The organism is Pseudoalteromonas luteoviolacea (assembly GCF_018100925.1).
Taxonomy (GTDB): Bacteria; Pseudomonadota; Gammaproteobacteria; order Enterobacterales; family Alteromonadaceae; genus Pseudoalteromonas; species Pseudoalteromonas obscura.
The window spans coordinates 1-57,671 of record NZ_JAGJEH010000008.1; the positions used below are offsets into that span (position 1 = coordinate 1).

General features: G+C 43.2%; 43 protein-coding genes (1 of these 43 running past the window's edge). 29 read left to right on the forward strand and 14 right to left on the reverse strand.

Translation table 11 applies throughout. The features are described 5' to 3' along the window. The 4 genes from J8M00_RS17420 to rlmB form a co-directional block, all read left to right on the forward strand. A partial coding sequence (locus J8M00_RS17420) for an SdrD B-like domain-containing protein (protein WP_211011818.1) occupies positions 1-5,926 on the forward strand: 5,926 nt, incomplete at its 5' end. Beyond that, positions 5,919-9,995 carry an OmpA family protein gene (locus J8M00_RS17425; protein WP_211011819.1) on the forward strand — a complete coding sequence of 1,359 codons (4,077 nt, stop codon included), beginning with the start codon at positions 5,919-5,921 and terminating at the stop codon, positions 9,993-9,995. The genes J8M00_RS17420 and J8M00_RS17425, both read left to right, overlap by 8 nt. Positions 9,996-10,151: 156 nt before the next feature. After that, positions 10,152-12,647 carry a ribonuclease R gene (gene rnr / locus J8M00_RS17430; RefSeq protein ID WP_211011820.1) on the forward strand — a complete coding sequence of 832 codons (2,496 nt, stop codon included), beginning with the start codon at positions 10,152-10,154 and terminating at the stop codon, positions 12,645-12,647. A 2-nt stretch (positions 12,648-12,649) separates the two neighbouring features. Beyond that, complete coding sequence (gene rlmB / locus J8M00_RS17435; protein ID WP_211011821.1) at positions 12,650-13,387, forward strand: 23S rRNA (guanosine(2251)-2'-O)-methyltransferase RlmB; 738 nt, start codon at positions 12,650-12,652, stop codon at positions 13,385-13,387. A 16-nt stretch (positions 13,388-13,403) separates the two neighbouring features. Here rlmB and yjjG read toward each other — a convergent pair whose 3' ends face one another. The 3 genes from yjjG to J8M00_RS17450 form a co-directional block, all read right to left on the reverse strand. Next, positions 13,404-14,078 carry a pyrimidine 5'-nucleotidase gene (yjjG, locus tag J8M00_RS17440; protein ID WP_211011822.1) on the reverse strand — a complete coding sequence of 225 codons (675 nt, stop codon included), beginning with the start codon at positions 14,076-14,078 and terminating at the stop codon, positions 13,404-13,406. After that, positions 14,078-14,605 (reverse strand): inosine/xanthosine triphosphatase, encoded by a 528-nt coding sequence (gene yjjX, locus J8M00_RS17445; RefSeq protein ID WP_211011823.1) that lies wholly within the window; start codon positions 14,603-14,605, stop codon positions 14,078-14,080. Before yjjX ends, yjjG begins: the two co-directional genes overlap by 1 nt. Positions 14,606-14,670: 65 nt before the next feature. Beyond that, positions 14,671-15,570, reverse strand: coding sequence for a phosphoribulokinase (locus tag J8M00_RS17450; protein ID WP_211012105.1), 900 nt, complete (start codon positions 15,568-15,570; stop codon positions 14,671-14,673). Between the two features lie 290 nt (positions 15,571-15,860). Here J8M00_RS17450 and J8M00_RS17455 point away from each other — a divergent pair, with 290 nt between their 5' ends. The 11 genes from J8M00_RS17455 to J8M00_RS17500 all read left to right on the forward strand — a co-directional run bounded on the left by J8M00_RS17455 (position 15,861) and on the right by J8M00_RS17500 (position 24,443). Continuing rightward, positions 15,861-16,718, forward strand: a complete 858-nt coding sequence (locus J8M00_RS17455) for a hypothetical protein (protein ID WP_211011824.1) — start codon at positions 15,861-15,863, stop codon at positions 16,716-16,718. A 68-nt stretch (positions 16,719-16,786) separates the two neighbouring features. Further along, entirely contained in the window at positions 16,787-17,803 is a 1,017-nt protein-coding gene (gene galE / locus J8M00_RS17460; RefSeq protein ID WP_211011825.1) for a UDP-glucose 4-epimerase GalE, read from the forward strand. A gap of 193 nt (positions 17,804-17,996) precedes the next feature. Next, positions 17,997-18,122, forward strand: a complete 126-nt coding sequence (locus J8M00_RS28485) for a hypothetical protein (RefSeq protein ID WP_282099821.1) — start codon at positions 17,997-17,999, stop codon at positions 18,120-18,122. A 132-nt stretch (positions 18,123-18,254) separates the two neighbouring features. Then, positions 18,255-18,818 (forward strand): hypothetical protein, encoded by a 564-nt coding sequence (locus tag J8M00_RS17465; RefSeq protein WP_211011826.1) that lies wholly within the window; start codon positions 18,255-18,257, stop codon positions 18,816-18,818. Positions 18,819-19,654: 836 nt separating this feature from the next. Then, positions 19,655-20,671, forward strand: a complete 1,017-nt coding sequence (gene dusA / locus J8M00_RS17470) for a tRNA dihydrouridine(20/20a) synthase DusA (RefSeq protein ID WP_211011827.1) — start codon at positions 19,655-19,657, stop codon at positions 20,669-20,671. Positions 20,672-20,839: 168 nt separating this feature from the next. Continuing rightward, a complete protein-coding gene (locus J8M00_RS17475; protein WP_211011828.1) occupies positions 20,840-21,520 on the forward strand; it encodes a PspA/IM30 family protein in 681 nt (226 codons plus the stop codon). Positions 21,521-21,532: 12 nt separating this feature from the next. Beyond that, positions 21,533-21,733, forward strand: coding sequence for a PspC domain-containing protein (locus J8M00_RS17480; protein WP_211011829.1), 201 nt, complete (start codon positions 21,533-21,535; stop codon positions 21,731-21,733). Between the two features lie 17 nt (positions 21,734-21,750). Then, positions 21,751-22,065, forward strand: coding sequence for a hypothetical protein (locus J8M00_RS17485; RefSeq protein ID WP_247687445.1), 315 nt, complete (start codon positions 21,751-21,753; stop codon positions 22,063-22,065). A 104-nt stretch (positions 22,066-22,169) separates the two neighbouring features. After that, the gene (locus J8M00_RS17490) at positions 22,170-22,682 is read left to right on the forward strand and encodes a copper chaperone PCu(A)C (protein ID WP_211011831.1); all 513 of its coding nucleotides are present in this window, start codon (positions 22,170-22,172) and stop codon (positions 22,680-22,682) included. Positions 22,683-22,690: 8 nt separating this feature from the next. Next, complete coding sequence (locus tag J8M00_RS17495) at positions 22,691-23,677, forward strand: DUF2333 family protein (protein WP_211011832.1); 987 nt, start codon at positions 22,691-22,693, stop codon at positions 23,675-23,677. Positions 23,678-23,681: 4 nt separating this feature from the next. Continuing rightward, positions 23,682-24,443: a TIGR04219 family outer membrane beta-barrel protein gene (locus tag J8M00_RS17500; protein WP_023400743.1), complete on the forward strand. Its 762-nt coding sequence runs from the start codon at positions 23,682-23,684 to the stop codon at positions 24,441-24,443. 71 nt (positions 24,444-24,514) lie between these two features. Here the strand turns inward: J8M00_RS17500 and J8M00_RS17505 are convergent, their stop codons facing one another. Together J8M00_RS17505 and J8M00_RS17510 are read right to left on the reverse strand one after the other, a co-directional pair. Further along, positions 24,515-25,387, reverse strand: a complete 873-nt coding sequence (locus tag J8M00_RS17505; RefSeq protein ID WP_211011833.1) for a TIGR03899 family protein — start codon at positions 25,385-25,387, stop codon at positions 24,515-24,517. Further along, positions 25,377-25,913, reverse strand: a complete 537-nt coding sequence (locus tag J8M00_RS17510) for a hypothetical protein (protein WP_211011834.1) — start codon at positions 25,911-25,913, stop codon at positions 25,377-25,379. The genes J8M00_RS17505 and J8M00_RS17510 overlap by 11 nt, the downstream gene beginning before the upstream one ends. Positions 25,914-26,095: 182 nt before the next feature. On the opposite strand from J8M00_RS17510, the gene J8M00_RS17515 reads away from it, so the two are divergent. Both J8M00_RS17515 and J8M00_RS17520 read left to right on the forward strand, forming a co-directional pair. Beyond that, positions 26,096-28,303 (forward strand): GGDEF/EAL domain-containing response regulator, encoded by a 2,208-nt coding sequence (locus J8M00_RS17515; protein WP_211011835.1) that lies wholly within the window; start codon positions 26,096-26,098, stop codon positions 28,301-28,303. Between the two features lie 206 nt (positions 28,304-28,509). Then, positions 28,510-30,723, forward strand: coding sequence for a YgiQ family radical SAM protein (locus J8M00_RS17520; protein WP_211011836.1), 2,214 nt, complete (start codon positions 28,510-28,512; stop codon positions 30,721-30,723). Positions 30,724-30,774: 51 nt separating this feature from the next. On the opposite strand, the gene J8M00_RS17525 is transcribed toward J8M00_RS17520, so the two are convergent. The 3 genes from J8M00_RS17525 to coaBC form a co-directional block, all read right to left on the reverse strand. Continuing rightward, positions 30,775-33,528: a S9 family peptidase gene (locus J8M00_RS17525; protein WP_211011837.1), complete on the reverse strand. Its 2,754-nt coding sequence runs from the start codon at positions 33,526-33,528 to the stop codon at positions 30,775-30,777. Positions 33,529-33,646: 118 nt separating this feature from the next. Next, complete coding sequence (gene slmA / locus J8M00_RS17530) at positions 33,647-34,234, reverse strand: nucleoid occlusion factor SlmA (RefSeq protein WP_023400737.1); 588 nt, start codon at positions 34,232-34,234, stop codon at positions 33,647-33,649. A gap of 91 nt (positions 34,235-34,325) precedes the next feature. Beyond that, positions 34,326-35,555 (reverse strand): bifunctional phosphopantothenoylcysteine decarboxylase/phosphopantothenate--cysteine ligase CoaBC, encoded by a 1,230-nt coding sequence (coaBC, locus tag J8M00_RS17535; protein WP_211011838.1) that lies wholly within the window; start codon positions 35,553-35,555, stop codon positions 34,326-34,328. 184 nt (positions 35,556-35,739) lie between these two features. Here coaBC and radC point away from each other — a divergent pair, with 184 nt between their 5' ends. The 3 genes from radC to rpmG all read left to right on the forward strand — a co-directional run bounded on the left by radC (position 35,740) and on the right by rpmG (position 37,095). Next, positions 35,740-36,414 carry a RadC family protein gene (gene radC / locus J8M00_RS17540; RefSeq protein WP_211011839.1) on the forward strand — a complete coding sequence of 225 codons (675 nt, stop codon included), beginning with the start codon at positions 35,740-35,742 and terminating at the stop codon, positions 36,412-36,414. 277 nt (positions 36,415-36,691) lie between these two features. Further along, complete coding sequence (rpmB, locus tag J8M00_RS17545) at positions 36,692-36,928, forward strand: 50S ribosomal protein L28 (protein WP_023397288.1); 237 nt, start codon at positions 36,692-36,694, stop codon at positions 36,926-36,928. Between the two features lie 11 nt (positions 36,929-36,939). After that, complete coding sequence (gene rpmG, locus J8M00_RS17550) at positions 36,940-37,095, forward strand: 50S ribosomal protein L33 (RefSeq protein WP_005493124.1); 156 nt, start codon at positions 36,940-36,942, stop codon at positions 37,093-37,095. A gap of 75 nt (positions 37,096-37,170) precedes the next feature. On the opposite strand, the gene J8M00_RS17555 is transcribed toward rpmG, so the two are convergent. Then, a complete protein-coding gene (locus J8M00_RS17555) occupies positions 37,171-39,156 on the reverse strand; it encodes a winged helix-turn-helix domain-containing protein (protein WP_211011840.1) in 1,986 nt (661 codons plus the stop codon). A 125-nt stretch (positions 39,157-39,281) separates the two neighbouring features. On the opposite strand from J8M00_RS17555, the gene J8M00_RS17560 reads away from it, so the two are divergent. Continuing rightward, entirely contained in the window at positions 39,282-41,099 is a 1,818-nt protein-coding gene (locus J8M00_RS17560; RefSeq protein WP_211011841.1) for an alpha/beta hydrolase, read from the forward strand. A 58-nt stretch (positions 41,100-41,157) separates the two neighbouring features. On the opposite strand, the gene J8M00_RS17565 is transcribed toward J8M00_RS17560, so the two are convergent. Next, positions 41,158-42,078 carry a manganese-dependent inorganic pyrophosphatase gene (locus J8M00_RS17565; protein ID WP_023397287.1) on the reverse strand — a complete coding sequence of 307 codons (921 nt, stop codon included), beginning with the start codon at positions 42,076-42,078 and terminating at the stop codon, positions 41,158-41,160. Between the two features lie 207 nt (positions 42,079-42,285). On the opposite strand from J8M00_RS17565, the gene J8M00_RS17570 reads away from it, so the two are divergent. Then, on the forward strand, positions 42,286-42,777 hold the full coding sequence (locus J8M00_RS17570) for a hypothetical protein (protein ID WP_211011842.1): 492 nt from the start codon (positions 42,286-42,288) through the stop codon (positions 42,775-42,777). Between the two features lie 2 nt (positions 42,778-42,779). Beyond that, positions 42,780-43,589, forward strand: coding sequence for a bifunctional DNA-formamidopyrimidine glycosylase/DNA-(apurinic or apyrimidinic site) lyase (mutM, locus tag J8M00_RS17575; protein ID WP_211011843.1), 810 nt, complete (start codon positions 42,780-42,782; stop codon positions 43,587-43,589). Positions 43,590-43,601: 12 nt separating this feature from the next. Here the strand turns inward: mutM and J8M00_RS17580 are convergent, their stop codons facing one another. Next, the gene (locus J8M00_RS17580; RefSeq protein WP_211011844.1) at positions 43,602-44,729 is read right to left on the reverse strand and encodes a M20 family metallopeptidase; all 1,128 of its coding nucleotides are present in this window, start codon (positions 44,727-44,729) and stop codon (positions 43,602-43,604) included. Positions 44,730-44,908: 179 nt separating this feature from the next. On the opposite strand from J8M00_RS17580, the gene J8M00_RS17585 reads away from it, so the two are divergent. The 5 genes from J8M00_RS17585 to J8M00_RS17605 all read left to right on the forward strand — a co-directional run bounded on the left by J8M00_RS17585 (position 44,909) and on the right by J8M00_RS17605 (position 52,670). Further along, positions 44,909-45,856 (forward strand): ATP-grasp domain-containing protein, encoded by a 948-nt coding sequence (locus J8M00_RS17585; RefSeq protein WP_211011845.1) that lies wholly within the window; start codon positions 44,909-44,911, stop codon positions 45,854-45,856. Between the two features lie 4 nt (positions 45,857-45,860). Then, entirely contained in the window at positions 45,861-47,234 is a 1,374-nt protein-coding gene (locus J8M00_RS17590; RefSeq protein ID WP_211011846.1) for an ATP-grasp domain-containing protein, read from the forward strand. An 83-nt stretch (positions 47,235-47,317) separates the two neighbouring features. Beyond that, positions 47,318-49,903, forward strand: a complete 2,586-nt coding sequence (locus J8M00_RS17595; protein WP_211011847.1) for a M14 family zinc carboxypeptidase — start codon at positions 47,318-47,320, stop codon at positions 49,901-49,903. A 549-nt stretch (positions 49,904-50,452) separates the two neighbouring features. After that, a complete protein-coding gene (locus J8M00_RS17600) occupies positions 50,453-51,067 on the forward strand; it encodes a trimeric intracellular cation channel family protein (protein WP_211011848.1) in 615 nt (204 codons plus the stop codon). A 91-nt stretch (positions 51,068-51,158) separates the two neighbouring features. Further along, positions 51,159-52,670, forward strand: coding sequence for a YifB family Mg chelatase-like AAA ATPase (locus J8M00_RS17605; protein ID WP_211011849.1), 1,512 nt, complete (start codon positions 51,159-51,161; stop codon positions 52,668-52,670). Here J8M00_RS17605 and J8M00_RS17610 read toward each other — a convergent pair. Then, the gene (locus tag J8M00_RS17610; RefSeq protein ID WP_023397278.1) at positions 52,667-53,371 is read right to left on the reverse strand and encodes a response regulator transcription factor; all 705 of its coding nucleotides are present in this window, start codon (positions 53,369-53,371) and stop codon (positions 52,667-52,669) included. The two genes, J8M00_RS17605 and J8M00_RS17610, sit on opposite strands and share 4 nt — an antisense overlap. Before the next feature lie 213 nt (positions 53,372-53,584). Beyond that, positions 53,585-56,038: an alpha/beta hydrolase family protein gene (locus J8M00_RS17615; RefSeq protein WP_211011850.1), complete on the reverse strand. Its 2,454-nt coding sequence runs from the start codon at positions 56,036-56,038 to the stop codon at positions 53,585-53,587. 128 nt (positions 56,039-56,166) lie between these two features. Between J8M00_RS17615 and J8M00_RS17620 the strand changes: the two genes are divergently transcribed. Further along, the gene (locus J8M00_RS17620; RefSeq protein WP_023397276.1) at positions 56,167-57,246 is read left to right on the forward strand and encodes a CNNM domain-containing protein; all 1,080 of its coding nucleotides are present in this window, start codon (positions 56,167-56,169) and stop codon (positions 57,244-57,246) included. Between the two features lie 24 nt (positions 57,247-57,270). Here the strand turns inward: J8M00_RS17620 and J8M00_RS17625 are convergent, their stop codons facing one another. Beyond that, positions 57,271-57,671 carry the end of an EAL domain-containing response regulator gene (locus J8M00_RS17625; protein ID WP_211011851.1) on the reverse strand. 808 nt of this gene lie beyond the right edge of the window, so 401 of the gene's 1,209 nt are visible here — the last part of the coding sequence; the start codon falls outside the window, past its right edge; the stop codon is at positions 57,271-57,273.

Here is a 57,671-nt window from a genome sequence, read left to right on the forward strand (position 1 = left end):
CGGCCTTCGCGCTTCTAACTCAGCAGGCTACACCATCACGCAAGGCGCTACAGAGTATGTTGAAGGCCAAGATTATCTTGGTTCATCGGCTGATCAATTTGGTTCAAACAGTGAGATCAAACTGGTTCTTGGTGAGCAAGCAGCACCTGAGCTTATCTTCACTGAACAACTAAGTACAGGCTACAAGTCAGTCTCAGGTCGCGTATTTGTTGATATCAACCAAGATGGTACTAGCAACGGTAATGATTTTGTCCTTGCGGGGATTGAGATCCAATTAACAGGTCAGGATCTTTACGGTGAAGCGGTGAATCTGCGCACCACAACCGATGCAAATGGCGCCTTTAACTTTGCAGGCCTTCGCGCTTCAAATGATGCAGGTTACACAGTTACTCAAGGTGAAACTGACTATGTTGAAGGCCAAGATTATCTTGGTTCATCGGCTGATCAATTTGGTTCAAATAGTGAGATCAAACTGGTTCTTGGTGAGCAAGCAGCACCTGAGCTTATCTTCACTGAGCAACTAAGCGCTGGCGACAAATCAATATCAGGTCGCGTATTTGTTGATATCAACCAAGATGGTACCAATAACGGGAATGATTTTGTCCTTGCGGGGATTGAGATCCAGCTAACAGGTCAGGATCTTTACGGTGAAGCGGTGAATCTGCATACCTCAACCGATGCAAATGGCGTGTTTAACTTTGCGAGTCTTCGCGCATCAAATTCGGCTGGCTACACAGTTACTCAAGGTGAAACTGACTATGTTGAAGGCCAAGATTATCTTGGTTCATCGGCTGATCAATTTGGTTCAAATAGTGAGATCAAACTGATACTGGGTGAGCAAGCTGCACCTGAACTTACTTTCACTGAGCAACTAAGCACTGGCGACAAGTCAATATCAGGTCGTGTATTTGTCGATATCAACCAAGATGGTGCAAATAATGGTAATGACTTTGTCCTTGCAGGGATTGAGATCCAATTAACAGGTCAGGATCTTTACGGTGAAGCGGTGAACCTGCGCACCACAACTGATGAAAATGGCGTGTTTAACTTTGCAGGCCTTCGCGCATCAAATTCGGCTGGCTACACAGTTACTCAAGGTACTACTGACTATGTTGAAGGCCAAGATTATCTTGGTTCAACGGCTGATCAATTTGGTTCAAACAGTGAGATCAAATTGATACTGGGTGAGCAAGCTGCACCTGAACTTATCTTCACTGAGCAACTAAGCACTGGCGACAAATCAATATCAGGTCGCGTATTTGTTGATATTAACCAAGATGGTACTAGTAACGGGAATGACTTTGTCCTTGCGGGGATTGAGATCCAATTAACAGGGCAGGATCTTTACGGTGAAGCGGTGAATCTGCATACCTCAACCGATGCAAATGGCGCCTTTAACTTTGAGGGGCTTCGCGCATCAAATGATGCAGGTTACACAGTTACTCAAGGTACTACTGAGTATGTTGAAGGCCAAGATTATCTTGGTTCATCGGCTGATCAATTTGGTTCAAACAGTGAGATCAAACTGTTATTAGGTGAGCAAGCTGCGCCTGAACTTATCTTCACTGAGCAACTAAGCACAGGCGACAAATCTGTATCAGGTCGCGTATTTGTCGATATCAACCAAGATGGAACCAACAACGGCAATGACTTTGCCCTTGCGGGGGTTGAGATCCAATTAACAGGTGAGGATCTTTACGGTGAAGCGGTGAACCTGCGTACCACAACCGATGAAAATGGCGCGTTTAACTTTGCTGGGCTTCGCGCTTCTAACTCAGCAGGCTTCACAGTTACCCAAGGTGAAACTGACTATGTTGAAGGCCAAGATTACTTAGGTTTAACAGCAGATCAGTTTGGATCACTAAGTGAAGTATTGGTAGCTCTTGGTCAAGAAGAGCAAACAGGCAAAGAAGTTGTTTTCACTGAGCAACTAAGCACAGGCGACAAGTCAATATCAGGTCGTGTATTTGTTGATATCAACCAAGATGGTACTAGCAACGGGAATGACTTTGTCCTTGCGGGGATTGAGATCCAGTTAACAGGTCAGGATCTTTACGGTGAAGCGGTGAATCTGCGTACCTCAACCGATGAAAATGGCGCGTTTAACTTTACAGGTCTTCGCGCATCAAATTCGGCTGGCTACACAGTTACCCAAGGTGAAACTGACTATGTTGAAGGCCAAGATTATCTTGGTTCAGCGGCAGATCAATTTGGTTCAAACAGTGAGATCAAATTGATACTGGGTGAGCAAGCTGCACCTGAACTTATCTTCACTGAGCAACTTCATACAGACGCCAAAATTTCCGGTAAAGTTTTTATTGATGCAAATAGCAATGGATTAATGGATGTTGATGAACTTGGATTAGCAGATATCACGATTACGCTCGGCGGTGTTTCCGCATATGGAGAGGTGATTGAGATTGAAGCTAAAACCAGTAGTGACGGATCGTTTGTATTTGCCAATTTGGTAACAAGTAATGAGGAAGGCTACACCGTAACACAAATACAGCCAGAACTATTTATTGATGGTCATGAGTCCCGTGATGGAGAGATAGTGTCTATAAATACCAACGACGTTTTCTCGATATCATTAGCTGCAAACCAAGAAGTTGCTAATTTACACTTTGCTGAGTTGTACAAAGGTCGAATTGAGGGCGCAGTATTTGTTGATCGTAATCTTGATGGGCTACTAAACCGTAGTGATGATGCTATCTCAAATGTGGAAATTCAGCTCACAGGTATAAGTCACGCAGGTACTGATGTTAACTTCAAAACTGTAACTGATTCTGATGGCCGTTTTGAATTTACCCAATTGCCGAAAAGCGATGAACAAGGTTATCAACTAGTTCAAATTCAACCAGCTAATTATGTCGATGGTATCGATTATAAAAATGGAGTTCAGATTGCTGATTCAGATCAAACAGATGTGATCAGCGGATTGGTATTGGAGCAAGGTGCAGGACTAGCACAACAGAATTTCACTGAAGGCTTTGGTATTGCCATTAGTGGCCGCGTTTTTATTGATCAGACTGACTCGGGTCTATTCCCTGACAGTACGGAACTTGATGCAACAGACATTGCGATTGTTGGCTCTGAAATACACTTAACTGGTGTTGATTATCAAGGCCACAGTATAGATCTTAGCGCGTTAACCAATGAACAGGGCGTGTATCGCTTTACTGATCTGCCGCCGAGCAATGAACTTGGCTATGTTGTAACTCAAACTCAGCAACCGCAATCATACCTAGATGGTCAAGAGTCTGCGCAGGGGAACGTGGTTACCAATTCAAAAGGGACAGACAGTATCTCAATCGGCCAGGTGCTTGAAGTTAAGCACTATGCAAACTACGACTTTGCGGAGCTGCCAAGGGCGTCTATTGCGGGTGAGGTATGGGTGGATGCAGATGAAAATGGCTTACTTGAAGATGGTGAAACTCTGCGTATTGGTGGCGTGGAAGTTAGTTTAACCGGGGCAACTTTAGACGGTATCGCAGTCGAACGAAGTACTGTTTCGAATGAGCAGGGCTTGTATACCTTTGATTACCTATATCCAGGCACCTATCAAATTATCCAAAAACAGCCGAGTGCTTGGTTGGATGGAAAAGAGCAATTAGGCAATGCCGGTGGTGAGATCGGTGAGGATCAATTCACAGGGATATTAATTGAACTTGGTCAGCACGCTGTGGGATACAACTTTGCTGAACGTGGCAGTGATTTAGCTGGTCGTGTATATGTAGATCTCAATGATGATGGTGTGCAAGACACATATGAGATGGGTTTGCGCGATGTGAAGCTAACTATTTCAGGAGCTGATCTTGATGGCCAACCTGTGAGTCGTGACATTTTTACAGATGCCTATGGACGTTATGAGTTTGAAGATCTGCCGCTAAGTAGTGTTGATGGATTCACAGTAACAGAATACCAGCCTGAAAATACACAAGATGGTCTAGATAGTGTTGGAAACATTGGCGGTGTATTGGGCGATGACCAGATCTCCGCTATCCATATAGAACGTCATGTAACCAAAGCACACTCATACAATTTTGGTGAGCAATTGATGGATCCTGCCAGTATCTCAGGCATGGTTTGGTTGGATAAAAACCATAATCGGGAGGAAGATGATAGCAACGGACAAGGTGGTTGGATCGTAGAACTACTACCAGATCCAATGACAGGAGAAGGAAATCCTTTAGATGCTGAGCCTCTGGCGATTGTGGAATCTGATGGTAACGGTCAATACACCTTTAATGGCTTACCAGTAGGTACTTATGAAGTACGCTTTAGGCATCCACAAGGTGGCGTAATTTACGGCCTTCCTGTTTCCGATGATCCAGATGCCAGTACTGAAAAAGGGACTATTTTAAATCTGCGCGTTAGTGCTGGCGAGCAAGTTGAGAATCAATCATTGCCAGTGGACCCTTCGGGCGTGATTTACGATTCAGAGCTGAGAAAGCCTATTAAGGGTGCAAAAATTAAGATCACAGGCCCGAGTGGTTTTGAGCCTGATCTGCATTTAGTGGGTGGTTCGGCGAATGTAGAGCAAACTACCAGCGATGATGGGTACTATCAATTCTTACTCTTTGCGCAAGCTCCTGCTGGCGTGTATGAGCTGCATGTTACTGAGCCTAATGGCTATCAAAGCGGCGGATCGAAGCGTCTACCTGTGTGTGCGAACACACTCAAAGTCGGCGCTCGAGAATTACCAATTACTATTTTTGTTGAAGAAACTGTGCCAACTTTGGATGCGCCCGAGCATATTGCAACTCAGTGTGCGAATCATTCAGATCAAGCGCTGCAAGACATGCATACTACTCAGTACTATCAGAGCTTCTACATTGAGCCTAAGTTACCGTCGGGCAATGTGGTAAACAACCATATTCCACTCGATGCATTTGGCGAAGATCTGGTGCATGTCAGTAAGCAGGCGCTCAAGCAAGATGTTGTGATTGGGGAGTTGGTGCCATATCGCATTAAAGTGACCAACCAATCAGAAATGGAGCTGTCACCACTGGCATTTATTGATCAGCTTCCCGCCGGCCTTAAATATGTTGCGGGCAGTGCAAAAGTGGATGGTCTAGCTATGGAGCCTGAACAGCGCGGCAGGCAATTGCGCTGGGCTGGTAAATCTCTACAACCAGAGCAGTCGGTGATGATCGAGTTGATCGTAGTGGTGGGGACCGGTGTCAGCGAAGGTAAATATATCAATCAGGCTTGGGTCGAGTTTATTGGAGGCCTTTACCAAACTGGCTCCGGCAACCGAATTTCAAATATTGGTGAAGCGACCGTAAGAGTTGTTCCAGATCCCATTTTTGATTGTAGCGATCTGATGGGTAAAGTATTTGATGATCATAATCGCAATGGAATTCAAGAGTCTGGTGAGCCTGGGTTACCAGCAATTCGTTTAGCTACGGCGCAAGGCCTTTGGATAACGACAGATCAACATGGTCGCTATCATTTAGCGTGTGCGGATATTCCACATGCTGTTCGAGGTGGCAACTTTATCGTGAAACTGGATGAGCGTAGCTTACCTTCGGGATATCGTGTTATCAGTGAAAATCCACGAGTAGTACGCTTAACACGCGGTAAATCACACCAACTTGACTTTGCTGCGAGTATCCATAAAGTAGCGCGCATTGAAATCACAGCTGAGTTATTTGACGGTGAGGCAATCATGCCTGAGTATCTGTCTCGTCTAACGCAGCTAATGGATGCACTAGGTAAAACACCGACAGTTATTCGTATTGCATATCAACAATCTGAATTAGAACAAACCACTGAGGCACAGCGTAAATCTCAATTGCTACTTGATTGGATCCAAATACAAGTCGCAGAGCGCGAGCTTCCTATCACAATTGAAACGGAAATGATCCCATTTTTTATTCCAGCTTTACCTGCCCACCAGCAGCTTGGAGGCAGCGATGACTAATCGATTCTTGCTGAGCAAAATTTCGCTTTTGTGTGCAGCGGCTTATGCCTCTGTACCATCAATGAGCTATGCCTTTATCGACGCTGTTAACGACAGCAAAGTGACGTCTGCGGCAGGTAATACTGAACGGGTGATAGTGCAAAAGCACTTTGTGTTTAGTGGGTTGGATGAACCCAAGGCCAAAACTGTCGAAATAGAGCGAACGGTTAAAGATGACAAGTCAGCTCAATTCGTAAAAGACTCTGCAATTCGCTTTGTTTCTGGTAAGCACTACTTAACAGGCACTACTAAACTTGAAATGGATCGCATCATTGGTTTTTTGCAAGGCAAGCAAGATATTAAATTGCATTTTATAGGCCATGCGGATTCACAAGGTCTCAGTGCCAATGCACGTAAGATTTATAAAACCAACCAGGGTTTATCTGAGCACCGAGCTAATATTGTGGCGGATTATTTCCGTCATCAGCTCAACCTTGAGTCTTCTTCAACAACAATGGAAGGTCGCTCCAATCGCGAGCCGGTGGCTAGTAATGCTACTTTAGCTGGGATGGCGAGAAACCGGCGAGTTGAAGTAATTGCGGTTTATACCGAAACGCGAGTGGTCAAAGCGACGCAAGTGATTGCACCGCCACAGCGCCAAAAACTATGTGGTGATGTTACGGCAAACAAAGGGCCATTAAGTATCACCATAGATGGCCAAGCTTTTATGGATGAAGATGTCGCCAATAATGCAGATGATCAGCGTTGCGCAGATATCAGTTTAGAGCGTTTTGATCTACAGCTTAAATATGAACCGCTCAATATATTACCCAAATTAAATATACAACATGCACTGACAAAATCAGGCAATACACTGATGTTGCATCTAAAAGGCTACAGTAATTATCAGAGCTTCTTTGACTACGCAGAGGTACAGATCCTTGTTCCGCAAAGTGATAAAGTTCTGGCAAAAGTTGCGCTGGATGACACATTGTCAGGCCGCTGGCGGTTACCTAGCAATATGTTGGGTATGAGTCTTAACTACCGTTTAAAAGTGTACAACAAGCAAGGTCGATTTGATGAAACCAGCCTTGCGCAAGCTGATTTTAAACCACGCTATGCCGTCGATAGCGACAAGCTCGAAGGGTATTTAATGTCGGGCTATGGCAAGTCAATGCTGGCCAAACAAAATATCAAGATCGCGGGTGGTGCATTGACCTTATATGGTGAGCAGGTCCCTGACCATCATCGTGTTTACTTTCTAGGAAGGGTGGTTGCGGTTAACCGAGAGCGCAAGTTCGTCCATCAAGAAATCGTGCACAGCGGTATTCACCGAGCAGAAGTTGCAGTGCTAAATGCCGAAGGTGAAGGGCGTTTAATTCATCGTGATCTCGAGTTGCCAAAAAGCGATTGGTTTTATGTGGCATTGGCTGATCTAACAATTGGGCAAAACAGCCATAATGGGCCAGTTGAATTGCTCAGTGCTGATCATAATCAAGATGGCAATGTTTTTGCTGAAGGCCGTTTAAGTGGTTATATCACGGGTAAATGGCAAGATGAGTACAAGGTGACTGCACGGGTAGACACGCAGGAGCAGGGATTGAACAAGTTATTGTCTGGACTCCATGAAAAAGACCCTAAAAGTTTATTCCGTCGCCTTGAAGAAGAGCAGCATCCCACCGAGTACGGTGATGACTCGACTGTAATGGATGATGCACCAAGCAATGGTAAAGTGTATTTAAAAGTCGAGAAATCTCAGTCTCACGTGCTTTGGGGGAATTTTAATACCTCGTTCAACGATACCGAGCTGGCACGTGTTGAGCGTGGTTTATATGGTTTACAGTTGCAATATTTAACGGATGAGCTTACCACTGCGGGTGATAACCAATCTCAGGTTCATTTATATGGCGCAGAGGCTGAAACGCTAGGTGCTTATGAGTCTCATCGCTCAACAGGCGGCTCTCTTTACTACCTTAAAAACCAAGATATTGTTCAAGGCTCTGAGCAAATCGCTGTTGAGGTCCGTGATAAAATTACCGGTTTGGTGTTAGTTAGGCGAGGACTTATTGCTGGCCAAGATTATGATATTGATGCACTACAAGGTCGTGTGTTATTGAATCGACCACTCTCTTCGTTCCAGCAGGATGATTTACTCGTTCGCACCGCTAGTTTGGACAGTAACCCAGTCTATTTGGTAGCGCAATATGAATACACGCCGGGGATCAATGGCTTAGATAACTTGACCTATGGTGCTCGTTTGAGCCATTGGTTAACTGATACAATACAAGTGGGTACCACGCTCAACCATCAAGAACAAGATTTGTTTGATGATCAGCTCATTGCTGTGGATGTTACTTACCGGCCTAGTGATACGGCTTATATCAAAATTGAAGCTGCGCAAACAGAGGGGGTTGGCAATACACTTAACTCGTTAACCGGTGGTATTGATTTTGAGCAGCAACAATCGAGTGAAATGGGTCAATCAGCAACGGGAAAAAGAATTGAAGCAGCATTCGAATTTTCTGATATTGGGTTGGATGAGCAAGGACATGGTCAATTTTATTGGCAACAACTTGAGGCTGGGTTTAACTCTACGGGTCAAATAAGCCAAGTCAATAGCCATGCAATTGGCACATTTTGGCAATGGCAAATCGAAGACGATCATGCCATTCAGCTCAAAGTGGATGATCAAAAAGCAGATAGTCAACAACGTAGGCAGGCTGCTGAGCTAGGTTATGTTTATCAATTGAACGACGATTGGCAAATTAGTAGCGCTGTACGCCAAGACAATAAAGAAAACCTTGCAGAGCAAAATAAGGAGCTTCAAACGCCCCAACTTGATGATGGCGAGCGCATTGATGCAATCGTGCAGCTTAATTACGACGGCAGTGAAATGTGGCAGCCTTATGTTTATCTTCAAGGCACGCTCGTAAGAGAGCAAAGCCGACTAGCAAACAACCGAGTGGGTATCGGTACAGAGGTGCTGCTGACAGACACGCTGGCTGTCAATTCTGAGCTATCGCATGGCAATCTCGGTGAAGCGGGCAAACTCGGGGTTGATTGGCAATACCAAACTGGCAGCAATGCGTATGTTGAATACCGCGTTGACCCTGATGGGGGGGATTTATTTTCAACAGGAAGGCAAAAGAACTGGGTAACCGGTTCCAGACATAGGTTTAACGCTTCAACCAGTGTATATGCAGAGCAAATTTGGCAGCAAGACAATCGACAAACAGGGCTAACTCATGCGTATGGCATCGAGCACGACTTTTTAGTTGGTTGGCAAGCAGGACTTGGTTTTGAGCAAGGTGAGCTTGAAAGCCGTGATGATATAATTGATCGCGATGTCACCACATTGTCTTTGGGCTACCAAACAGATTCCTGGCAGTGGCGTAGTGCGCTCGAATATCGTGAAGACAGTAACAGCACAGAAACCAGAACATCTTGGCTGGCTAGGCAGAACATCCACGCCAAACTCACAGCAGATTGGCGAGCGCAATTGCGAGTCGATTGGGCACAAAGTGATAGCTCTCGTGCTGAGAGTGAACCTGCCGGTGCACTCAATAGTGACTATACAGAAGCACAGTTTGGCGTTGCTTATCGTCCAATATCTGCGAGTCCCTGGTCTGGATTGGCAAGCTTTACTTATTTAGAAGACTTGGCTCCAGCATCACAGTTAAGCGGTATAGGTCTTGATAATACACCTCAACAGCGCAGCCGAGTTTGGGCGTTGGATGTGAATTACCAGCTGACACCGCGCTGGCGCATTGGTACTAAATTGGCGCAGCGGCAAGGTGAGCTGAGAATGGGCCGTGACACCGGGCAGTGGTTTGACTCAGCGGCGACACTTGGCGTGTTACGTGCTGACTATCATTTGATGCATCAATGGGATGCAACCCTTGAGTGGCGCTCTATGAGTGTTGATCGGGCTGAAGATCGCCGCTCAGGCGCCTTATTTGCGCTGCACCGACATGTAGGAGAGCACATGAAAATCGGCGTTGGTTATAACTTTACGGACTTCTCTGATGATTTAACGGATTTAGATTACGACTCAAAAGGGTGGTTTATCAACCTAGTTGGTAAGTTTTAAGTATTTACATTTTCTCCCAGAGTCCCAATAAGCCTAAAGTTAAATTATTGGGGCTCATCTCTTACTATTAAATTATGATGAGACAGTGCTCTTTGGTTAGGCCATTAGTGTGTTTTGCGTTAGAATAAAGCTATAACTCCTTTACACAGTGTTTGCATGCCAAAGCAGGATCCCTATCTCTCTCGAGAACAAGAAAAATACGATAATCCAGTTCCAAGTCGTGAATATATACTGGAAAAAATTAAAGCCAGTAGCAAAAAAACCAGCTTCAGTCAGCTCTGCCAAGCACTCAATGTGTTTGAAGAGGAGCGACAGATTGCGTTTAAAAGGCGACTTCGGGCGATGGAGCGTGATGGTCAACTTCACTTCAATAAATTCAAATGCTACGTGATCCCTTGCGATGACGGTTTAGTCAAAGGCAAGGTGATTGGTCATCGTGATGGATTTGGTTTTTTAGAAGTTGAGGGAGAGAAAAAAGACTGGTTTATCACCAAGCACCAGATGGATCGTGTGTTGCACGGAGACTGGGTGTTAGCTAAGGCTGCAAGCCGTGGTTCGGGTGGTAAAGTCGAAGCGCGTATTGTACGGGTTTTGGAGTCTGAACGGGCACCTATTATAGGGCGATTTTTTGTTGAGCACGGGATGGCGGTCGTTGTACCGGAAGATCCACGCCTTACTCAAGATATTATTATTTTGCCTGGCAGTGAAAAAGGTGCGCGACACAATCAAATGGTGCAGGTTGAAATAACCCAGCGACCTACGAAGCAAATGAATGCGGTTGGCAAGATCACGGATGTGATTGGCGACCATATGGCACCGGGTATGGAAATTGAAGTCGCGCTTCGCAATCACGATATTCCGCATATTTGGCCACAAGCAGTTGAAGAACAAGTGAGCAAACATGGCGAACACGTTGCAGAAAAGGACAAACAAGGCCGCATTGACCTTCGCAATCTACCGCTATTAACCATTGATGGTGAAGATGCTCGAGATTTTGACGATGCCGTTCACTGTGAGCGTAAACGTTCGGGTGGTTGGCGACTTTGGGTTGCCATTGCTGATGTATCTCATTATGTGGAAAAAAATAGTCCCTTAGATAAAGAGGCTATCGAGCGTGGCAACTCGGTATATTTCCCAGAGCAAGTTGTACCTATGTTACCCAAAGTGCTATCCAACGGGTTGTGTTCATTGAACCCAAAAGTAGATAGGCTATGTATGGTTGCAGAGATGACGGTTTCAGAAGCTGGGCGACTGTCTGGTTATCGTTTTTATGAAGCCGTGATGAATTCCCATGCGCGTCTTACATATACAAAGGTACATGCAATTTTACAAGGTGATGAAAAGCTGCGTGAAGAGTATGCAGATGTAACGCCTCACCTGACTGAGCTTCACAACATGTATATGGCGCTTAAGTCGGCGCGTCAAACACGTGGTGCTATTGAATTTGAAACTCTGGAAACCCGTTTTGTATTCAATGCTTATCGTAAAATTGAATCTATCGTACCTGTCGTACGCAACGATGCACATAAACTCATCGAAGAGTGTATGATTTTGGCAAATGTGTCTGCTGCAAGATTACTTGAGAAACACGAAGCAAGTAGCTTATACCGTGTCCATGACGAGCCAGATCCTGAAAAACTGAGTCACTTTAGGCAGTTCTTAAATGACCTTGGTATAGAGAGCCCAATTGGACATGAGCCGACACCGCTTGAACTCACCGAGGCGTTAGCATCACTCGGTCAACGTCCAGAGACTGAATTAATCCAAACCATGTTACTGCGCTCTATGAAGCAAGCGGTATATCAACCAGACAATATTGGTCATTATGGTCTCGCGCTTAAAGCGTATGCTCACTTTACTTCACCGATCAGGCGTTATCCTGATCTGGTTGTACACAGAGCAATCAAAGGGATCTTAGCTGAACAAGGGCAAAAAGTGTCTGGTGCGTATGTATACGACGCGGATGAAGCTGATCAACTGGGCGAGCAGTGTTCGATGACCGAGCGCCGCGCTGATGACGCAACGCGAGAAGTGGCTGACTGGTTGAAATGCGAATTTATGCAAGACCATGTCGGTAGTGAATTCTCAGGTGTGATTTCATCAGTAACCAATTTTGGCTTGTTTGTTCGCCTTGATGAGTTGCAAATTGACGGCATGATCCACGTCAGCAATTTAGGTCATGAATACTTCCACTTTGATGGTGCAAAGCACTGTTTAGTCGGAGAGCACAGTAAAACGGTATACCGTTTAGGCGACAAATTGAGTGTCGTCGTGGCATCGGTGAGCTTAGATGAGCGACGTATTAATTTGGTGCTGGCGGATGAAGCTGAGCCAGACCGTTATGCAAGGCGCCGTAAAAAATCCAGTTCTGGTGCAGAGCCCGTTGCAAAAAGCAGTGTTCGGGCCCAGCTGAAAGCGGGTAAAATTCCAAAAGGAAAATCGGATAAACAAGACGACTCGCCAGATAAAGGCAGCAAGCAGGCTAAAAAACGTAAAAAAACCACGCCGAAAGGGGTGTTGAAGAAGAGTAAAAAAGCGGGCGCATCAGGAAGTAAAAAAGCCGCTAAAAAAAGTACAGGAAAAAAAGCCACTAAGGCGAAAAGACCGGGTAAAAATGCCCGCAAGAGACAAAAAAATAGTGCCGGAGCATAGTTTTGAGTAATGAATTAATTTTTGGCTTTCACTCCATTGAAGCCATTTTAGCCAAAGAACCTGAACGCTTTTTAGAAATTTACGCATTAAAAGGCCGTGATGATAAGCGCTTGAGTGCAGTGGTCAATGAAGCACGTAAGTTTGGTATTTCAGTGCAGTTTATGCAGCGTAAAGCCTTAGACAACAAAGCAAAAGGCGAGCAGCATCAAGGTATTATTGCCAACGTCAAAGCCCCGCGCACATTGAATGAAAACGACTTACAAGGGATCATTGATGCGAATGCAGCGCCCTTTTTCTTGGTGCTAGACGGTGTCACAGATCCTCATAACTTGGGAGCATGTTTGCGCAGTGCCGATGCGGCAGGTGTGCACGCCGTTATCGTGCCAAAAGATAAGTCAGCCAAGCTGAATGGCACCGCGCGTAAAGTGGCTTGTGGCGCAGCGGAAACGGTGCCACTGATTCAAGTAACAAACCTAGCGCGTACATTGCGTGATATTAAAGACGCAGGTGTTTGGGTTGTTGGTACAGCTGGTGAGACAGACAATGAGATTTTCACGTCTGATTTAAAAGGCCCTATTGCGATAGTGATGGGTGCAGAAGGCGACGGTATGCGCCGCTTAACGAGAGAGCACTGCGACTTATTGGTGAAAATCCCAATGGTCGGTACTGTATCTAGCTTGAACGTTTCTGTTGCTACAGGCGTTTGCTTATTTGAAGTACTGCGTCAGCGCAGTTTATAAGTCACTCTTAGAGACTTTACTTAACCAGTAAAGTCTCTAATTCTGCCAAATCGCCCACCCGATAGGTTGGTTTAATATCATCGGGACAAGTTTGACCATCATGTTGTAACCAGCAGCTGTCTATACCAAATCGATTGGCGCCCAGTATGTCACTTTTTGGTGTATCTCCCACCATTAAAACATTTGCCTTGTCAGGATTACCTAACAACTCTAAGGTGTGTTCAAATACTTGCGGATCGGGTTTAGCTACGCCGACTTGCTCAGAAATAACGACATGATCAAAAAAATGCTTAAAACCGGTATTGTTTAAACGCTTTTCTTGCAGTGCGCTAAACCCATTGGTGATGATGTTCAAAGATGTTGTTGGGTTGAGTGCCGATAATAAAGAGTGCGCGCCAGGCAAGGGTTTACATATCTCTGCCATGGCATTTAAAAAACCGAGGTTTAACAGCTCAGGTGAGACAGACAGCTTTGTAGCCCAAGTATTGAAGCGAGTAACTTGAAGCGTTTGCGCATCAATTTTCCCTTCCTGATATTGAACCCACAATGGCGCATTGAGTGTCTGATATTCATTGTAGTCTTGCTGACTAAATGCCACATCATGTTGTTTGAACATGGTTTGCAAGCCGAGAAAAGCGTCAAAGTGAAACAGGGTTTCATCGGCGTCAAAGATAATATGAGAATACTTCATCAACTATATAACTCTGAGTGAATAAAAGGGGCCATTGCTAAGGTGAGTGCCTGTGTATATGAACTCTCTCTAGTGGCTAGATTATTTGTTAGCAAGCCAATAGCCCCGCCTTTTTGTTTGATATTGGTCGTGTTAAAAACTCGGTCCATGACATGGCCAAGTTCTTCACCTTGCTCAAGTGCACTATATATTTTCTCTGGCAGCGGTAGGTTGCAGCTTCTACTAACACTAGAATGCTGTTTATTGGCGATCACCACAAATGCAAACGTAGCCGCACCGTAGTCAAACTTGGCTGCGCCACCTTCCATCGCGCAGTAAAAGTCAGCATCAAAATGTGCTTTGAGGTAATCGACTCTATTTTGAGCACCAAGACGCGTATCTAATTCTCCCAGAGGTTGATCGGGCACGCCACTTGGCGCGTGGCAGCCCTCACAGTGAATTTCCTGCTCAGGAAAGTACTGCTGAAAAATTGTTTTTGCGGCGTTAATTTTTACTGGATTTTTTGAACCAACAAGTATTTTGAGCATAATAAATTCCACATCCCTCAATTTTGAGTCGATAGTTTACTGAGGGAAAGTGAAATAAGGCAAATTTAAATATTTAACTCCGTGGGGGCCAAGTTTTCATAGGCACGTTTTTTAATGAGTAGGTCTTTTATGAGTGGTGTTAACACCAGCTCCATTGCCAAGCCCATTTTTCCACCAGGTACAACTAATGTATTGACGCGAGACATAAAGCTGCCTTCTATCATTTGTAAATAATAGGGGAAATTGACATCGTCAATGCCACGAAAACGGATCACCACAAAGCTTTCATCTAGAGAAGGGATGTCTTTTGCGCTGAAAGGATTCGATGTATCGACAGTTGGAACGCGCTGGAAATTAATATGCGTGCGTGAAAACTGCGGCGTTATATGGTTTATATAGTCGTCCATACTGCGCACGATGGAGGTCATAACGGCTTCTCTTGAATGACCTCGTTCATGAGTATCGCGGATGAGTTTTTGGATCCATTCGAGGTTGATGATAGGCACCATACCAATCAACAGATCCACATGTTTTGCAACATTGTGTTCTTCGGTGACCACACCGCCGTGTAGGCCTTCATAAAACAGCATATCTGTGTTTTTTTCTAAATCTTGATACGGCGTAAATGTACCAGGAAGTTGGTTGTAGGGGACCGCATCGTCGAATGTGTGCAAATACTTACGTATCCTACCATTTCCTGTTTTTCCGTAACTCGCAAATAGCTCTTCCAATGCCTCGAAATCATTTGCTTGCTGTCCGAAATAGCTCAAATGCTTGCCTTCTTGTAAGGCCTCGCGTTTAAGTTTATCCATCTCCGGACGAGTGTAGCGGTGGAAACTGTCTCCCTCAACAAGTGTGGCTTTGGCATCAAGACTACGAAATATATGTTTTATGGCGTTGGTAGTCGTTGTCGTCCCGGCGCCTGAACTTCCAGTAATGGCGATAATTGGGTGTTGTTGTGACATGGTAACCTCAATAAAAACGGAGTCTAATAGCGGCTGTTGATTGAGTATCACACCTGTTTAGCCGCTCGCTTTTGCGCTGATATCGCGCTTGATTAAAGCAATGTGAAGCACAACTGCATTGTAGCCATCACCGCTGGAACATCTGAATTGATGTTACTGAAAGACGAAAATTTCGCAAGCGCTTTGCGAGTATACGGTGTTTTGTGTGTGTAAAAAAACCAAGAGAACGTGATAAATTATTGGTTTTTGATTGGCTACTCGGTAAGATCAAAAATAAAAAAGGACGCATAATGTTTAAAGTCATGCTTGGCGCACTATTTGCCTGCAGCCTAATACCACAAGCTCATGCAGCTATGCCGAAAAGCCAAATTTGGTTAGCAAAAAGCCACGACAATGGAATTACTGTCAAACCACTGACAAGCGATGATGCCTACCATAACCAGCCATTGGTAAGTGCGGAAGGTGTCTATTATACAAAAGAGATCACCAGCGCAGAGCGCTCTCAGACTGATCTATTTTTGTATCGGTTTGCTGACAACTCTCATACCAATTTAACCAATACGCCGGAATCCGAATACTCCCCAACAATTTATCCGCACAAAGATGGGGTGTCTGCGATTGTAGTTGAGCCGTCAGGTAAGCAAAGGCTGTGGTTTTACCCTGAAGAAGCGTCGTTAAAACCCGAGCGTATTTTTGAGCATATCGAGCCTGTGGGTTACCATGCATGGGGCAAAGGTGAGGATTTAATAATGTTTATTTTGGGAGAGCCTCACACATTACAATTCACCGATTTGTCGGGTCACCTACCCAAGGTTATTGCTAAAGACATTGGCCGCAGCCTCGCTTTCAATGCAAAAAGAAATATGTATAGCTTTACATTTGTTGAACACGGTGAGCAGTGGTTCGCTACGTATTCAAAACGACTAGGTTCTGTAAAGAAACATTTTCAACTGCCAAGTAGCGTAAAAGATTACACTTGGCTTGATAGCGATACGTTAGCATACGCCATTGATAATAAAGTGTTTACTAGAAATATAGATGCGCCAAAATCCGTAAAGTTGTGGCGCAATTTTGAAGGTTATTGCAAAGCAAATATTACCCGACTAAGCTTCCATGAAGAAACCTTGGCTTTTGTCTGCGATCGATAATCTTGGTATTTTGTCGTTTACAGTAAAGCTGTAGCGCATATGATTTTTTATTATTTAATAGGGTCAACATGATAGTTTTAGTAACAGGTGGTGCGGGGTATATTGGCTCGCATACGGTTGTTGAGTTACTCAATAAAGGTGATGAAGTGGTTGTAGTTGATAACCTAGCTAATTCTTCAGCCCTTGCATTGGACAGAGTTAAAAGTATTACAGGAAAGGACGTTACGTTTTATAAAGGAAGTATTTTAGATCGTGTTTTTCTAGACTCAGTATTTGCACAGCATGCTATTGATCAAGTGATTCATTTTGCGGGCCTTAAGGCTGTTGGTGAGTCTGTTCAAAAACCTATTGAGTACTACCAAACGAATGTACAAGGTACCTTGACTCTGCTAGATGCCATGCGTGACGCGAATGTATTTAAGTTGGTATTTAGCTCATCAGCTACTGTATATGGTGATCCGCAAAGTTTACCTATCCGTGAAGATTTTCCCGTTGGTGGCACGACGAACCCATATGGCAGCTCGAAGCTTATGGTTGAAATGATGTTACAGGATCTTGCAAAATCTGATGAGCGTTGGGCTGTCGCGATATTGCGCTACTTTAACCCTGTTGGTGCCCATGAGTCTGGTTTGATAGGTGAAGATCCCAATGGTATTCCAAATAACTTGTTGCCGTACATTACACAGGTTGCGGTTGGTAAGTTAGAGCGTTTAGGGGTGTTTGGTGATGATTATGACACTCATGATGGCACAGGAGTGCGTGATTATATTCATGTAGTTGATCTTGCTTTGGGTCACTTAAAATCCCTAGATAGACTCGAAAAATTTAATGGCGTGCATATATACAATTTAGGAACAGGTAATGGGTACTCTGTATTGGATATGGTAAAAGCTTTTGAATCAGCGTCAAACAGAGCCATTCCATATGATATAAAGCCACGTCGTTCTGGGGATATATCTGCCTGTTATGCAGCACCAGAAAAAGCAATGAAAGAACTTAATTGGAAGGCGGAAAGGGGTATCGACAGTATGATGAAAGATTCATGGCATTGGCAAGATAACAACCCTGAAGGATACCAAGCATAGTTGATCTTACTGTTGTTTAATGGCTAACAATTCTGATGATGACTGACACTTCCTAATTGATTAGCAAAGTGAATAGGAAATATGAATATCAAAGGCTTCTGCTGAAAAAGTAAGCAGAAGCCTTTTGTTTGACTTAAAAAAATAGGGTTGTTACATTCCTTTAAATGAAAATATTCATTAAGGAAATCAGCAAGTGAAACTTCAAAAGAAAGAATTGAAGCAGTTATCGTCAAAAGACGTTAAAGTAATTGCTGGTGGAACTTCAGTGAGTAAGGCGCCGCCACAAATGGCGAGGATGATGCTTTTACAGCAAGGATGATGCTTTTACAGCAAGGATGATGCTTTTACAGCAAGGATGATGGCTTTTACAGCAAGGATGATGGCTTTTACAGCAAGGATGATGGCTTTTACAGCAAGGACGATAACACTTTAAAGAAGGGTGCAGGCAAATATGAATGAAATTCTTGCCTATGTTGATTGGGTATTTAGAGCATTGTTTTCATTGGTTGTTCTCTTTTTAATGGTCATTTTCTGGGAAAGAAAATTCAGCCTGTTTTTTGGTGGTAAAAGTAGTTTAAGAACTAAAGCCGATCATACACTTCACTCTTGTTTCCTTACCGCGCTATGCACGGTGGTGTTTTTTATCATAGGCAATATACTTTCTGATCACATAATAACTTTACCGATGGAAAAAATTGCACTTCGCCGATTATATTACTTTTTAGGTATGGTTAATTTAACCTTTTTCTTTGTTTCTTTATTTTTACTGCATGCTATAAGGCAATGTGGGTTTTCAAATATTGCAAGGACTGTGTCATATTTAATGTTTATTGAATTATCTTTGTATTTTATTCAACTAGTAGTGCGTGGATACTTAGATATTAGCTACAGTATACTAAACTCATTCGTTGCTGCCTCTTTTTTCATATGTAATATTATTGCTTTTATCATATTAATAAGTTATCCAACTAAATTGTTTCTAGGTAAAAAGCATTTTGACTTAGGTAATAGGTGAGATAAAGAGGTTTAAGTTGTTGGTTTGTTTGTCATTTAACCTTTTTTTCTCTGAAAGTACACTCTCCTAACCGATTTTCAATTAGCCGCGTTACTCTACTTGTTACCTTTTCAATGGTATTAAATTTAGATACTTAATGGTGTTGTTTTTTAATGTTTTTTCTTTTTTGTTAGGCTTTTTTGATTTTAGCACTGGTTTTAATTTTTTTTTGTGTTGGTTTAAATCAGAGTTTTATAAGATTGCTTTATATTAAAGATAAAAGTAAATCTCTTAAGTAGTTAACACAAGAACAAGCCAGCTTTTTAGGTCATCTTTGGCCAACAGGCATCTTTTAATAATGGACGAAGTAATAGTTGATACTTATACAACATTGAGATGTGCTTTTACTAGAGGGTTTTTCTTCTAAGGACATATTCCGTGGCCTCGTGTTTTAACTGTCAAGCGAAGTAAGAATGGAGGACGGTGGCACTGACTTTAGTGGTTATGTTGAGGTTGAAAGTTAGCGCTACCTCTGTTTTGCTAGTGCCTTCAATATCGTCTTCCGCTAACATACGGTGTGTCAGGGGCGTATACCACCATTACAGATCCTGTACTTTCCTTTCACCTTATTGATGGTTTTTTACTGAAAGTTTTACTTTCGTTGTGTATAATTACGCCCTTGGATTTCTCGCGAACTATGCATTTATAGCGTGTTTCGTTAGATTTTAATTTTCGTTTTTCAATTCTAAACGATGCTATTTCTAATCCCTAAGATGTTGATTTGTCCTACCCGGTTGAGGGTGACTGTAGTGTCTAATTCAGTCAAATTCGAGGGGGTTGAGGCGGATTGAGGTTGTATGCAAAACTCAGATAAATCAAGCACTAGCCCAGTAAATACCAGTGATTCAGCGTTTAGGCGCTTCTCCGTTGCACCTATGCTAGATTGGACAGATAGGCATTGTCGCACTTTTCACCGTAAGCTAAGTAAGCATGCGGTGTTATATACAGAAATGATCACAACGGGTGCAATTATTTTTGGCAAAGGTGATTATCTGGCATTTGGTGAGCATGAAATGCCAGTAGCATTGCAACTTGGTGGCTCTGACCCAAAAGCTTTGGCTGAATGCGCTAGGCGTGCTCAAGAGTATGGCTATAACGAAGTGAATCTGAACGTAGGTTGCCCATCTGATAGAGTGCAAAATGGACGTTTTGGTGCATGTCTAATGGCTGAGCCAAATTTGGTTGCCGAATGTGTTGCAGCGATGAAGGCTGAAGTGTCAATTCCTGTGACAGTGAAAACTCGTATTGGAATTGATGAGCAGGACTCCTATGAGTTTTTAACCAATTTGATTGAGGCATCTCACCAAGTCGGGTGTGACGACTTTATTATCCATGCGCGAAAAGCGTGGCTTCAAGGCTTGAGTCCAAAAGAAAACAGGGAGATCCCACCACTGGATTATCCACGTGTATATCAACTCAAGCAAGACTATCCACACCTACATGTGAGTATTAATGGAGGTGTAAAAACACTGGATGAGTGTTTACATCACTTAGATCATATAGATGGAGTGATGATAGGAAGAGAGGCCTATAGCAACCCATTTTTGCTGTCTCAAATAGATGAAAAGCTATATGGGGATGCGCCATTTACTCAGACTAGACATGAGATTGTCCGCAGCATGTATGACTATTTTGAGCAGGAAATGACTCGTGGTGCAAACTTCTGGCATATCGCAAGACATATGCTAGGTATTTTCCAGAATCAGCCTGGTGCACGCGGCTTTAGGCGTCACCTATCTGAAAATGGACATAAAAAAGAGGCAGATATCAGTGTTATGGAAAAAGCGCTGACATTTGTTCCTGAGCACAAATAAGTGGCAGTGGCCAAAAAGACTACTTTTTGGCCTTTTCAACTACAATTTAATAATCCACATTTTTTCTCCCCTCTGCTTTTTATACTAATTATCTGATAATTAAATGATTTTATCATTGGCATAAAGATTGGAGTGTTAAAGTCACTATATGTTACTAAGGAACATGTTATGGCTTTAATCGACCGCATAGAAGATTTAATCAAAACAGAAATAAACACTTTATTGGGGAAATCAGCGCTCTCTGTAAGTTCAGGATCACGCATGAAGACGAGCGTGTCGAGAATTCAGTCCCTCATTGCACAGTTAAAAGTCGAAGAATCTGTTGTTCGCCGACAAATCGCAAGTTATGAAAAAGCTATAAATGACTGGTATGAAAAAGCGCAATTTGCGTTAGAGAAGGGGCGGGAGGACTTAGCTAAAGCTGCTTTGCGTGAAAAGCTAACATGCGAAAATAAAGTACAGCAAGTGCAGCAGTATGCGCAGCAGCTATCAAATTCTCTCAGTGAGCTTGAAAATGAATACGCTGTATTACATTCACACACTGAGTCTACTCAAGTAAAAATGAATCGGTCAATTCGAGAAGAGTGTCTGTCAGCAAGATTGAAGTTAAAGCAGGCTTTGCACAGTCCTGTGGTACGAGACTTGGCGTCTCACATAACGAATTGGGAAAACCGATTAATCAAAACGGAGGACAATTCGTCACAAGGAGCACAATTCGAAGATGGGCAGACAAAGAAAGTAAAATTTGAATTCAACACTCTGCTGAGGCAAGAGCAAGTTTCTTCTATGTTGCAGGCGCTGAAAGACAAGGCTACCGCTGCACCGACAAATAAAACATTGTCAAACTAAGGAGTGAATATTATGTACTCAGATAGAGTTAGAGATTCAAAGCACCCCGCGGCACAAAAGAAAATTGCTGGTGTTTGTGCTCAATTAGGAATGCACTTCGATTTACCTGTATGGCTCGTCAGATTGCTTGTTGTATTGCTGGCACTAAAGTTTACTTGGCCATGCATCATAGGATATGGCATTGGGTGGTTATGTATGTCAAATAAGAAGTAGAGGGTGCGATGAAAATTATGGCATTTGTTATAAGCTCCTTGCTGGTTTTATTGTTATTTTCATGGTTGTCGTTTCCTTTAACAACACTTGGTTTATCAGAGCTATTTCAAGGGCTAGGGTGGGTTGGAATTGAGCTATTTGGCTTTTTGATATTAATGATAGTTGGATTTGCGATTGTGGCGTTACTCAGTGTAGGAATACTGGGTGTCGGGTTAGTTGTGCTCATTGGGCTAGTATTGGCGTTTTTATTTAACTCCGCCATGATTGCAATTCCACTTTTCTTATTGGTGACATTAGCTTGGCTAGTGTTTGAAAAAAGTTCTGAGCACTGATTGATTGAGGAGAATACCCACATAATTTACTGTGAATTCAGTATTCAAGCGCTGTATAATCAAAGCGTCTAATACTGTTTTAATCAGAATTAAGGAATCCAGCTATGCGCAAAGCTTTTGCATTTGTATCACTTTTGTCGTTTTCTTGCTTAGGGGTCGCTCACAATCATCAACATGACGGGCATGAACACCACCACCATGCAACACAAGATTCAGCAAATCTTCAGGTATCACAAGCAAAAATTCGAGCTTTTCTACCGGCTGCAAAGTCAACTGCGGGTTATATGACGGTATTTAATAACTCAGAGAAGCCGATCACGATTGTTAGTGCAAAAATAGAAGGTCTAGGGCGCGTCGAAATTCATGAGCATATTCACAGCAATGGAATGATGAAAATGCAGCCCGTTAAAGCACTTGTAGTACCTGCAAAGCAGCGCATTGAATTTAAGCCAGGAGGGCATCATTTAATGGGGTTTGATCCAAAAGTTAAGTTAAAAGTAGGCGAAACCCGTAAACTCACACTATATTTTTCTGATGGTGAGAAAGTTGAAAATGAAATAAAGGTTGTTTCGTTAAAAGATGCATTTTCAAGTGAGTCACACCATCATCATCATTAGGAGTTAGGATGAAAGAATACAAGGGCAAGGTATTTGCCGCGCTGTCAGGTGTGCTGATTTTAGGTTATGTATTGGCAGTATATTGGAGTTTTGAACCTGAACAATTTGATGTTGTAGAACGCGCTAAGTTACGTGCTGATGCTCAAGGGAAAACCTTAGTGACGGGATATGTTACTAGCAATACCTTGATTGAAGTGATGCAAACATTGTTGGATAAACCAGGTGGGTATCTATCTAATGATGTACTACCTCCGAGTGTATTAATGGATAATATGCCTGCATGGGAGTTTGGTGTTTTAGAGATGTCTAGAGATTTAGCATTGTCTATGCGAAAAGATTTTAGTCGCTCACAGTCACAATCGACGGAACATCCGAGTTTAAAAAAAGCGCAACCGAAATTTAATATTAGTTCTACAGCTTGGATATTGCCCAGTGCGGAAAGTGAGTATCAAGCGGGCATTAATTATTTACATGAATATCAAGCGCAAATTTCGAATCAAAATCAGGTCGACAGCCAGTTTTATGCCCGGGCTGATAATTTAAGAGGGTGGCTCAAAGAGGCTGAAAAACGCCTTGGTAGTTTAAGTCAACGACTTAGTGCCAGTGTCGGACAAGAAAGAATTAATACCGATTTGGCTGGAGAGTCAACGGCTGTGCAAGCGACAGCTGGTGCTCAACAGTCTATGGTAAAAACATCATGGTGGAAAATAGATGATGTTTTCTACGAGTCTCGCGGTGCGACTTGGGCATTAATACACTTTTTAAAAGCAGTAGAGCATGACTTTTCGGATGTGTTAGAAAAGAAAAATGCCAAAGTTAGCTTGCAACAGATTATCAGGGAGCTAGAAGCTACACAGGAAACTGTTTGGAGCCCGGTAATTCTAAATGGCAGCGGCTTTGGGTTTGTAGCCAATCACTCTTTGGTGATGGCAAATTATATTTCTAGAGCAAATGCAGCTCTTATTGAACTCAGTGAACTTTTAGCGCAAGGATAAAAAAATGAAAAAGTATTGTTTAGCGGCAGCGTTGTCTTTGGCTTGCCTTACACCTGCAGCACATGCTGATACTTTATTAGGTTTATATTTAGGAGCAGAAGGGTGGCAAAATGACCCCGAAGGCAGCTTTGCTGAAAAAGGTAATCTTCAATCATTCGATTTTGAAGATGAGACATTTTCAAGCTTTTACGCTGCCTTAGAGCATCCTGTGCCACTGGTGCCTAATGTTAAGTTGAAATACACTGAGCTTGAGCTGGTGGGTAGCACGACGTTGACAGATACGTTTGAATTTGGCGACAGCAACTTCACAGTCGGCACAAAGGCAAACACAGTCGCAGATTTAAATCACATCGACTACATTTTTTACTATGAGTTGTTTGACAACGATTTAGTTTCTTTTGATTTTGGTATTAATGCTAAACAATTCGATGCTGATGTTACCGTAACGGGTGATGTAAATGGCACGACGGTGACTGAAACTGTCGACTTTTCAGGCTTTGTTCCTCTTGGTTATTTGAGAGCTGAGGTTGGTTTACCATTAACTGGCCTGAGTGTTTTTGCAGAGGGTAGCTTATTGGCAATAGACGATAGTAAAATCCAAGACTATCAAATTGGTGTCGCTTGGGAGTTTATCGATAACCTAGCGGTTGATGTTGCCGTGAGAGCTGGGTATCGTTCTCTTGTTTTAGAGTTAGACGATATCGACGACTTTGATTCTGACATTGATGCGTCAGGTCCATTTGCTGGTTTACAGGTTCATTTCTAAAAACTGAGCGAAGCAGCATGTTTAAGCCCTGTGATAGCCAAACGTTGTCACAGGGCTTTTTGTTATCAACTCTATTCGAAAGTGAGTGTGAACTCCTCTTCCAGTGTTTTATTAAGTAGCTGCCGATAAGTTTTGTTGACGGGTGTATTGATGAGTTTTTTCAGTTCATCCCCTGTTTGTGTCAATTTATAGTAGCTGAGTACGAGATCGTTGCTTTTGGCCTCAAAGTTTATTTTTTTGTTTTGATAGATGAGCGTGAGGGATTGACCTTTTTGAAGGCTTGTGGATTCAATTTCCTGTCGATACATCAAATTAATATCCATCAGAGTCAGGATGTGTGGGAAGCTTAAGCCTGCTTGCGCCAGATTGATTGTTTCTGTGCTTCCTTTTCTCAATAAGTCTAAAATTGAAGGCTTTTTGTAGTATCCGAGGATAATCAGATAACTGTCTTCTTTTTCTAAATAACCACAAAGAGATGCGCACTTTTGCAAAGCTTCGGCTTCTCGTTGGGTCATCAATTTGAGTGTCTGTAAGCTCTTTATTGAAAAAGTGCCTGGGGCTATGGACTCACCAACTAAAATCTTGGCCCATAGTTTTTGCATTGTATGATTAGCAATATCTTCCGCAAGCGAAATGAAGTGCTCTAACCAGTCGGGGTCGGGTCGACCGCGACTGGTGACATCTGGGCACAGAGAAAGCGACATCCCCATTACAGCCTCAATATTTTGTTGGCGCTGAATTTTTTGCAGTTGCTGTCTTTTTAAAGCGCGCTTTAGGGGGCTATGCTGGCTTTGTACAAAAAAGCTAGTTTGCTGGGCCGTATTTGACGTCGCATAGCGTCCACCTGATTGCATGGGCTGAGCTTGTTTAATCATTGCATAGCCGAGCTTTTCTTCTATCAGTAACGCTAAGCTAGAACGGGCTTGGGCGCTTTTAATTGTCATTTTTATGCCCCGTTTGTTGTAATTTGAGCTGTGAATTCATTTCATTGACTGCAGTTTGTACTATTTTTTCTAAATAATGTTTGGTAAGCAATGCATTCAAACCACCAATGACAGGAGAAAGCACTTCGCCTTGGATCGTGATGGTGATATTTTGGGTTTTTTGTTGTAGGAGGATACGCATTTTGGCTTGGTGCTCTTCGTGAAAACGCAAGTGATACTGAAGTTCGCTGCTTTGCTTTTCAACCAATGTTGCATCAACTCGGCCTGCTGAGTGTTTGAATGCGACAAATCCCCCCACTTTTTCCGCATTTTGTGTCGACAGCAGCTGAATTTTACTAGACTGTAAAACACTGAAAGCTTGCACCCAATTTTTTGTCGAAAGCATAAACGGCGCTGCATTCATGTGCTCACTAGGCATGGGGGCAGAGACTGTAATTCGGTAGGTGGTAGGCAGCATATTTACAATGATTAAGCTAATAAGTAAGCTAAAAATAATCACTTTTAAAGCCGTTTGAATGAATTGCACCCTGCCTCCCTCTGCGTTTTATTTGCACCTCAACAAAGCGCAAGTATTTGAACATCGTCTATAATATTACTTAGGTGTTAACGAATGTAGATCGCGATAGTAAAAACCTATCATATTTTATAAGATGAACCATAGAGAAAGCTGCTCTTGCAGAATTGATGTGATTAAGCATAAGGTGGATGATGGCGTCTGAGCAAGAAGATTTTTTGTTTGCAGATCAAGAGGTTTCCCATGATACCCAGGAAAATGTAACGGGTTACTGGGATGTATTGGTTGTTGATGACGACCCAGAAATACACTCTGTGACTAAGCTTGCCTTATCTGGTGTCGAGTTTTGGGGGAGAACGTTAAGGTTCCATCACGCATACTCTGGTAAAGAAGCAGTGGAATCACTGCGGCGCAGGTCAGAGGTGTGCGTCCTTTTACTCGATGTGGTCATGGAAAGTGATGATGCTGGGCTAAACGTTGTAAAGCAAGTTCGCGAAGAAATTGGCAACCATGCTGTGCGCATTATTTTGCGTACAGGGCAACCGGGGTATGCACCTGAAGAAAAAGTTATCCGCGAGTACGACATCAATGATTACAAAATGAAAACCGAACTTACACGTGGTAAGTTGGTGACTTCGTTGATGACCGCAATCAGATCCTACCAGCAAATTTGTGAATTAGAGCAGCAAAGTGTTGCACTGACTAATATCCTTGACGCATCTCAAGCCATTTTAGGGCACACCGATATGGTGTCTTTTGGTAAGGCTGTGGTGTTGCAGTTGGCCAAAATAATTGGCGCTCAAGAAAGTGGCTTGGTTGCGGGTATCAGCAGTGGATCTCGCGTGATTATTTTTGGTGGTACAGAGCAGTACGACGAATTCATTGGCGAGGGCCTAGAGCAACTCGACAATGGACGAGTAATTATGCAGGTTCAAAATTGCTTCGATAGAGAAGTCCATCAACACACTGGGCATGACATTACTTTTTTACTCAAGGGTAAGAGTCGCAAAGCAGCCATATTTTTAGAGGTTGACCACGCACCGAGTGCCTCGCAGCTTCAGTTTGCTGAGATTTTCTTAACTAACGTAGGTGTTGGCGTTGATAATATCAAACTCATTAATGAATTACGCGATGTTGCCTACAAAGACACTCTGACTCGTTTGCCAAATCGCGCCAATTTTGTGGACTTAATTGCTCAGCACTACAGGCCTAACGGCAGCGATGAGCTGGTTTTCGTACTATTAGATATTGCTCAGTTTTCTGATATTAACAATGGGCTTGGTCAAGAAGTTGGTAACTTACTGCTGTTGGCTGTTAAAGAGCGATTATGTATTGAGTTTCCTCAAAGTAAGTTACTCTCAAGAATTGGTGCTGATGTCTTTGGTTTGTTGTTGCCGACACATACTTTTGATGAACAAAACTTCATCGATATATTAACAGTGCCCTATCAGGTAGGTGAGCACGTTTTAACAATGCACTTTCATATTGGTGTATGTCGACAAGCCGATTTTCACCATTTAGGTCTTGAAACACTAAAATTGGCTTATATTGCATTGAATCAGGCCAAACAAGCGAACAAAATTTTAGATTGGTATACCCCAGACTTAGAAGAGAAAATGGCTTGGCGTTTGGGTTTGATTCGCCAGCTCAGGCAAGATTTTGAACTGCATAAATTAGAAGTTTGGTATCAGCCGCAATTTAGCTTGGAGACCAACAGAGTTATTGGTTGTGAAGCGCTTTTACGTTGGCCTTCGGGTAATGGCGACTATATCTCTCCGGGAATTTTTGTACCACTAGCGGAAGACTCAGGTCTAATCGTGGAAATCGGCCAATGGGTGTTAGAGCAAGCTTGTAAATTACAACAGCAATTAAGTACTCAAAATATTGATATCAGTGTTGCCGTGAACGTTTCCGTGCCGCAGTTCAAAGTCAGTAACTATGCTGAACAAGTTAAAAATACCATTCTCAGCCATCAAGTCGCGCCAGAAAAAATCGAGCTTGAAGTAACCGAAAGTGTGGTAATGGATGAAATCAAGACGGTTATAGAAACACTGGGTGAATTAAAGTCATTTGGTGTGGAAGTGGCCATTGATGATTTTGGCACAGGCTTTTCTTCTTTGAGTTATTTACAGCAGTTACCGTTAGCGAGATTAAAAATCGACCGAGCTTTTGTAAAAGGCATCCCTGATTCTGATAGTGGTGCAATTGCTGAGTTGGTGATTTCATTGGGGCGTCATTTAGGCTTAAAAACAATTGCAGAAGGCGTAGAAACTCAAGAGCAGGCGCAGGTGCTTAAAAAGCTTGGATGTGATGAGGTCCAGGGGTTTTTATTAGCAAAACCGATGCCTAAAAATGAACTGTTGGAGTTTTTGGGGTCTGCCAACAACACTGAGCGTGGATAAGCGCTCATTGGTTTTACCTAGTGTTGTGTAGCTTGGAATGGCAAATAAGCCGCTATTCGTTATTCTATTCTTAATTATGGCTAAATTTTAGATTAATAATTACAAAGGTTTAGTGTTCTTAGCTTATATTCACGTCAGATATAGTACGGTATAGAGTGTCGCTGAGGTATAATAGATGCCTTGCAAATTTTATGAGCCGTCACTCTATGAATACATCAAAGTCCTCAGGGCTTCAAGCTGAGCGTTCGCTTTTTTCATATCCCAAATATTGGGCAGAATGTTTTGGTCCTGCGCCATTCTTACCTACGTGCCGTGCTGAAATGGATGCATTAGGATGGGATAGCTGTGACATTATTATTGTTACAGGTGATGCCTATGTTGACCATCCAAGTTTTGGCATGGCCGTGATTGGCCGAGTGTTGGAAGCACAGGGGTTTCGCGTTGGAATTATTGCGCAACCTGATTGGTCAGATAAAACTGCGTTTGAGTCATTGGGTAAACCAAATTTATTTTTTGGTGTGACGGCTGGCAATATGGATTCAATGATCAATCGTTATACTGCGGAAAAGCGTATTCGCCACGATGATGCATACACGCCCGGCAATATCGGTGGCAAACGGCCGGATCGCGCTGTTGTAGTATATAGCCAGCGTTGTCGAGAAGCGTATAAAGATGTGCCAGTTGTGATCGGTGGTATAGAAGCGAGTTTACGCCGCATCGCACATTATGATTACTGGCAGGAAAAGGTACGTCGCAGTGTTATTTTTGATGCTAAAGCGGACATTCTAATCTATGGAAATGCAGAGCGCCCGCTGGTTGAGGTGGCACATCGCATAGCCAATGGCGAGTCAATGGACACGATTCAGGATGTGCGCGGTACTGCGGTTATTCGTAAGACGCCGATAGCTGGCTGGCGAGGTAGTGATTCAACTGCCATTGACAAAGTTGGCAAAATTGATCCTATTCCGAACCCTTATGGTGCGGACGACGTAGGCTGTAGTAAATCTGAGTTTGCTAAAGCTGGCGTTGACCTTCAGAGTGATATGGCCAAGCCCATCACAGTGCAGCCACCAAGGCTTAAACCTTGGGAGAAAGTGTACGTAAAATTGCCTGCTTTTGAGCAGGTGAGTGTGAATAAGCCTCTCTATGCTCATGCTTCAAGGATCTTGCACCAAGAAACGAATCCGGGGTGCGCAAGAGCCTTGTTCCAGCGTCACGGAGATCGCTCTGTGTGGGTTAATCCACCCGCTTTTCCATTAGAAACGGAAGAGATGGATCACGTATTTGGTTTGCCATATCAGCGTATTCCTCATCCGGCATATGGAGATGACAAGATCCCTGCATACGATATGATCAAGACATCGGTTAACATTATGCGTGGTTGTTTTGGTGGGTGTAGTTTTTGCTCAATCACAGAGCATGAAGGGCGCATCATTCAAAGCCGTTCAGAAGAGTCAATTATCGAAGAAATTGAGCAAATACGCGACAAGGTTCCGGGCTTTACAGGTGTGATTTCAGATCTTGGCGGACCAACGGCGAATATGTATAAATTGCGCTGCAAAAGTAAAAAAGCTGAGAGTACATGTCGTCGTTTATCTTGTGTGTACCCTGATATTTGCAAGCATATGGATACCGACCATACACCAACAATAGACCTTTATCGCAAAGCCCGAGATGTCGAAGGAGTCAAAAAGATTCTAATCGCGTCAGGTGTTCGTTACGATCTGGCTATTGAAGATCCTCGTTACGTAAAGGAGCTGGTGTCTCACCATGTGGGTGGATACTTAAAAATAGCCCCTGAGCATACTGAGAGTGGTCCGCTTTCGAAAATGATGAAGCCGGGTATGGGCACTTACGACAAGTTCAAAGAGCTGTTTGATAAGTACTCTAAAGAAGCCGGTAAAAAGCAGTATCTCATCCCTTATTTCATCTCAGCACACCCAGGGACAACGGATGAAGACATGGTGAATATGGCGCTGTGGCTAAAAGCGCATGACTTTAAGTTGGATCAGGTGCAAAACTTTTATCCTTCTCCGATGGCCAATGCTACGACCATTTACCATACCGAGATGAATTCGCTGCGAAATATAAAAAATAATCATGAAGAAGTAGCTGTTCCAAAAGGGGCAAGGCAACGCCGCTTACACAAGGCTATTCTGCGCTATCATGATCCTGCTGGTTGGCCACAAATTCGCGAAGCACTGAAGAGTATGGGCAAAGCACATTTAATTGGTCGTGGCCCAGAATGTTTGGTGCCTGATGAAAACAGCCGGGGTAAGTCGTCTAAACCGGGGCACAAGCGAGGCAATAAAGCGCTGACCAAGCACACAGGCTTTAGTCAGTTTAATCAAGCAAACACCAAGCCGAGAGTCGGCAAAAACAAACGCAAACCAAACAAGAGTAAACCAACTCATCATTAAAAAAAGCCGCGTGATGCGGCTTTTTTTACGACTTAAAGCGTGAAGTTGAGCTTATTCTTCAGGACGATGTGGTTTACCTGATGTGATCCACTGGGGTGCAGGCATACCACGCAGGTAATGATCAAAGTACTCCATCATACGGACTGAGAAGTCCACTTGATTTGGGAACTGCTTTAAATGATGTGGTTCGCCTTCATACTGCAAGAAAATAGCGTCTTTGTTATGGCGGCGCAGTGCCAGATAGTACTGGATCCCTTCTTGCCAAGGTACAGCGCCATCTTTATCGCCAAACATCAGTAAAATAGGTGTATTTACTTTATCGGCAAAAAAGACTGGAGAGTTTTCAATATACAGCTCAGGTGCTTCGGTTAAAGGTTTACCAATGCGACTTTGTCCTGTTTCATACTGGAATTGACGTGCTAATCCGGATTTAAGACGGATACCGCTGTAAGCTGAAGTCATATTCGACACAGGTGCGCCTGACACGACGGCCTTAAACATGTCTGTTTGAGTGACGGCAAATGCACTTTGGTATCCAGCCCAAGAGTGACCTTGTAGGCCAATTTTTTGCTTGTCAGCTATCCCTAAGTCAATGAGCTTTTGTGCAGCGTTGATAAGGGTTTGCGTTGATGATGGGCCTGGCTTACCAATCTCAAAGCGGATATCTGGTAAAAATACTGCGTAGCCATTCGAAGTAAACATTGGGAAGTTTGGTCTATGATTTAGTTCCATCTTCGGGAAGTCGTACATACGCTGGCTCATATAGCGGTAAAAATAGATGACGACAGGGAGCTTTTGACCTGGCTGATAGTCAGCTGGCTTTATCAGCACGCCTTGCATTTGTTCGCCGTTATAGCCTTTGTATTGAATTAACTCTGGTTTTTGTCCCCAGGCAAAGTTTTTAACTTGTGGGTTTAGGTTGGTAACTTGTTTTGGTGTATTAAAATCACTGTTTGACTGCCAGTAGTCAGGGAACTGGTGGTAGCTTTGCTGCGTGAAGATGACTTTATCTGCGTGTTTTGCTTTTTTCACTAAATCAAAACGCGCAGCTCCTTCTAAGACGGTCTCGATCGCACCAGTTTGTAGGTTAAGCTTTGCAATATGGGTTTGTTTATTTTGCAAATTGTGAGCAGACAAAAAGAGCGTTTCATCCACTGCAAAACCCACTTGCTTCTTATCGAGTTTGATCACTCTGTAACGGGTATTACTCTCTTTACCCGATGTGAGCCTTTTGGCTTGGCCTGTGACGCTGTCAAAAGCCCAAATGTCATATTTGCTGTATGCATAAAGGGTACTTCCATCTTTTTGCCATCCAGCAAAGCCGTAGCCTGGGTTAGGCTCCGGGTAATCATGTTGGTCATCAGCAAAAATTGCTGTTCGCACAGCTTTGCTGACCGCATGCTCTTTTTGCTGGTGCAAATCTTTTAACCAAATTTGGTCATTTAGAAAGTAAGCGGCATGTCTGCCAGAAGGAGAAAGGCTTGGCTTGTTTGGTGAGTCTTTAACGATATACCCTTTTGCGCCTGTACTTACTTTGACGGCATAGTAATCAGCATAAAACCCGCCATACATGATTTTTTCTAAGTAAGGCTGGTCGTTTTTACCTAGCAAGTAATCCGCTTCAGTATTGAGTGTGATATCGCGAACGGTCTCATCAGCAAGCTGCACGACTTTTTGTGATTCAATGTGGTAAACCGCTTGATACTGACGCTCTCGATTGGTTTTTTTCCAAGTATTTTGTTCTCGAGTTTTGATCTCGGGGTCGTTGTTGTGCCAAATATTTATGCCTGACTGCTGGCGAATAGTATCAAAGTCACGTAGCGAAGCTGAGTCGTCATATTTTAGCTTTTCGATTTTGTCATCGAGTAGTGGACGGTTGTCGAAATAGAGCCGTTCGCCTTGCTCTGACCATTTTAGTTTAGCCGTTTTTGAACTATACCAACCACTTGGACTTTCTATCTTGCTCAGTTTGTCTGTTGTTGCATCCCACAGAGTGACATCATAGCTGCGGCGGCGCTTATCTTCATTGACGTAGTTACCTAAATTAAAGGCAACAATACTAGAGTATGGATGCCATGCTATGGCACTGATCGTAACTCCAGGTTCGCTAAACAATGGGCTCGTTGTCTTATTATTTAAATCTAGATATTGAACTTGGTTTTTGGCGCCAGTACTGTCATGTTGGCTAAACAATACCCCGTACTCGGCTGGACTTAGCCCGTAGTTGACGACGTTTTCAAAGCGCTGTGTTTGTTGAGACGCAAGATCAACAATAACCAAAGTGAGCGGTTTATCTTTTTTATCTGCATTGATTTTAGGCGCATCAGCCTTGACGTTTTTGTCTTTTTGCTCAGCTTTACTGTCTTCACGATAAGCAAGCCAGCGTCCATCATCACTCAATTGATAGTCTTTTACGTGATTAAATACGTGTTGCTTTGCTGATTGCGTGTTGACCAATACTAAATTATTTTTTAAAGATTTTTTTTCTTTTTTACTGGCTGTTTCCGATTCTAGCAAGGGTGGGACTTGCATAAATGCGGCCCATGTAGATGATTTATTTAGATGTGCCTTAGTACCTTGCTCTACCGTTGCAATAAGCTTATTGGTTTCCAGGTTATAGACTTGTCCTTGTGCGTCACCACGGTACGGCTTAGCACTTAGGGCTAGGAACTTGCCATCCTCAGCAAGTTGAGTTGTCTTCGCATATTTAAAGTCAAAGACATCGGAAAATTCGAGTTGGGCTTTATTGGCCACAGCTTGGCCAGACAATAAAGCCGCTGCAATGAGCGAGTAAGTAAACTTCATAATTCTGTCTGTTTGATTAATTATTTGTATCTTTGTAACACTTTTAGCAGTCAAACAAAATCATGGTGCGTTGTGTGGAAGTGAAAAACCGATGGAAGCGGCTATGTACCGCTTCTTATTATAACCAGATGCGTTGTAATTCTTGCCAATGGTTGTTGAATGTCGCAGTTGGCTTCGCTTTAAAATCGCTGCGTACAAACTGATTCATTTTACCTTCTACATGGGCTAAAAATAAATTGGCCAGTGCGGCTTCATCGCTATTGAATGCTTTGCCTTCACGCAACTTTCTTTCTCTTAATACTTGCTTGAATTGTGTCTCAAGCTTTTCAAATAGGCTTTGCACGCGCTCTCTCAGGCGCTCTTGCTCACCTTGAAGTGCATCCCCAGTCAGGATCCGTGTGATCCCAGGGTTTTTCTCTGAGAAGGTCAATAACAAGTGGAGAATATTATAGATACGACTTTGTGTATCCTTTTCGTTTTCTAAAATAATATTGATACGCGAGAGCAGTGTGTCTTCAATAAATTCAATCAGCCCCTCAAACATTCTAGCTTTGCTTGGGAAGTGGCGATAGAGAGCTGCTTCAGAGACGCCGACTTCAGCTGCGAGCTTAGCTGTTGTGATCCGTTGACCTGGGCTAGTTTCAAGCATTTGCGCAAGAGATTGAAGAATTTGCTCTTTGCGATTACTGCGTTTAGTCGCTGGCATGAACTTTCCTTTAATAATTATCGTTATTCTGGTCTGTATGGTGTATTTTTATTAGGTCCATACTTAGTAAAGACCTATGTTAATGTTTTATTCAGCTTCTTTCCAGCCTTTTAACACTAGGTAAACCAAGTTTACCAGCAATTGCTTTAACGACAGTAAGTGCTAACTCTTTTTTGTTGGATGCAGGCAAAGATTGTTGATCATTTTCCCAAAATAACGTTAAAGCATTGTTATCTGAGTTAAATCCAAGCCCTTCTTGTGAAACATCATTGGCACAGATCATATTAAGCTGCTTGTTTTTCAGCTTACCCAGTGCATACTTTTTAACGTCTTGGGTTTCAGCTGCAAATCCGACGGTATATGGCCTATTTTGTGTCAGCGCAGCTACTTCAGCAATGATGTCGGGGTTTTTAACTAAGGCAATGGTCATTTCGTCACCTTGTTTTTTAATTTTTTGCTCAGAGATATCCGCGGCGCGATAATCGGCAACAGCTGCACAGCCAATAAAGACATCGGATTTTTCAGCAAGTGTTATAGCTGCATCGCGCATCTCTACTGCGCTATTGACATAGATGACGTCTACGCCTTGAGGTGCCTGTATATTGACTGGACCTGAGATTAAATTTACGCGTGCCCCCAAGGCGCGTGCAGCTTGTGCAAGGGCATAACCCATTTTCCCAGAGCTGTGGTTCGTGATATAGCGTACGGGGTCAAGTGCTTCTCTTGTTGGACCTGCGGTAACTGTAAAGACTTTGCCATCGAGTACCTGAGGAACTGGGCTGAGTTGTGCTGTGCAGTGTTCTATGAGTTCCATGGGTTCTAACATTCTTCCCTTGCCAACATCGCCACAAGCTTGCTCACCGCTGCCCGGCCCCCATATTGAAACTCCAAATGATGTTAAAGTGGCAAGGTTTTGTTGAGTTGCTGGGTGGGCATACATCTGTTGATTCATGGCCGGTGCAATAGCGACCTTGGCGGGTGTTGCAAGTACCAATGTGGTTAATAGGTCATCGGCGATCCCATTGGCCATTTTTGCGATAGTGTTGCATGTCGCTGGTGCAATTAAAATGAGGTCAGCCCATTTGGCAAATTCGATGTGCCCCATTGCGGCTTCAGCTTGAGGGTCAAGCAGCGAGTCTGATACGGACTCACCTGAAACAGCTTGCATGGTGAGTGGCGTAATAAAGTGCTTTGCCGATTCAGTCATAACAACTTTCACTTCGCATTGTTGTTCTTTTAGACGCCTTACAAGTTCTGCGCATTTATACGCTGCAATACCGCCACTTATACCCAATACTATTTTTTTGCCAGATAAGTTCATCTTCACATTCTCACAACTCAAACTGAGTTAAAGATATCACAGCCTTCGGGCTGTTTTGAATCTTCTCATGAAAAGTCAGTCATTAACTGAACAAAGGATAATCTTTGAGCGTTTTTTTTATCCTCTTACGTGCTAAATAATGAGTCATTGTTAGCTTCAATGAATGTTATATCAGGGAAAGGGTATGCAATTGACACAATTACCGAAACACACCAGGCCAAGAGAGAAATTGTTATCAGATGGCCCGAGCGCGCTCAGTGATGCAGAGTTGTTAGCGATTTTTCTACGTACAGGGGTCAAAGGAATGAATGCCATTGAGCTGGCAGATTCTTTGTTATCGCAGCGGCAATCATTACAGAGTTTATTCAATACATCACTTGAAGATTTTCTAGCGCTTAAGGGGATGGGTGAAGCGAAATATGCGCTCTTTCAAGCTGTGCTTGAATTGTGTAAGCGTTATTTGAAAGAAGGGTGTGAGCGGGCGTTTAAATTTGAAAGCCCTGCGCAGGTGCATAACTATTTGAGCTTTCAACTCAAAGGGCTAGAACATGAAGTCTTTATGGTTTTATATTTAGATAGTCAAAATCAGCTAATAAAGGACGAAGTGTTATTTCGTGGCACGATTAACGCCGCCTCAGTTTACCCAAGGGAAGTGGTAAAAGCGGCATTGAAACATAACGCTGCTGCTATTATCTTTGCTCACAACCACCCATCAGGAGTGTGTGAACCGAGCCAAGCAGACAAAGTTTTGACTGAAAAATTACAAAAAGCTTTGGCACTTATGGATATCAAAGTGTTAGATCATGTCATTGTGGCAGGAAATCGCTGTATATCTTTCGCAGATAGGGGCTTGTTATGAGCTTTTATTGACCATTTTTTGGCTGCAAACCGTTATTTCGCTTAAATTTTATAAAATAGTTTAATTTAAATGCAGTTTTTACTTTCCACAACGGCCTATGATCATTATAATTGGCCGCTATCAAATTTTACCCATGAGCTGACTAGGATATCATCAGATCCTTGATCTCTGCCTGCAGATGCTGTATAAAGAGCGCCCTTTGATTTTACCCGGGGCACACCAGTGTAAGGCCTAAGGGGAAATTAAGCTCGAGCGAAGTTATTGGAGATACATAGACATGTCTAAAGTCTGTCAAGTTACAGGTAAGCGCCCGGTTGTTGGTAACAACCGTTCACACGCGCGCAACGCAACTAAGCGTCGTTTCCTACCTAACCTACAAACACACCGTTTCTGGGTTGAAAGTGAAAAGCGTTTCGTTACTCTACGTACTACTACTAAAGGTATGCGTATTATTGATAAAAAAGGCATCGACGCGGTATTAGTAGATATCCGTGCTCGCGGCGAAAAAGTATAAGGAGCTAAATCATGCGTGATAAGATCCGTTTAGTTTCAACTGCTGGTACTGGTTATTTCTACACTACCGACAAGAACAAGCGTAACATGCCTGAAAAAATGGAGATCAAAAAGTACGATCCTAAAGTACGTAAGCACGTGATCTTCAAAGAAGCAAAAATCAAGTAATTTTGCTTTAAGAATTGAAAAACCCAGTCTCGTACTGGGTTTTTTGTTGCCTGAAATTAAGTAACTACGCGGGATTTAAAGTGTCAACGCATGTATGTCACCCTGCATTGGCTTTAACTCGACATAGGTAATTGTCTCTGGACTAGTTCTGATTGAATACTGGTGTAAAAACCCACTTGGCTGGGAAAGTAGTCGCAGTGTTTGGCCGGTATCCAAGTCATATTGAAAAATGCCTTCCTCAGGCTGATAAAAATAAATGCGCCCAGCTATAATGCGCCAGTTGAGCCAATTGATGTTTTTCACGTTTGGCAGCACTAACTGCTCTTGCCCTGCATTCAAAGTCCACACGCCACTGACATGCCGTTTTGTAAAGTACAATTGATCTTGATAGTAAAAGCCGCTGTACCCACCTGCGTGAGTTAATTGTAAATGCTGCTTTGTACGACGATCAAATAACCAAAGTTGCCAGTCACCTCGTTTATTGCTGCTGTAGATAATTTTATTTCCACCATCATGATAATTGGCAACATATGCCTTGTGCTTGGCTGCAAAAACCTGCTTTACAATCTGTGAGTCTAGTGACAACTCAATCAAGGCACCTTCTTTTTCGAACAGCAGTTTTTTTTCAGTGGGGTGTAGTTCAAAGCGACGAAAGCCAAATTCAAAAGGAAGCGCTAATTTGGTGGCTCGGCCATTTTGTAGTACCCACAGGTCATGCCGTTGTTCTGCATCCGAAATGAATATAAGGTCACCTTCTTGGGTTTTTTGCGGTAGTCGGTTGAGCGCGGCGTTGTCGAATAGTGTGTGCCGTTGCTTGTTTTCCAAGTTGAGCTCGATGATTTTAGAACTTGCATGATATTGACTAAGCAATAACATTGTAAAATCATTTACTTTGGTAACAGCAATAGATTCAATAGGGTGACTCAAATCCTTGAGCTTTTTTATTTGCAGCGTATCAGTATGAAGCTTATACAATGTTTTTTGAGCATTGAAAAAGAGTTGGTCGCCGTCTACGTCCCAGCTTATTGCTTTGATAACACCAGCAAAGGGCACTGTGTGAATGGGATTTAAAGTATGACTATCTACAATGTGTATTTGTGTTTGATTAGATTCCAGATAGCGGACAAATGCCAAGGTATGTGTATTCGGGTGTGCGGCAAGTAGATAATCCCCTTGCATATCAAGATTCTCAGTAGGCAGTGAGACCTGGCTTAATGTTTGGCTGTGAATCAAAAACTTAAATATGGTGTATGGATGAGCATTATTTTTACGCGATCGAATGAAGAGGGCTTGATCGTCGAATTGCCAAGCCAACTTGATGTTATTCATGCCTTGGCAATCCATGATATCTGAACTGCTATGCGTGCTGAGATCATATAGCGCCAGCATACAGCTTTCCTCTTGCTGCATCACATACGCAATTTTTTGGCCTGCAAAATTCACATTGAATGCGTGTAAGCCATCAACTTCAATTGGCAGCCGTTGCGTCTGATTGGTCGCTAAGTTTTTCAAATATACTTGCCGGGTATTACTGTCATAGCGAGTCGACAGGTATGCAATTTGTCCATTTTTGGCTGCGCTTAACTGTGTTTCAATGCCTTCATGTGCGGTGATCCGCTGTAATTGAAGTGGTGTTGATTCTGCAATCTTTTGTTTTGATAGCCAAAACATTGCGGCAATGACAGAGAGGCATAATAACAAATACAATACAGTGCTGGCTAAATGCACTCGCGGTTGGTACTTGACCGTTTGTTGTGTGATGACTGTAGCGCAAAAAAGATAGCCCACTTTGGGTTTAGTTTGAATGATTTGAGCTTCGGGTTGCAAGGTATCAAAATGTTGTCGCAATTTAGATATTGCTTTGTTGATGGCACTATCTGAAACAACTTTCCCTTGCCAAGCTAAAGACAGCAATTCATCTCGTGTCAGAACACAATTCGGGTTTAGTACAAAAATAGACAACAGCTCAAATGACTTAGCCTCTAAATATACCTGCTTACCAGCGAGTGAGAGTGTTCTAAGCTGAGTGTTGAAGGTGATCCCATTGATAAGGTAATTCATTATTTGTTTTTGATTTTTATGAATATATTTTAGTAAGCAAAAGCTCACGTTTATTTCTTGTTTAGGTTATGACTTCAATGTACCAGTTCCATTAAGGTCAGGGCAAAGAAAACAGGAGCTTTGATATGAGAATACGGTTTGGTCTTTTTATGTGTGTGTGGTTATTACAGGCATGCAGTAGTGGGGAAGAAAAGCATAGTGAACCTCACAATGCAAATAATGCCAGTCATGAGAGTGAGCAAAGTGTAACCCGATTAACGTTAGATGGTCATCACTACGTAATTGGGTTGCCTGAAGCTGGGCTCAACCCGCACAAAGCATACAAATTGTTACTGGCTTTTCACGGCTCAGGACAAAGTGAAGTCGGTATGCAATCGATGACACGGTTTGAAACGTTCAGTGATGAATACATCGTTGTGTATCCTAAATCAAAAGAAGTTGAATGGGATGAGGGGTGTGGATGCAATATTGCTGCGCGTTTAAAGGCAAATGATGTCAATTTTGTTGTTAAGTTGATAGAAAAAATGCACCAAGAGTACAATCTACTTGAAGGCGAGAATTATGCTGTGGGGTACTCACAAGGTGCGTTGTTTAGCCAAAATATGCTATGTAAACACAGTGCGCTTTTTAAGGCTGTTGCCAGTGTGGGTGCCCCCATGTCTGAACAGCTGTCGATAAGTTGTAAAATCACGGAACCGACACACTATTTACAGATACATGGCACAGCTGATCAGGTGTTGCCTTATGACGGCATGTATGATGATAACTTCCCTTTAATTTCTTCACCGCGCGCGATTGAATTGATTGCAGCGCAGAATAAGCTCAACCCAGACTATACAGATATTGAATTGAGTAAATCAGTCAAGGCACGCGTATATCAATCTGAAGCTGGTATACACAACTCGCTTGTATCCATTCAGTCGGGCGGTCATCAGTGGGCGTTTTCGGAATATGATACGAGCCGCGAAGTGTTATCATTTTTTTCTCAACACAGTCAGTATCCTTTTGCCGAAGGATCCGCTTTATATACACTCGACGGCCAAAACTATCATGTCAGAACTTTAGGTAATGAAAATGCCGCGGGAGATATCGTTATCCTCCCTGGAGCCAATAAATTTTTCCACAGTGATTCAGCTTGGGCGGCTTTGATCCAACCTCTGTTAGCGCAGCATAGTCGAGTACATGTGATTGATCGCTTGGGCAGCGCTTGGAGTAGTATGACTGACACGCCTTCATTGGCACGTTTTGCCGCTGATTTACCCTCCCTCTTAACGCTGTTAGAGATTGAAAAAGTCACGTTTTTGGCTTTTGCTAATGCAAATCTAACTACGCTAATGTATTTAGCGGATCCGAATCCGGATGTTTTCGTCAATGGGCTGGTGTGGGCTGATCCGGATATCTTAACGGCGCATTCAGTAGAGCTTTATCAAAGCGGCTCTGTAGCTGAATTAAGGGCCTATCCTGCACTTTTCATCGAACACGTTGACGCGGGAAATTGGACAGAAAAAACGATGCAAAGGTTGGCCATAGAAAGAGCTGAAATTGCAGCGCTTATTCCTGCGAACTATCAGAGTAATATGGATTGGGCTTACTATGACTTGGTGTCACAGCAGCGCTTAGAGGTAGAGAAGCAAGTGACGCGTATTAAAGAAATGATGAGTTATCACGATGATTTAAATACGGCAAGTGTGCTTGAGAGCGCAATTACTGTGCCTGTAAGCATCATTGATGGTGATTTTGAAAGTCATGATATTGACCTCGCCCACGAAGATGAAAAATCGGCTTTGATAAAGTGGCAGCAAGAGGGTGTCGCATGGAGCAAAGCGATCGCCTATAAAACAGGCGGTATTTACTACCCCTTAAACAATGCCAGTCATCAACTTTTCTTTGAACATCCAGATACAGTGATTGAAGCCGTATTAGCAATACATCAAGATCAGTAAGGGCGAGTGAATAAAAAAACCGAAGCGGTTGCTTCGGTTTTTTTATTGCAAAAAGTGATTATGCAAACGCTTCTTGTAGCGGTGGCACAACTTGCTTTTTACGGCTTAATACACCATCAAGCCAAACGCGGCTTTGCTCAGGTGCTTGGCCATAGGCTTTTTCAATAATGCCTTCATCATTTGATGCGATTAGCATTTGTGAGCCTTCTTTCATGATGTCAGTAAGAAGTAGTAATACAGAGTGACGACCGCCTTCTTCTTTTAGTTTTGCAATATCAGCTTCAAGATCTGCTTTGATATCGTCAAATACAGATAGATCAATCACTTCTAACTGGCCAATACCAACTAGGTTGCCGTTCATGTTGAAGTCTTTAAAGTCACGCATTACAAGATCACGTGCTGGCGTGCCTTCAACAGCTGACTTGACTTTGAACATTTCCATGCCAAATGCTTTGAAGTCCTCAATACCGGCAATCTCTGCAAGTACTTCAACACATTTAATATCAGCAGTTGTACACGTTGGTGATTTGAAGATAACGGTGTCAGATAAAATTGCACCTAACATCAGGCCAGCGATACCCTTAGGGATCTCAACGCCATAAAAGTCATACATCATTTTAATAATGGTATTGCTACAGCCTACTGGGCGGATCCAACACTCAAGTGGTGTTGAAGTGGTTAGGTCACCTAGTTTGTGGTGATCTACAACACCTACTACTGTCGCTTCGTCAATGTCATCTGGTGCTTGTGTTTTTTCTGTGTGATCAACGATATAAACTTCTTCACCCGCATAGCTTAATTTAAGCTCAGGGGCTTCGAAACCAAAGCGATCGAGAATAAACTGTGTTTCAGGTGATACATCACCTAAACGTGTAGGGATAGCTTCTTCTCCAATTTGGTTTTTGAGGTAAGAAAGTGCAATTGCACCACAAATTGAATCAGAATCAGGGATTTTATGACCCACTACATACATTGCCATTGACGGACTCCTAAAAAATTTTGTCGCTTATTTTAGCAAAAATTAACCACATTAATACAGTGTCGGAAGGATTTTGGACCTAGAAAATAGTCTAAGCAGAGATTATGAAATCCTTTAGGTCGATGAATTAAATGTACTGCTGCGTTCATCAGCAGGGTATAGTACAGTGATCTAACCAACGAAATAATCAGTATTGATGGAACTGACATGGGACTGAGCCGTAAAGCGTGGAACAATGTAGTTATTTTTTCCATGTTGATCATGATTTTTTTTCTCAACGGGTTACATCACAAATTGAACCCTCAACAAGCTGAATTAACCCGTGTTATGGTTTTGCCAGAGCAGAGCTTTGTACTCGCTATGGCGTATCCTGGCGTCAAAATTGAGCGTATAGGTACAACGTGGCGTATAGATAATAAACTCGTGGAAGGCACGTCATTATCGTATACCGCGCAGGACTTAGTTCAGATTGTACAGATGTGGCAAAATTTGGAATTACAGGCTGTTGAAAAGCAAAAGGTTAACCCTGAATCAGCGATATCCGTAGCAACTTTTTGGTTGGCGGGTGAAGAGCTGCCTTTGAGTTACCAACTTTATCGTGGATCCGACACATATCTGTTGTTTGCTCAACGTCAACAGCATTGGTTGGAACTGAGCGCAGACCAAGCTAAACAATTATTTAAACCGATAGATATATAGTTATGCCAGAATTACCTGAAGTAGAAGTAAGTCGCATGGGTATAGAACCTCATGTCAAAGGGCAAGTTGTTAATCATGTTCGTATCCATAATGGTCGACTGCGCTGGCCTGTGCCAGAAGAGGTCTCATTATTGGAAAACACTGTAATTACAGCTGTGAAGCGTAGAGCCAAATATTTACTGCTGGAAAGTGATGTAGGGACTGCAATTTTGCATTTGGGCATGTCAGGTAATTTGCGTGTCGTGTGTCAAAGCGAACCGTTAAAGAAGCACGACCATATTGAACTTGTGTTTGCCAACGGGTTGGCGCTGCGTCTGAACGATCCGCGTCGCTTTGGTGCTTTTTTATGGCAAAACCCACAGCAGCAGCACAGCGTGTTCGCTAAACTAGGCCCCGAACCCCTGACCGATCTATTTGATGCCAAACATTTGTATCAAGCCAGTCGTGGAAAAAAGGTTGCAGTAAAGCAGTTTATCATGGACAACCATGTGGTCGTGGGGGTGGGTAATATTTACGCCAATGAGTCATTGTTTAAAGCCGGGATACACCCTAAACGTGAAGCTGGCAAAATATCTTTAGCGCGTTATCAAAAACTCACGCCAATAATTAAAGACACCTTAGCCGCAGCGATTGAGCAAGGTGGGACGACTTTAAAAGATTTTGCACAAAGTGATGGAAAGCCGGGTTACTTTGCTCAGGAGTTATTGGTTTATGGCCGAAAAGGTGAGCCGTGTGTACGTTGTGAAACGACCTTACAAGAGATCCGTTTAGGGCAGCGTAGCACTGTTTATTGTACTAAGTGCCAACGCTGACCAAAATGATTGTTATGCTTGGTATACGGCAGATTCAACAGCCTGTGTGCGATAACATAATTGCGAGAGGATCGCCGTCATCTGTGCGATGCGAAGCTCAAAGCTACGTTTGAGTGCGCGCTCATTGCGGGTGTGATCGCCGTCACCATATGGGCCGAAGCCATCCAAAGTCGGTGTACCAGTCGCAGCAGCCGTATTGGCATCGGATACACCGCCTCGGTGCTCAATCGGTTGTTCCTCACCTAAGATCTCGTTGATTTGATCAAGTAAGGTTTGCTGTGCTGACGTTGGTGCCATGACGCCACGTTGCAAGCCTCCTTGTATGTCCACCTCTACGCCTGTGATTTCAATAGCCATACAGATGTTTTCTATGCCTTCTAGCAACCTTTGCTGTTCAGCTTGATTGGTAAAACGTGCTTCAACTTGTAATGTTGCCTTGCCAGAAATAGTATTGGCACCGATCCCACCTTGTACTTTGCCAACGTTTACTGTGCTGCCCGCTTTGAGATCTGTGAGCGAAGTCATTTCTAGTAACATGTTTGCCATGGCAAAGTTAGCGTCAATTCCGTCTCGATAATGGTTGCCTGCATGTGCTGGTTTGCCGGTGACAGTGATGTGATAAGTGGCAATCCCTTTTCGCGCGACGACCAACTCATGGGATTTACCGGCGGCTTCAAATACAAAACATGCATCGTATTGCTTGGCTATTTTCGTCGTCAGTGCCTGACTATCATCACTGCCAATTTCTTCGTCACTGACTAATAACCAATCTATGTTCAGCAGCTGACCAAATTGCTGCTTCAACTGTCTCAGTACATTGAGTGCAACCCAATTTCCGCCTTTCATGTCACATACGCCGGGACCATAAACATAGTTCTCATCCTCGTGAAACTCAGTGAATGACCCGTCTGGAAACACCGTATCTAAATGGCCCAGCAGCAATACCCGTTTTCCTGTGTTACGTGCGGAGCGAAACAGCAAGTGATCGCCGATCAGCTCTCGTTGATAGCGGGTAAGTGAAAACCCTAAAGGCTCTGCCAAAGCAATCATTTGCTCACCGTGTCTATCCACTCCGGCTTTGTTTTTACTGTGCGAGTTGCAGCGTATTAAGTCTGCTAATTCTGCATAGTCCAGATTCATCCTAATCTTCTCCCTGTGAAGGTTTGGCTCATCGTGGCGCTTTTCAGTTGCAGTTCGGTGAAGCTTTTATGAACAGTTTTTAGATCATTAAAAGGATCAAAAATTTGTCATACAGATGGTCTTAACTAGTAAAACATTGCTCTATTTCAGCACCTAATTTTTAACCAAGGAGATACTTTATGACAGCCGTATCGCGGGCGCCTCATGTCGGGATTTGGATGTACGAAAATGGCGGGGGAAAAGAAATTGAACAACAGTTGGTTCACGCGTTGGCAGAGCGCGGGATCTTAGCGAGTACGGGCCTCAATTTACGTGACGCCAGAGCGCGAGATGGCGGCATCGAGTGCAATGGTGTTGCAATGGAGCAGTTGGACGCCTTTCTAAGCTACAACGCAGGACAACAAACGCAATATCAGCTTTACCTCTATGAAACACTGAATGAAACCGTACCAACTCTTAACAACTATCGTGCGTTTGCTTTAGCGGAAGATAAGTTTCGTACATCTCATTTACTCAATAGCCATGGGATCTGTACACCGGATTATCGCCTATGTCATAAAAATGATATGGATGGCCTGCGTGCTGCACTGCATGATTTTGGTGGCAAGTTAGTTTATAAGCCGACAGATGGGTGGGGTGGTGTGGGCATTGTAAAGATCGAAGGTGAACAAGCGTTAGATATGATTTTGCCGTTTTTAACTCGAACAGATCTTCGTTACTTTTACGTTGAACGCTTTATTAACTATGACAATACCGATTACCGAGTTGACATTGTCGATGGGCAGTTTGTTGGGTGTTATGGCAGAAAAGCCCCGAAGGATGATTGGAAAACCAATGTAACCAGCGGCGGCAGTGTTTTCGTCCGAGAAGCCAATGATGAAGTGATAGAGCTAGCGCTGAAAGCGACCAAGGCCTTAGGGCTTGAAATAGCGGGTGTGGATCTGATTTATGACCGCGAAAAAGAGCAATATGTGGTTTTGGAGGTCAATACCATTCCTGCGTTTGCAACCCCGGAACAAGAGCAGCTTGGGCTTACATTCAATCAAGCAAAGATCCAAGCAATGGTTGGTTTGATCGAAAAAACGGTTGCCAACAAAACTTCATTCCAATCAGCCAAGGTGGCCTAATCTCATGACAAACAAAACGCAATTACCAAAAATTGGACTGCTGTATCTAGACTATGTCCTGCGCTTTTTCGACAAGTCTAATTTTAAAGGTTGGCCAGACAAAATTGAAACTGTGGTTTATCACTGGGGCAACGATAAAGCGCGCTTTATCGCTGAAGTGAAGCGTAAAAAAATTGATGTGTTAATCGGTAATATTCCCGCGACGGCGTATGAGACATTTAGAGAGATCGCAAGAGCGCTGCCAGAAGTGCGATTTTTACCCTCTCTGGATAGTCAGTTTTCTAATAAATCAAAGGAAAATGTGACTCACTTTTGTCGCAAATATAAGTTACCGGCCCCTCACACAGAAATATTTTATATCCCTGATAGAGCGCAGCAATATCTTGCCAATGCTCAATATCCAAAGATCATCAAGCGCTCTTATGGGCCTTCGAACTATGGCGGGTATTTTGTGCACAAGGTCGACAATGCACAAGAGGCTCAGGCTCTACTGAGCGAAAAGAAATACTACCCGCTTTATATTCAAGACTTTGTACCCATGGAAGCAGATATCCGAGTGATGTTAATCGGGCACAAGCCAGTTTGTGCGTTTTGGCGCCGTCCGCCAGAAGGGGAATGGCTGACTAATACCAGCCAAGGTGGCAGCATGGATTACCAAGCGGTACCCAAGTCAGTGTTAAAACTGGCAACGGCTGCCTCCAAAGCTGCAAATGCAGAGTATTGGGCGTGTGACATTGCACTTGGGAAGGATGGTAAGTTGCGGATCTTAGAGTGTGCAACCGCATTTGCTGCATTTCCGTATATCCGTGATTGGATCGGGCAATATTTAATGTGGTTGCTCTCCAGTGGTTACTTTAAAAAACCCAATATCCCGTTATACAACTGGGAAGAGTTAGGCAAAATAGATTCTCGTTTATTACGTACTATGCGTCATATTGGGTTTTCTCAGTATACCCCTAGTCAAGATAGTGGCGAGTTGTTCCGCGCATTTGATGAGCTAGCTTTTCCCATTTTAGATACTGAGTTTAAATTTGGCGAAGAGTGGCCAAGTGAAGTGTGGAATCTCCAAGATAACTTTGTACTCGGCGCGAAAGCAGTTGACGCAAAAGCCATGCAACCTATCCCTGCCAGTGACGAAGTTGCTGAGGATCTCAATAACTATGAAGCACCACAGTTTGACGAAGCGCAGGTGAGGGCGCTGTTAAACCAAGTGCGTGGTATCGGTGAAAAAATGGTTGAAGATATCATGACTACATTTGGTGCCCATGGTGTTGTGGAGGCATTAAATACCGATCCGACAAAGCTCTGCGTGGTTAAAAACCTCAAGGAAAAAAAGCTCGAAAAAATTGTTGAGCACTGGCAAAACCATGCCAGGTAAATTCTCTGGTTTTTATATCGATTGTTCCACATGGCGACAGCGTTAACTGTCGCCTCATTTCGTCCAATGAGTAAATCTGTGCTATGAAAATTCAATATGCTTCCTATCAAGATACGATAGATGCGCTACAAAGTGCAATGAATGAACATCCCCATTTAATTCGGCTGCAAAGTATCGGTAAAACATGGGAGGGACGTCCAATCATGTTGGTAACGGTTTCTTTAGATGTGACTTATGCCGATGATAAACCAGCCTTACTGTATACAGGTTCGATTCATGCGAGGGAGTGGATCGGCAATGAATTGGCACTTAAATTTATTCAGTATGTGACAGAAAATTACCGCTTCAACCCAAAGCTACAAACAGCGCTGACACGCAATACATTGTATATGGTGCCCTGTTTGAACCCCGATGGGTTTGAGTATTCTCGCAATCACTTTTCATTTTGGCGCAAGAATCGTCGCAACAATGGAGATGGTACATTTGGTGTCGATCTTAATCGTAATTTTGATGCCAAATTTATGCGTAATCAAAACACAGGTTCAAACACCTATGGGGGCCCTCATGCTTTTTCAGAGCCTGAAACTTGTGCTATCCGTGACTTTGTAGAACAGCATGAGAATATTCGCATCGCGCTAGACTACCACTCGCAAGGCAATGTTTTTTTCCCTGCTCACAAGTTTAATCATGAAGTTGAGGTTGAAGGGGCTGACTTAAACATCTTGTGTGCCAACATGAACCATGAGATAAAAAAAGTCACTGGCAGGCAGTATGGCATTCATCGTGGCAAGCCACCAGCTCAACTAATACATGGCAGTGGCAGAGAGTATTACTATCGCAAAGGGATTATTGCTACTGTTGTAGAGGTGGGCACTAGAAACATACCTGACTATATGAAGAATATGTCAGAAAGCGTGGCAGAGAACATCCCTGCAATTTTGCATGCACTTGGTGAGGCAATTAACTATTCACCTCTGGCCCCGCTACGTGTGGCTGATTTTACTATCAAAGCGGTCGATCATGAAGGGGTAGAGCTGGAGTGGCAGTATGAAAATCGAGATGACATATATTTTGAGTTATATCGTAGCGAAAGTAATAAAAGTCCCTGTGGTGAAGAGAGCTTAATTGCCATTACTAAATCGCTGTCATTTCGTGATTCTCAGTTACGCAGTGGGCAAAGCTATTTTTACAATATTCGTGCAGTGGATAAGGTCACCAAGATCAAGTCGCCTTTTAGCCCTGAGCTAAGATTGAAAACGCATTTGGCGAGACACCAAAGTGCACGTACTTTGTTTCCAGCAAAAGAGTATGTAGGCTATTTATCAGAGAATTTTACCTCGAAAAACAAAGAGCACTTTGGTTATAACTCAATGTTTATTGGTGTGGATAAAAAGCGGGGAGTGAGTCTTGGTCTGGTGCAATTTGATTTGAGCAGCTTACCGAGCGGTGCCAACATTGAGCGGGCTGAATTGTCTCTTTATCCGATGAATCGCGTTGCCGCAAAAATTGAAAAATACGGTGAGTGGTCAGTCTCCATTATTGACCCCGATAGCCTGGCTGATATCTATGACTATCAAGCTGTGAGTGAAGCAAAGCCCTTGCATACGCTCGGGCAAACATTTGAATCAGATAAAATGACACAAGGGATTTGGATGAAATGGCAACTCAATGGTGTGGAGCGCGCGTTGCTGAATTCATTGATAGCACAAAATCGCTTGTTACTGCGTTTGCAGGGTCCTAAAGCGTTACCGATAGGTAACGACTCTCAGGTGATGCAATTTGATATAGGTTATGGACCTTTTGGTAGCGGGTTACATTACCGTCCAAACCTAGAGCTCGTTTATCAGGTCCCAGAGCAACAATTGTCGTTAAGTCCAACAAGGTGCAATACCATCTACAAAAACGCGGTGGTTGCCGATAGGCTGGCTTCAGGCTTTGATGAGCAAGGAGAAATTGTATATGGTCAAATGGCTTTTGCGCTTAATGCCGATCTCCCTGTAGATAAAACGGTTTTTACCCAAGCCTGTTTGACGCTACGAAGTAGCAACAGCATTGCCAGTGCTAAAGATGTACGTTTCACCATTGAGCTGGTGGAATTACAAGATGTGGATTTTCAAGCGGTTAAACAAAGGCAAAAAATAGAATATATAGGCTATGAAGTCAGTAACGAACAGCTGCGTGAACGCGCTGAACACCACTTTATCTTTGATAGTTATAGCTTACAGGCCTTAGAACGTTTGCATCAGGCACACACACCCTTTTACTTCATTATTCGTGCAACCTCGGAGTCTCAAGCGACTAACGCGTTGGTAAATTGGGCTGCATGCCAAGATCAACACCCTGCCCAATTAAAAATACATTATATTGAGCGGCGAAAAAATGCATTAAAAGCTCCACAAAATTTGGCTGCACAAATTGAAGGTGGCGTTGTTAAGCTGACTTGGGAAAACCCTGAGGATGAGGACTTTGTTGGGTGCTTCGTGGTGCGAAATCGCTTTCACCCGCCTCGCTCTCCCTTTGATGGTGTGAAATTATACGGTGGAAAAGATGACTACACTTTGGACAACTTTGGCAACGCCAAGCTAAGCAAGTATTACGCAGTTTTTAGTTACGATGATGTGCCTAATTACTCAGAACCCGTGGCGTTATTTTATTCAGGAGATGACTAGAGTGCGCGTAGCAGGAAGCACCAGCTTCCTGCTATCTCTTTTCAATCTTATATTTTAACCAAAAATAAACTTTAAATTAATAATTTAATTTCACCACCACACGCCTTTACTCTTGTTGTAACTTATTAATTTAATTATTTATTTGAATTTATTTTAACCTTGTGTGGCAAGAAATATTCTCAATTCACCTGATACTTTGTTCGCCAGTAAGCGAAGATGTGTTAACACCTTGAAAGGCTGTTTTATATTCTTTTGTTTCATATAAAGAAATGTAACTCGCGCTTGCTAAGAGTATCGCTCTTCCCTATTTTTTATGTTTATTTGAACCAGTTTTGGGGTGAATTGTATGGGAACGGGAGGGTGGCCAAACTGTCCGTAAATGGGTGACCCATTTTAGATTCGATCGACGCGATGGAGAGCGAAGATAAGAGCGATACGCAAGGATGCTGTATAAATATAAATCATACTTGCATACAAAGTAATAATATTTGGCGCCAATCAGAGATGTCAGTTAACATTTAGAATTTACTCTATCGATGAATAATATGTATGACAGAACTGTATCACTGGTTTGATTTGTTGGGTGTTATGGTCTTTGCAATTTCAGGTACTTTGTTGGCGCACCGTAAGCATATGGATGGTTTTGGCGTTGTGGTGTTGGCCACAGTGACTGGGATTGGGGGCGGTACCATGCGAGATATAATTTTGGATACCCCCGTGTTTTGGTTGCATGATAGCAGTTATTTTGTGGCTATTATTAGCGCTGTACTGCTTTGCATATGGTGGCTTAATCGTCAAAAGACGGTGCCTAAACAGCGGTTATTGATGGCTGATGCATTTGGTCTCGCATTTTTTGCGGTTATGGGCATGCAAAAAGCCATGAGTCTAGATATGCCTGACACCACTGTGATTATTATGGGCGTGCTGACTGGTTGCTTTGGTGGTGTGATCCGAGATGTTTTGGCGGATGAAATGCCAATGTTGTTAAAAGGGGAGCTATATGCCATCACCTGTATTTTAGGGGGCGTTGTGTATACGCAGCTAACACACCTTGGTGTGTCTCTTGAAATTACCATGGTGGTGTCGATGTTATCTATTTTATTATTGCGCTTAGCAGCGATACGTTGGCATCTTGTATTGCATGTATTTAAATACAAGGATTAGCTAACCATTCAGCGCAGCGTGAAACTGCGTCAAACTAAATCGAATTCAACGGGTCATAGGCTCCGTGCATTGAGATAAACTAGGACAACGGATGTCATTAGCAAAAACTTATACACGTGCACAAGTTGGTGTTAATGCGCCGCTTGTGACAGTAGAAGTACATTTAAGCAATGGTTTACCGGCATTCAATATTGTTGGTTTGCCAGAAGCGTCGGTAAAAGAGTCTAAGGAACGTGTTCGCTGTGCTTTAGCACATTGCCACTTTTTATTTCCAGAGCAGCGTATTACGGTCAATTTGGCGCCAGCAGACTTACCTAAACAAGGTGGACGCTACGATTTAGCCATTGCGGTGGGGATTTTATTAGCTTCTGGACAAGTGCAAAATCGCCAAATAGGCGACTATGAGTTTTATGGGGAGTTAGCGCTTACGGGCGAAGTTCGCGAAGTAACTGCGGTGATCCCAGCATTGATGGCGGCAGCAGCTGCTGGGCGTTGTTGTTACATTCCAAAACCCAATCAAATGATGGCGAGTTTAGTATCCAGTGGCGTTCGTAAATCCGTCGTGAGCTTGCGGGATGTTTGGGCTGATTTAGGTGGGCAAAATGCACTGCCTTTTGACGAGGCGATGTCTTACCCTGAAGAGGCACAATTGAATGCTCATGTGGATATGAGTGAAGTGAAAGGCCAAGCCGTAGCTAAAAGGGTACTAGAAATAGCCGCTGCAGGGGCACATAATGTATTGTTTTTAGGCCCTCCAGGGACAGGCAAATCGATGCTGGCCCAGCGCATGCCAACGATTATGCCGCCAATGCAATTGAAACAAGCATTGGAAACGGCAGCAGTATATTCGTTAATAGGCAAAGAAATTGATCCTCATAAATGGCGACAACGTCCATTTCGTTCCCCGCATCACACATGTTCAGCCGTGGCATTAGTTGGTGGCTCTTCGACACCTAGGCCTGGGGAGATCTCTCTTGCACACAATGGAATTCTTTTTTTGGATGAGCTTCCTGAATATGAACGCAAGGTGCTAGATTCTCTTAGGGAGCCGATGGAAACAGGCACAGTGAATATCTCCCGGGCGGCACAACAGGTTGATTTTCCAGCTCGATTTCAACTAATCGCGGCGCTCAATCCGAGTCCAACAGGGTGTCACCATGACAAGCGTTCCACTCCCGAGCAAGTGTTACGTTATCTCAGTAAGGTGTCGGGTCCATTTGTGGACAGAATTGATCTTCAAATTGAATTACCGAGGTTGAGTACCGCGGAGTTGCAGTCGGGTATTGAATCTGAAAGCAGTGCCTCTATCCGCATGCGTGTTGAAAGCGCACGGCTAGTTGCAATACATCGTCAAGGTAAAGAGAATGCCTTGCTATCTAGTAAAGAGCTGGATAAACATTGTGGTTTATCGCAGTGCGTGGCCGATTATTTAGCGAATGCTACAGAAAAGCTGCATTTATCGCCGCGCTCTTATCATCGAGTAGTCAAAGTTGCAAGAACGATAGCTGATCTCAGCAAGCGCGATAATATCGCGCTGTCAGATATTAAAGAAGCACTTAGCTATCGCGCGTTTGAACGCTTACTTGCCCAGCTAACTCGTTAAGCAGAAAGCATATACCCTTTGCCACGGACTGTGACAATGCGTTTTTGGTCTTTTTCATCACCGAGCTTTTTACGCAATCGGCCTATTAATACATCAACTGTGCGATCGCTTGGGCTCCAATCTGGCTGGCCGATATCTTCTGAAATTTTAGCGCGCGATGTCGCTTTGCCCGCATTGGCAATTAAGCAGATCAAAACCTTGTGTTCTGCTTCAGTTAATCTGGCTTCATCACCATTTGGGTTTATTAAAGTGCGGTTATCTGGGTGCAATTTAAAATCAGCATATTCGATGAATTCTTCTGATTCATCTTCGTTGCGAGCGCCTGCTAAACGTTTGTATAGCGCGCGCATACGCAGCTCAAGCTCCAATAAATCAACTGGTTTACAGACGTAATCATCTGCACCTTGTGCAAGTCCAGCGATACGGTCAGCTTGAGAGTCGCGACTCGACAGCATTATCACACCGAGATCGGTTAATGTATTAAGTTCCTTAGCTAGCTGCAATCCATCAGTGGCAGGCAATACAATATCTATGATAGCCATCATAAAAGGAGTGCCTGTCTGGGCTTGCTCCTGCACGTGCTCTAGGGTCCGAGCACCGGTATTATCAACGGTGATTTGAAACTCCGTTTGTGCAAAGTGACTTTCAACTCTTTTAGCCAGTAACTCATCGTCCTCGACTAATAATACGTTTATGCTCATGGTCTCGAAACTTATTCAACAATTAATCTTAATCTTAGCACCGAGAATTCTCGGCTGAGAACCCTAAGTTATCTATTTTTATATAAAAACTCTAATGAAAAGCGACAGTAATTAGTACGCTATTTGGTCACTTTTTAAAAATCATGAAATAGTTCTAGCTTTTTATTACTTGCACATAAAAAAATAGCAGCACTAAAGTGCTGCTACAAGGTTTTATTTACCATACATGTGTTGCCACCATTGTGGCTCATCTTTTAGGTGCTTATCGAAATAAGCAAGCATTGTATCCCACCACTGGAAACGACGGTCTCTGGCAAATATTTGGTGATCAGCACCTTTATATTCGATCAGCTCGACGTCTTGATTCAGCATTTTTAAGGCGGTGTACATAATGTGGCTTTCTCCAACTGGTACGTTCACATCGGCATCGCCATGAACTAGTAGCAGAGGGGTTTTAACTTTATCGGCATTGAACACAGGACTTTGCTGACTGTACAGCTTGCTGTTATTCCACGGGTAGCTATGCTTAGATGCCTCAGACGAGTATAAATACCCCCACCAGCCATGGCCCCAGTATGAAGTTAAGTTAGAGATCCCCGCGTGTGAAATTGAAGCGCTAAACATATCTGTTTTGGTGGCCAATGTCATTGTCATGAAGCCACCATAAGATGCGCCTAAATTACCTAAACGGTCCTTATCGACAAACTGGTACGCACTTAAGAATGCATTAGTGCCTTCAATGATATCGTCAGCTGCGCGGTTGCCCCAATCATTGACATGTTTTGCCGAGAATTCTTGACCAAACCCTGTTGCGCCTGATGGTTGCAACACATAGACAACGTAGCCATTAGTTGCCCAAAAGTTAAATGGGTAACGGCCTGTAAAACCGCGTGAAACTGGCGATGTACCACCGTAATAATAAATCAGTGCAGGGTGTTTTTTGTTTTTATCTAAACCGTGTGGGATATATACGCGGCCTTTGATTTCAGTCCCTGCGGAATTGGTAAAGTTAAACTCTTCCAGTGCGGCTATTTCTGCATTTTTGTACGCTAGAGGTTTTGAATCCCACAGCGTGCTGGCACGGTTGCTCTTTGCAGTGAGTTGAACCAGCTTTTGTGGCGTTGACGCCGTTGTTCCAGTGGCAATAATAATAGGGCTGCGCTTGTCGGCAACACTGTATCTTTCTACAACGTCTAATTTAGTTTTAAGTGGCTTAAATTTATTTTTGCTCTCATCGAATAAATATAGCTTCTTGCGATCTTCATCAGTCGCTCTAAGCACTAAATCACCGTTATTTAATACCTTGAATGAATCAATCGAAGGGTCAAATTGCTTACTTAGGGCTTTAATTTCTTTGCCTTGTGTATTCATCCAAAACAACTGTGTGTCGTAGTTGTTGGCTAGTACACCTTGGGCGAGTGTACGACCAGCTCCGTTGCCGAACTCTGCGCCAGCTGTGACATAGATGCCATCATTACCATAACGCGCATCATTGAATGTCCCGTACTGGCCTAAAACTTTACTGCTATTGTTTGTTAGGTCAAACTCTACCAACTCAGTTATGCCATGATATGGTGCATCGTAGTGCTGTGGTGAGCGAGTAGCGAGGATGCGCTTATTTTTAGCGTCGAAATCTTCAAGAGAATGGCTAAGGTCATGTTCAGTCACTGCCTGAATTAGGCCTGTGCTGATGTCCATTAAATATACTTGGCTGATATTACGTGCATAAGACCAGCGATCTTCTAGGCCTTTGTAGTGTTTAACTATCTTATCGCCTTTAGGCGCTGTTTTAGTCCAAGAGAAGATCAAAGTATTGTTATCAAAGAACTTGAACCCACTTGCACCGGTTAAATCTTCAGCGATGACTGTTTCTTTAAGGGTTTTGATATCGAGTGTTTTAAGCTGGTTGTTTTGAACAAAGATCACTGCTTTAGAATCTTCTCTCCAACTAACCCCATTTGCATTAACGCCATTTAAACGATAAACGACTTCACCGTCTTCGTTATAAAGTACGGTATCACGTAGTGCAGAGTTACCTTTATTGTCTTGATATTGCTGTTTGGTCGCAACGTAGTAGTTTGCATCAGGAGACAGTGAAATTGCGCTGATGGTCGGAGAGTCGAAGAGCTGTTTTGCGGATAACGCTTTGGTACTTTTCTGGGTAAATACCAGCGTGTCATGCTCAGCATTTGGGGTATAGTCGATGACCACTTTTTTCCAATCACTGACTTGCTCGGCGACAATTAACAGTTGGTGATCGCCAGTGACGGCGTTCAATGAATAACTCTCTTTGCCTTCAAGTTGTTGACCATTCAAAAAGACATGGGCCTTCTCTATACCAGTCAGGTTCAGTTTACCTTGTACAAAGCGCGTTGCAGAAAACTCAAGTTTTAGTGCCTGTAGGCCACCCATCGTTAATGCATTGACGTCAGACAGTGGTTGCCACTTGATCTGTTCGCCAAAGACTTCTAATGAGCTATTGTCTTCACTTAATTTGCTAACGAGCGTGTTAACAATTGCTGTTTGGTGGCCGGTATGGTGCGGTTTAGTTTGAATGTTTTGACCAATTGGGCCAATAAACTGAATGTGTTGGCTATCGATTGGCGCTGCGCTGAGTTGCGTAGCTATTGCGGAAAATAGTAAAGTTACCGCTGACTTAAATTTCATAGTATGCGCCTATTGTAGGTAAATAATATGCGTTAATATAACATATTCATAAAGATTACTATGGGCTGTGCGATTAAGTGCTGTACAGCTAAGATATAAGAGAACGGTTGTTACGTGAGGAGTAGACCTTGTTTTTGTTAATTAGCTACATGTTTTTAGCTATCGCGATTTCTTTTTTATGCTCGGTTATGGAGGCGGTACTATTGAGTATCACGCCTAGCCATGTTGGGATGATGAAGCAACAAAACCCAACTTTGGCATCACGTGTGCAAAAGTTGAAAGACAATATTGATAAACCGCTAGCAGCTATATTGACGCTTAATACGGTTGCCCATACCGCAGGTGCGGCGGGGGTTGGTGCACAAGCTGCCGTTGTATTTGGAGATGCGGCGGTCGGAATGGCATCAGCGGTGATGACGTTATTGGTACTCGTACTGTCTGAAATTATTCCAAAAACGTTAGGTGCAACCTACTGGCGCGGGCTCACGCCTAGCGTGAGTTTTGCTTTGGTGTGGATGGTGCGCCTATTGAAGCCATTTGTGTGGATGTCTGATCAGTTAACCAAGCTTATTGGTAAAAAAGGTGATGAGTCTATTTATATTCGTCAGGAAATTGAGGCCATGGCGGAAATGGGTTCTCAAGCAGGCGCCTTACAAGCTGAGGAATCGGCAACCATACGCAGCCTGCTTCAGTTTAGACATGCAAAGCTAGAAAACTTAATGACACCAAGAACGGTGCTATTTAAAGTGCATAAAGATATGACGGTGCATGACTATCTTGCTGATCACGGTTCTGTGTCTTTCTCTCGCGTGCTGGTATTTGACCAAAACAGCGATGATATTGTTGGTTTCGTGCACAAAAATGACATTATGTTGGCTTATCACCGTCTTGGTGAAGATTACAAGATCAGCAAGCTGATGAAACCACTGTACACCGTGCCAGAAACCTTGGCTGCCCCGACTTTATTTCAAACCCTGTTAGAAAAGCGTATTCATATTGCCTTGGTTGTCGACGAATATGGAGATATTCAAGGCATCGTCACGTTGGAAGACTTATTGGAGTCTCTGATGGGCATGGACATCGTCGATGAACGAGAGCAAACCAGCGATATGCAAGCGGCAGCGAAACAAAAGTGGCAACAACGTATAGACAATCACAGCCATTTAATTGTCACTGAAAATGAGCCAGAAGGACAAGATAAGAAGTAGCCTCAGACGGACTGCGCTGGAAAGCTAAGGGTTTGAGTTAATCATTCTTTCCCATGAGTGTATCCAGCGCACAAATTCAGAGAGGGCTTTTGGTCGGCTGATCAAATAGCCCTGCATGAGCAGGCTGAATTTATACCTTTCTAAGTATTGAAGCTCTTCAATGCGTTCAATACCTTCTGCAACAATATCGAGTTGCTCATTTTGAGCTATGTCTATCAAACTATCGACCAAAACTTGTGAAAATCGATCTGATTCGATATAGGTGATCAAAGAGCGGTCAATTTTAATTTCTGTAAATGGCAGCGTTTTCAGCTGGTGGATATTAGTAAACCCAGTGCCAAAGTCATCAAGGGCAAGATCAAAGCCACGTAACCGTAAGCGATTGATGGTTTCCAATTGTAAACTGGTAACAATAGGCTGATGCT

Bases quoted from the DNA above. Each gene is read 5' to 3' on its own strand.
- J8M00_RS17425 (WP_211011819.1), top strand. From the start codon at position 5,919: ATGACTAATCGATTCTTGCTGAGCAAAATTTCGCTTTTGTGTGCAGCG.
- rnr (WP_211011820.1), top strand. From the start codon at position 10,152: ATGCCAAAGCAGGATCCCTATCTCTCTCGAGAACAAGAAAAATACGAT.
- yjjG (WP_211011822.1), bottom strand. From the start codon at position 14,078: ATGAAGTATTCTCATATTATCTTTGACGCCGATGAAACCCTGTTTCAC.
- yjjX (WP_211011823.1), bottom strand. From the start codon at position 14,605: ATGCTCAAAATACTTGTTGGTTCAAAAAATCCAGTAAAAATTAACGCC.
- J8M00_RS17450 (WP_211012105.1), bottom strand. From the start codon at position 15,570: ATGTCACAACAACACCCAATTATCGCCATTACTGGAAGTTCAGGCGCC.
- J8M00_RS17455 (WP_211011824.1), top strand. From the start codon at position 15,861: ATGTTTAAAGTCATGCTTGGCGCACTATTTGCCTGCAGCCTAATACCA.
- galE (WP_211011825.1), top strand. From the start codon at position 16,787: ATGATAGTTTTAGTAACAGGTGGTGCGGGGTATATTGGCTCGCATACG.
- J8M00_RS17465 (WP_211011826.1), top strand. From the start codon at position 18,255: ATGAATGAAATTCTTGCCTATGTTGATTGGGTATTTAGAGCATTGTTT.
- dusA (WP_211011827.1), top strand. From the start codon at position 19,655: ATGCAAAACTCAGATAAATCAAGCACTAGCCCAGTAAATACCAGTGAT.
- J8M00_RS17475 (WP_211011828.1), top strand. From the start codon at position 20,840: ATGGCTTTAATCGACCGCATAGAAGATTTAATCAAAACAGAAATAAAC.
- J8M00_RS17480 (WP_211011829.1), top strand. From the start codon at position 21,533: ATGTACTCAGATAGAGTTAGAGATTCAAAGCACCCCGCGGCACAAAAG.
- J8M00_RS17485 (WP_247687445.1), top strand. From the start codon at position 21,751: ATGGCATTTGTTATAAGCTCCTTGCTGGTTTTATTGTTATTTTCATGG.
- J8M00_RS17490 (WP_211011831.1), top strand. From the start codon at position 22,170: ATGCGCAAAGCTTTTGCATTTGTATCACTTTTGTCGTTTTCTTGCTTA.
- J8M00_RS17495 (WP_211011832.1), top strand. From the start codon at position 22,691: ATGAAAGAATACAAGGGCAAGGTATTTGCCGCGCTGTCAGGTGTGCTG.
- J8M00_RS17500 (WP_023400743.1), top strand. From the start codon at position 23,682: ATGAAAAAGTATTGTTTAGCGGCAGCGTTGTCTTTGGCTTGCCTTACA.
- J8M00_RS17505 (WP_211011833.1), bottom strand. From the start codon at position 25,387: ATGACAATTAAAAGCGCCCAAGCCCGTTCTAGCTTAGCGTTACTGATA.
- J8M00_RS17515 (WP_211011835.1), top strand. From the start codon at position 26,096: ATGGCGTCTGAGCAAGAAGATTTTTTGTTTGCAGATCAAGAGGTTTCC.
- J8M00_RS17520 (WP_211011836.1), top strand. From the start codon at position 28,510: ATGAATACATCAAAGTCCTCAGGGCTTCAAGCTGAGCGTTCGCTTTTT.
- J8M00_RS17525 (WP_211011837.1), bottom strand. From the start codon at position 33,528: ATGAAGTTTACTTACTCGCTCATTGCAGCGGCTTTATTGTCTGGCCAA.
- slmA (WP_023400737.1), bottom strand. From the start codon at position 34,234: ATGCCAGCGACTAAACGCAGTAATCGCAAAGAGCAAATTCTTCAATCT.
- coaBC (WP_211011838.1), bottom strand. From the start codon at position 35,555: ATGAACTTATCTGGCAAAAAAATAGTATTGGGTATAAGTGGCGGTATT.
- radC (WP_211011839.1), top strand. From the start codon at position 35,740: ATGCAATTGACACAATTACCGAAACACACCAGGCCAAGAGAGAAATTG.
- rpmB (WP_023397288.1), top strand. From the start codon at position 36,692: ATGTCTAAAGTCTGTCAAGTTACAGGTAAGCGCCCGGTTGTTGGTAAC.
- rpmG (WP_005493124.1), top strand. From the start codon at position 36,940: ATGCGTGATAAGATCCGTTTAGTTTCAACTGCTGGTACTGGTTATTTC.
- J8M00_RS17555 (WP_211011840.1), bottom strand. From the start codon at position 39,156: ATGAATTACCTTATCAATGGGATCACCTTCAACACTCAGCTTAGAACA.
- J8M00_RS17560 (WP_211011841.1), top strand. From the start codon at position 39,282: ATGAGAATACGGTTTGGTCTTTTTATGTGTGTGTGGTTATTACAGGCA.
- J8M00_RS17565 (WP_023397287.1), bottom strand. From the start codon at position 42,078: ATGGCAATGTATGTAGTGGGTCATAAAATCCCTGATTCTGATTCAATT.
- J8M00_RS17570 (WP_211011842.1), top strand. From the start codon at position 42,286: ATGGGACTGAGCCGTAAAGCGTGGAACAATGTAGTTATTTTTTCCATG.
- mutM (WP_211011843.1), top strand. From the start codon at position 42,780: ATGCCAGAATTACCTGAAGTAGAAGTAAGTCGCATGGGTATAGAACCT.
- J8M00_RS17580 (WP_211011844.1), bottom strand. From the start codon at position 44,729: ATGAATCTGGACTATGCAGAATTAGCAGACTTAATACGCTGCAACTCG.
- J8M00_RS17585 (WP_211011845.1), top strand. From the start codon at position 44,909: ATGACAGCCGTATCGCGGGCGCCTCATGTCGGGATTTGGATGTACGAA.
- J8M00_RS17590 (WP_211011846.1), top strand. From the start codon at position 45,861: ATGACAAACAAAACGCAATTACCAAAAATTGGACTGCTGTATCTAGAC.
- J8M00_RS17595 (WP_211011847.1), top strand. From the start codon at position 47,318: ATGAAAATTCAATATGCTTCCTATCAAGATACGATAGATGCGCTACAA.
- J8M00_RS17600 (WP_211011848.1), top strand. From the start codon at position 50,453: ATGACAGAACTGTATCACTGGTTTGATTTGTTGGGTGTTATGGTCTTT.
- J8M00_RS17605 (WP_211011849.1), top strand. From the start codon at position 51,159: ATGTCATTAGCAAAAACTTATACACGTGCACAAGTTGGTGTTAATGCG.
- J8M00_RS17610 (WP_023397278.1), bottom strand. From the start codon at position 53,371: ATGAGCATAAACGTATTATTAGTCGAGGACGATGAGTTACTGGCTAAA.
- J8M00_RS17615 (WP_211011850.1), bottom strand. From the start codon at position 56,038: ATGAAATTTAAGTCAGCGGTAACTTTACTATTTTCCGCAATAGCTACG.